Origin of the sequence: Aestuariivirga sp., from assembly GCF_020252395.1 — a bacterium.
Taxonomy (GTDB): domain Bacteria; phylum Pseudomonadota; class Alphaproteobacteria; order Rhizobiales; family Aestuariivirgaceae; genus Aestuariivirga.
In genome coordinates, this window is sequence record NZ_JADCDB010000002.1 from 113,733 (window position 1) to 171,181 (window position 57,449).

The following is a 57,449-nucleotide window of genomic DNA, read 5'->3' on the forward strand; positions in this document are numbered from 1 at the left end:
CTTCGACCGGCTCTTCCAATGGGCGGACAAGGTGCTGTCGCCCGGAAAGGGCTCGGCCCGCGCCAATGAAGTCGACCATTCCGGAAAGCTTGAAGGCTGAGAATGCATCCCGCCTATTCCGTCATCCTGTTCACGACGGCCTCCGGCGCCGGCTATGGGCTGCTGGCACTGCTCTGCCTCGTGGGGTTGAGCCATGGTGAAGCATCGACGCTGGCGTTCGGACTCACGGCAATGGTGATCGCGCTGGGCCTTATCACCATCGGGCTCCTGTCCTCGACCTTCCATCTCGGCCACCCGGAGCGCGCTTGGCGGGCCCTGTCGCAGTGGCGCTCCTCCTGGCTGTCGCGCGAGGGCGTGCTGGCGGTGGTGACCTATGTGCCGGCCGTGCTGTTCGGCGTGGTGTGGTCCGGTCTCTATCCCGCACTTGACCTCATCAAGCCGCTGGCCGTGATCACCGGCGTGCTGGCCCTGCTGACCGTGATGTCGACGGGCAAGATCTACGCGACGCTGGCCACCATCCGCGCCTGGCACAATGGCTGGACGGTGTGGGTCTATCTCGCCTTCGCATTGGCGACGGGGGCTACGATCCTCGCAGCCATCACCTCCGTCTTCGGCAATTTTCCGGCCTTCCTCGTCTGGTTCTCGAATGCCTGGCTAGTGGCCGCGCTGGCCGTCATTCTCGCCTACTGGCGCAGCATCGACGCTGCACCGCGTGACCTGACGATCGAACAGGCCACGGGGCTTGGCCGCATGGGGCAGGTGAGCCAATGGGAAGTGCCGCACACCGCCGCCAATTACGTGCAAAAGGAGATGGGCTACGCCGTCGCCCGCAAGCACGCCGCGAAGCTCCGGCGGCTGGTGATCGTCGCGCTGGTTCTGGCCGTCCTAATGATGTTGGCGGGGCTTGCCGTTCCTTTCGCCGCGCTGCTCTCCGCAGCACTCGCGATCTTCGCCGCCGTGGTGCAGCGCTGGCTGTTCTTCGCGGAAGCCCAGCACGTTTCGACACTCTTCTACGGCGCCAAGGCCGCCTGAAACTGTCCAAAGACGCGTTTCGCGCTTGGCAAGCGGCTGGATAACGATATAAAGAAGTCCTTATGTCGTCTGTCCCGGAGGCTTTCATGACCCGCCCGTCCTTCACCGAAGCGCTCGCCACGCGTCCTTGGCTGCTGGCCGATGGCGCAACGGGAACCAATTATTTCCAGATGGGCCTCGTCTCGGGAGATGCTCCCGAAATGTGGAATTTCGAGCATCCGGAGCGGGTGCGCACGCTGCACCGCCAGTTCATCGAGGCGGGGGCAGACATTGTGCTCACCAATTCCTTCGGCGGCAACCGCCACCGCCTGAAGCTCCACAATGCGCAAGACCAGGTGCGGGAGATCAACATTGCCGCCGCCAAGAATGCCCGCGCCGAGGCCGATGCCGCCGGCCGCCCCGTCTATGTGGGCGGGTCCATCGGCCCCACCGGCGAGATCATGGAGCCGGTCGGCGCCATGTCGCATGACGAGGCGGTTAAGGCCTTCGCCGAACAGGCGCTGGCCCTCAAGGAAGGCGGCGTGGACGTCTTGTGGATCGAGACCATGTCGTCGGAGGAGGAACTGCGCGCCGCCGTCGAGGGTGCTTCGCAGGCGGGCCTTCCGATCGTCACCACCATGAGCTTCGACACCAATGGCCGCACCATGATGGGCATCACGCCCAAGGCCTTCGGCGCCATCACGGCAGCACTGCCCACCCAGCCCGTGGCCATCGGCGCCAATTGCGGCGTGGGTGCTTCCGAACTCGTCGCCACCGTGCTCGGCATTTCGGAGGCGCGGCCCGACGCAGTGGTGGTCGCCAAGGGCAATTGCGGCATCCCGCAATATGTCGATGGCCATATCCACTACACCGGCACGCCGGAGCTGATGGCGGATTACGCCCGCATCGCACTCGATGCCGGAGCCAGGATCATCGGCGGCTGCTGCGGCACGAGCCCGGAGCACCTGGCCTCGATGCGCAAGTCGCTCGAAAGCTACACAAAGGGCAGCCGGCCGTCGCTGGAGCTGATCGAGACGAAGCTCGGCCCGGTGTCGGAACTCGCCAAGGGCCACGACGCCGCCGCCGCGGGAGCCGCCCGCCGCGAACGCCGCCGCGGGAACTGATCGAAACATCTTGCGTGCGGACAGCGTGCGCGGCACTCTCTCCCGATGAAGGCATTCGAAGCGCGGCATTATCTGCTCAGTGCCGAGTTGCTGTGGGAGAGGGTCGCGGACCGTTCGGCCTATCCCTACGCGCTGCCTGCCATTGCGGGTTTGAGCAAGATCGATTTCCACCCGAAGGTTACCTTCATCGTCGGTGAGAATGGTTCCGGCAAGTCCACCCTGATCGAGGCGCTTGCCGTCGCGTGGGGGTTCAATCCCGAGGGTGGATCCAAGAACTTCAACTTCGGCACGTTCGACTCGCACTCTCCGCTTCACGCATCATTGCGGCTGATCAAGAGCGCGCGGCGTGCGCGTGACGGTTTCTTCCTACGGGCGGAAAGCTATTTCAACGTCGCGACAAACATCGACGCGCTGGACAAGGAACCGTCCCCGAATCCGATAAAGATCATCGATTCCTTTGGCGGCCGCCCACTTCACGAACAGTCCCACGGCGAGTCCTTTCTCGCCCTTCTGGAAAACCGGCTGCGCGGCAAGGGCCTATACATCTTTGACGAGCCCGAGGCTGCGCTCTCGCCCACCCGGCAGATGTCCATGCTGGTGCGGATGCATGATCTGATTGCGGACGACAGCCAGTTCATCATCGCCACGCATTCGCCGATCCTGATGGCCTATCCGGATGCCTGGATCTACCAGCTGGGGCCGCAGGGGCTGGAGCGTGTTGCCTACGAGGATACCGAGCACTACGCCATCACCCGCAACTTCCTGAACCGGCATAAGGAGGTGATGCGCCAGCTGCTCGACGGGGATTGACGCCGGTCAAGGAAAACCGCCGCTGCTGGCCATAAGTCTTGACTCATGTTCACTCCTGCCTTCCTCAAGGGCGAGACTTGGGGCCTGCCCGGCCAGCCGGTGGAGCATGTTGAGACGCATGCTGCGCATGTGTTTCTCGTGGGAGAGCTTGCCTTCAAGATCAAGAAGGACGTGAGGCTGCCCTATCTCGATTTCTCGACCCCGGAGAAGCGGCGCGCCGCGCTGATGGCGGAACTCGCGATCAACCGGCTGTTCACGCCCGAACTTTACCTGCGGCTCGAGGAGGTTCTGGGCGAGCCGGTGCTGGTGATGCACCGCTTCCCCGCGCATGAGCTGCTGGCGTGGCGGATGGGGCATGGCGGGATTGATGGAACGCTGGCTGTCAAGCTCGCGTCCATGGTGGCCGTATCGCATGACCGGGCGCCGCGCCGCGACATCAAAGGCTCGGACATTATGACAGGCCTCGGAGCGCAGCTGTCGAAGGCCTTCATTGACTCTCCCGACATCTTTGCGCCTGCCGACACGCTTGAGTTCCACGCGCTTTACGAAGCGGCCCTGCGCTTTGACCGGCAGCTTCTTTCGGACCGGGGAGAGCGCGGCCTCGTGCGCCGCTGCCATGGCGATGTTCATTGCGGCAACATCTTTCTCGAAAGTGGCGAACCGCGGCTGTTCGACGCCATCGAGTTCAGCGAGAAGATCGCCACCATCGATGTGCTCTATGACCTTGCCTTTCTGCTTATGGACCTGTGGAGCAGCGGGGTGAAGGTGGCGGCCAATGTGGTGCTCAACCGCTATCTTCATCTGCGGCGGAGGCAAGAGGATCTCTCGGGGCTCTCTTTGTTGCCGCTGTTTCTCTCCACCCGTGCCGGTGTCCGCGCGCTGGTGACGGCGGATCTGGCGCATGAGCTGGCGTTCAAGAATTCGATGATGGAGCGGAGCCAGGCGCTGGACTGGTTCCGGTCTTCAGTAGCGTACCTGAAGGTCTCGCCGCCCATGCTGCTTTGCATTGGCGGACTGTCGGGCTCTGGGAAGTCGACGGTGGCTGCGGCGCTGGCGCCGTTCCTGGGGGCTGCTCCGGGGGCGATCCATGTGCGCAGCGACGTGGAACGCAAGGTGCTGGCGGGTGTGCCCGAAACCGAACGGCTGCCGGCGGAAAGCTATTCCCTGCAAGCCTCGTTCGAGGTCTATGCCGCCTGCCTGGCGCGGGCGGAGAAGGCGCTGGCAGCGAGGCATTCCGTGGTGCTCGATGCCGTCTTCGCCCGGCCCGACGAGCGCGCGGCCGCGGCGGAACTCGCACGGCGGACGCGGGCACATTTCGCGGGCGTGTGGCTCGATGCACCGCGCGAGACGCTGGCCGCGCGCGTTGCGGCGCGCAGCGGCGATGCCTCGGATGCGACAGCGGAGGTGGTCGACGCCCAGCTCCGCTACGATCTCGGCCCGATGGACTGGCCGCGGGTGGATGCCGGCGGAACGGCGGCGCAGACGCTCTTGCGCCTCAGAGGAACGGTTCCGTTTCGGTTCTTCGCCCCATCATGAAGCTGTCGGAGACGAGCTGCAGGGGCGCGCCATCGACATGGCTGCGGCCCTCACGCAGCAGTTGGGCGAAGTGGACGTAGATGTCCTTGTATTCCTCGGGCGGAGCCTGCACCGTGAGCTTGCCAGCGATGTAGAGTTCGCTGCCGCCGCGGCGCAGCGCCAGCTGCAAACCGTCCGCCGCCTCGACGTCGATGCTCCAGCTCTGCTCGCCGGTCTGGCGCCAGTCGAGGTCGGCGGTGAGTTCGGCCTCGCCCTCCCATGATGGCTTGAAGGTGATTTGCGCGGCAATGGGGGTGGCCTTGTTGCGCGGCGTCTCCAGCATCGCCGACTTCACGAAGACCGGCTGCGGCAGGATCTTGGTGACGATGGAGAAGGCGTTGATGCCGGGATCGAAGACGCCGAAGCCGCCGGGCTCCCAGATCCAGTCCTGGCCGGGGTGCCAGTGGCGCACGTCCTCCTTCCAGCTGACGTGCAGGCGGGTGACGCGCTTGCCCTTCAAGAGGCGCTGCGCTTCGTCCACCGCCTTGTTGTATTGCGAATGCCAGGTGGTGAAGAGGATGCGCTTGGCGCGATGCGCGTGCGCGGTGATGGCGTCGAGCTCACCCATGGTGGTCGTGGGCGGCTTTTCCATCAGCACGTGGAGGCCGGCATCGAGTGCGTCGCGGGCGATGGCGAAGCGCGGCTCGGGCGGCATGCAGAGAGCGACGGCATCGAGCTTGAGGCCGCTGCGGAACAGCTCGGCGGGCGTCCTGAAAGCCGGCACGTCGCCATGGCCGCCGCGCGAGGAGACGACGGCTGCGAGCTCGAAATCCTTGTTCCTGGCGACGACCGGCAGGTGCTGGTCCTGCGCGATCTTGCCCAGTCCGATGATGGCGAGTTTGAAACCCATGGTTCAAGCGCTCCTGATCTGGCGGGTGAGCGAGCAGAGGAGGGCATCGACCTCCGCCTCGGTGTTGTAGTGGGCGAGGCCGACACGCAGCACGCCGCCCTTGTCCATGAGGCCCATGCGGCCCACGGGCTCGATCGCGTAGTTATGGCCTGACCAGACGAAGATGTTGTCCTTGGCGAAGGCCTTGGCCATGGCTTCCGGGTGGTGGCCGTCGAGCGTGAAGGACACGGTGGGCACGCGGCGGTGCATAGCATTGGCCGAGGTGATGCCGCGGATGGTGAGGCCCCTAAAGCTCTTGAGGCCCTCGATGAGGCGCAGCGTAATCTTGTGTTCGTAATCGGCGAGGTTCGACCACGCGGATGCGATGCGCTTGGTCCGCGTCCCGCCCGTACCGAATTGCTCAAGATATTCGATAGCGCCGAGCGTGCCGGCCATGCCTTCGTGGCTGAGCGTGCCCGTCTCGAATTTGTGCGGCAGGTCTTCCCCGGCCGGACGAACCTTGTAGCCGAAGGTCTGCTTCAGCAGTTCTTCGCGTCCCCAGAGAATGCCCTGGTGCGGGCCGAACCACTTGTAAGCGGAGGAGACGACGAAATCGGCGCCGAGGTCCTGCACGTCGATGGCGTAATGCGGCGCGTATTGCACAGCATCGAGATAGACGATGGCGCCGGCCGCCTTGGCCTCCGCCGCGAAGCGCTTGGTGTCGTTCACCGTGCCGGTGCAGTTGGACGCCATGCCCATGGCCAGGAGCTTCGTCTTGCCGCTCAGCACTTTGGTGAGGGTCTCTTCGGGGAATTCATAGGTGTCAGTATCGAAGTCGATCCAGCGCACCACGAGGCCGAGGTCATCCGCCAACAGCAGCCAGGGCGCGACGTTGGCGTCATGGTCCATGCGCGAGAGCACGATCTCGTCGCCGCGCTTCAACTGCTTGCCGAGGCAGCGCGACATGTGCAGCGTGAGGCTGGTCATGTTCTGGCCGAACACAATCTCGTTCATGCTCCGCGCATTGTAGAAATCCGCACAGGCCTGGTGGGCGAGGTCGACCAGTTCGCCGGCCTCGACCGTGGTCGTGAAATACCCGCCGAGATTGGCGTTGCGGTTGACCAGGCAATCCACCGTCCGGTCGATCACCTGTTGCGGCACCTGGGTGCCGGCGGGGTTGTCGAAGTAGATCCGGTCGCGGCCTTGGTCCTTGACGCTGAGGGCGGGGAACTGGGCGCGGATGGCGGCAACGTCGAGGGCGGCACTCATGGCGAAAATCCGGGATCGAACAAGCGGGACAGACCTCTTAACCGGGCTTTCCGCTTGCCTCAACCGTCGCTTTCCGGCATGGGGGTGTCGCCCGCTGGCGAAAGCCCTGACGCGCCCGGGGCTATTGTGTTTTCTTGAGAAATTCCCTTCCGGAGTGACCTGATGAGCGATGATGGTGAACTTGACCTGAACTCCCTCAATGACGAGGAGCTGGTGCAGCAGGTCCATGACGACCTCTATGACGGCCTGAAGGAAGAGGTCGAGGCGGCGGTTCACATCCTGCTCGGCCGTGGCTGGGCGCCCTATAAGGTGCTGACCGAGGCCCTTGTCGAAGGCATGCGCATCGTCGGCGTCGACTTCCGCGATGGCATCCTCTTCGTTCCGGAAGTGCTGCTCGCCGCCAATTCGATGAAGGCCGGGATGACCATCCTCCGCCCGCTGCTCATCGCCACGGGCGCGCCGCGCCAGGGCAAGATGGTGATCGGCACGGTGAAGGGCGACATCCATGACATCGGCAAGAATCTGGTCGGCATGATGATGGAAGGTGCTGGCTTCGAGGTGATCGACTTGGGGATCAACAACCCGGTCGAGAAGTATCTCGCCGCCATGGAAGAGCACAAGCCGGACATCCTCGGCATGTCGGCGTTGCTGACGACCACCATGCCCTACATGAAGGTCGTGATCGACACCATGAAGGAAAAGGGCATGCGCGACGACTACGTGGTGCTCGTGGGTGGCGCGCCGCTGAACGAGGACTTCGCCAAGGCCATTGGCGCCGACGCCTATTGCCGCGACGCGGCGGTGGCGGTCGAGACCGCCAAGAGCTTCATGGCGCGCAAGCACAACCAGATGGCCGCGAACTGAGGTCACAGCAGCCGGAGGGTCACCATGACCCTTGTCAATCTCAATCCATCTGACGAATTCGAGTTCAAGCCAGGCCAGGGGAAGGTTCTTCTCCTGGCCTGCGGCGCCTTGGGGCGCGAGATCGTGGACTTGATCGAGCGCAACCGCTGGATGGCTTTCGACCTCCAGTGCTTTCCTGCCAAGTGGCACAACACGCCCGACAAGATCGTGCCGGCGCTGCGCGGGAAAATCCGGGAGGCCAAGCCCCGCTACCAATCGATCTTCGTGCTCTACGGCGACTGCGGCACCGGGGGCAACATCGACAAGCTGCTTGCGGAGGAGGGGATCGAGCGCCTCGAAGGCCCGCACTGCTATGCCTTCTTCTCGGGCCAGGAGACCTTTGCGAAGACGGCGGATGAAGACGTCACCGCTTTCTTCCTCACCGACTACCTCGCACGGCATTTCGACAAGCTGATCTGGGAGGGCCTCGGCATGGACCGGCACCCGGAACTGCTGCCGCTCTATTTCGGGAACTACACCAAGATCGTGTTCCTGGCGCAGACGCGCAATGAGGAGCTGGCCAGGAAGGCCATGGTGGCGGCGAAGAAGCTGGGGCTTGCCTATGAGTATCGATTTACCGGTTACGGCGAGCTGGAGCGCGATTTGAAGAAACGGGCCTCTTCATCTTGATACATCATCCCGGTGAAAGCAGGGATGACGAGATTTAGGGTTACGGCTTGCTTACCATTCGTTCTTGCGATAGGCGCCGCCGGCGATGGCGTAGTAGTCGCCGGCACTCTCGCAATAGATGTGGCCTTCGAGGTAGGCGCCGGTATCGCCGTCGATGGCGCCGGCGCAGATCGATGTGTCGTCGCTGCCGTCGCGCTTCCAGAACAGCACCGAGCCACACTCCTTGCAGAAGCCGCGCTGGGCGATATCGCTGGAGCGGAACCATTTGAGGCCGTCCTGCCTCGTGAATTTCAGTTCGTCGTCGCCGCAGGCGGTTGCGGACATGTAGTTGCCTGTCTGCTTGCGGCACTGGATACAGTGGCAGGCGAGAATGGGGCGGAGTGCGCCGTGGACCTCGAAGCTGACGGCGCCGCAGAGGCAGGATCCGGTTTTCATGAGAACGCCTTGTGAAGTGCGATGATGTGGTCGGGGCCTAGGCCACAGCAACCTCCGAAAGCCGAGACGCCCTTCATCTTCCACGCCTTGGAGCGCTCAACCAGCTCATCCGGCGGGATGATGTCGACGAAGGTCCAGTCCGGCATCTTGAAGTAGCCGCTCTCGGGGTAAGCGCCGATGGGGCCCGTCCAGTGCTTGCGCAACACGCCGATCGCGTCGTCTGTGTCATTGGGCGAGCTGTGCATGATGCTTATGGCATCGGGCTTGAGCGCGGAGAGAACGCGCGCAACCTCGTCGAAATCCTGGTCCTCGCGCCCGAAGCCGGTGAGCTTGCCGTCGTGGCGCTCGACGGAGATGCCGATCCAGACGGGGAGGCCCGTGGCCTGTGCGGCCTGCGTGGCCCAGACGGAGTAATCCGTGTCGCGCATCATCTCCATCATGATGAGGTCGACGCCGGCCGCGGCGAGATTGTCCGCCTTGCGCTTGAACAGGGCACGGGCCTTGTCCTCCGGCCAGTCCTGCTGCTTCGAGGTGCGGTCGCTGCCCGGCACCACGGGGCGCATGGTGGACATGGAGCCGGCGACGGCGACGGGATGACCTTTTGCTGCATCCCTGGCGATCGCGACAGCGGCGCGGTCGATGGCGAGGAGCTCGTCATCGCGGCCGAGCGCGTTGAACAGCAGGGCCGAAGTGGCGAAGGTGTTGGCGATGATGATGTCCGCCCCCGCCTTGATGTAATCGGCATGAACCTCGCGCACGACCTGCGGGTGGGACATGTTGGCTTCCGCGCACCAGGTCGATGAGCTCATCGGCACACCGCGGCGCTGGATATCGGTGCCGGTGCCGCCGTCGAGGATGATGATGTCACCCTTGGCGAGCTTGGCACGGATCAGGTCATACATGGCTCAGGCCTCTTGCCGGGCCTTGAGAAAGGCCCGCATGTGGAATTGCGCCTGTGCCGGGGCATAGGCAAAGCCTTGTCCCACGGGGCAGGCATGGCGCGCAAGACATCCGCGCGTCATGCACTCCGTTCCGGCGGGGCTTGCGATATGCGTGAAGCAGGCTGGCACGTCATAGCGCGTGCCGTCGAAGGCGGTAACGGGGCAGGCGGTGAGGCAGGGCTTCTCCGCGCAAGCCTCGCAGGGGTGTGGACCCGGCTGTTGGCGGGGAAGGTCGAAGGCCACAGGGAACAGCAGCGCGGCGCGATAGGCGTGCCACAGCCCGTAGGTCGGGTGAATGTTGAGGCCCAGCGGCGAGACATGGCCCGCACCGCCGCGCCGCGCCCAGGCGAGGAAGGGCCAGGGCGGGCTCATGTCGAAGGGGTAGAGGGCGGTGGCGTCGAGGTCTTTCGCAAGGGTTGAGACAACCTCGCGTGTCCAGTCATCCATGGTGTTGCGCTGCGGATCGCGCTCGCGGGCGAAGCGGCGAAACATATCGGGACCCGCATTGCCGATGAGGATCACGAAGCGGGCGCCTTCAGAAACCTTGTCGTCAGGCTTCGGCTCGAACCAGCCGAGCGGCGTGAAGCCCGCGCGGCGGATCGTGGTGAGGATGGGGTGTTCCATGGTGTCGCTCGCGGAGACAGGCCCTCATCCGGCCTATCGGCCACCTTCTCCCATTGCGTGCCGCAACGGGAGAAGGGGAAGCTGGACCATCGAGTCCTTCTCCCGTCCGCAGGATGGAAGAAGGTGCCCGGCAGGGCGGATGAGGGCCCTGTCAGGCGGCAGCGGTTACGCCCAGCGCGGATCGCCCGGTTCCATGACGCTCCGCGGCAGCTTGATGTCATGCTTGGCGCGGATCTGCTCGTCGATGTGGCGCGGGATATACTCGGGGTAATAGGTCGAGAGGATCTCGCGCTTGCGGGCTGCCGCCCGCTCGACGATGTCGGGCTTGCCGGCTTCGTTCCACTCCTTGGGGCTCATGCGGTTGGAGATCTGCGGATAGACATAGTCCTTCTGCATCAGCGCCAGCGTTTGCTCGTTGCCGAGATAGTGGCCCGGGCCTTCGACGCAGACCTGGGAGATGACGTCGAGCGAGAGCGTGTCCTCGTTGACCTCGATGCCGCGGACGTTGCGGTTGATGGAGCCTAGCATGTCATTGTCGATCAGCAAGCTCTCGAGGCAGAAGCCCAGGAGCGAGGCGTGCATGCCGGCGGACTCGTAAAGCATGTTGATGCCGGTCATCGCCGAGATACCGGCGGTGACGCCCTTCTCGTAGCCTGCCTGCATGTCGGGGAGCTTCGAGTCGCACATGCCCGCGGCGGAGCCGACCGTGAGATTGTAGAAGTGCCCCATCTGGGCGCAGCCCGAGGTGATGAGCGCCTGCTCGCCCGAGCCCCCTGACATCGCACCCGTGCGGAGATCCGACACGAAGGGCCAGGGGCCCCAGATGGCAACGGCGCCGGGCACCACGCAATTGATGTAGACGAGGCCCGCGAGGCATTCCGCCACCGCCTGCACGACGGTGCCGGCAAGCGCTGCCGGAGACGTCGCCCCCGCCTGCGCGGCCGAGAGAAGCAGCACCGGCATGCCGCCGCGCGCAGCGGCTTCAAGGCAGCGGCAGGCGTCCTCGGCAAATTTCATCGGTGGTACCACGAAGCAGTTGGACTGCGACACGAAGGGGCGCTCGCGCCACTTGTCTTCGCCGCCCGCCAGCACGTGAAGGATCTGCAAGCATTCGTCTACATGGGCGGGATCGACCATGGACGTGCCGACATGCTTCTCGGTGCCCGCGAGGCAGGCATACATGGTGTTGATGTCGAGGTCATGGCCGGTAATCATGTCGCGCGCCGTCACCGGACGCTGGTAGAAGTGGATATGCTCGCAGTTATCCACGATGCGGCCGGCGTCATAGAGATCGACGAGCAACGATTCGCGGTAGCTGCGGGTCTCGGGTTCGACGATATGAACGGCAGCCCCGGCGGTGCCGAAATAGACGCGGTTGCCCGAGGGCTCCATGTCATGCTTGGGGTCGCGCGCATGGAGCACGAAATTGCGGGCGCAAGAGGCGAGCGTGTCCTCGACGAGGCTTGCAGGAATGCACAGGCGGCCTTGCGCATTGAGCCAGCAGCCGCGCGCTGTCATGGCCTCCACACAGCTGGGGATGGCCTGGGCGAGGCCCACGGTTTCGAGAAGCTTCAGCGCGGTCTTGTGGATGCGCTGCATGTCCTGGTCGGTCAGCGGCTTATATTGCCCGCCTTCCATGCCGGGGCGCACGGCGGCCTCGGCCATTGGAATGGGGCGCGAGCGTAGCGCGCGGCGGGCTTCACGGCCGCCACGGCGGCGGGACAGGTCTTCGACAGCACTCATGGATGAAACTCCTCAGTATGGCCCTATATCCACTGTTTCGCCGTGGCCATTCAATGGTCTATCTTTTTCTGGCAGTGGATAATTTTTTTCACCACCAAGAAGCGGGTTTTCCACTGTCCGCCCCTTAACGCCCTGATTTCAGGAGTGTTACAAGAAGCCTCCAGACCAGTGGTGAGGAAACTTGGCCAGACGTGACCTGCCACCTTTACGTGCCCTGACCGCCTTTGAGGCGGCCGCCCGGCTGGGCAGTTTCCGCCTTGCCGCCGGCGAACTGGGCATCACCCGCTCCGCCGTCAGTCACCAGGTGAAGTCGCTGGAGCAGCGGCTTGGCGTGCAGCTGTTCCGCCGCGACGCACGCCGGGCCGAACTCACCCAGGCAGGCCACACCTATTTCCCGCCGGTGCGCGACGCCTTCGACATGGTGGAGGCGCAGACCCGGGCGCTCAAGCCCTCGACGGCGGACAACGAACTGACCGTCCAGGTCTATGCCACGGTAGCTCTGAAGTGGCTGATCTCCAGGCTGCATGACTTCGAGAAACGCTACCCGGATATGAAGGTGCGGCTCTCGACATCCTATTTCGACTGGGACTTCGACGAGAAGAACGTCGACGCCGGCCTGATTCTCGCCCGCAACCGCTCGCCGGATCATTTCTATCGCACGCTGTTCAACTCGCTGCTGACGCCAATCTGTGCGCCGGAACTCCTCAAGGGCCCGAATGCGCTGAAGACTCCGCAGGATTTGAAGAAGCACAAGCTGCTCTATGTCTATACGGCGGAGGAGGACTGGCACTTATGGTTGGAGGAAGCTGGCGTCGGAGGCATCAAGCTCTCCGACCGCCTCGCCTTCGACAGCTATATTCTGGCGCAGGAGGCGGCGATCGAGGGCCGTGGCGTGGCCATGACCATCGGTCCCTTCGCCACGGAAGAGATCAAGATGGGCCGCCTCGTGCAGCCCTTTCCGCTGAAGGTGCAGCACCGGCACAACTGGCTCTTCGCCTGCAATGCCGAGCACCGCATGAAGCCCAAGATCAAGCGTTTCGAGGACTGGCTGGTGAAGCAGATCGCCGCCGACCCCGCCCTCGACGCCTATCGCGAAAAAGGAAAATAAGCCGTGACGAATACCGATTCCGACACCACCCGCCGCAGCCGCCGCGAAGGTGGAGGCCGCCGCACCGCCGGCGGTGGCGGGCGCACCCCCGTGCAGCAGCTGCCGCGCCGCAAGCTGACGCGCCTGTTCCCGGCCATGGAGATCGTCTCGGCCGATGAACTCGAATCGATCCACCGCGCCTCGTTGAAGGTGCTCTCCGAGATCGGCATGGACTTCACCCTGCCGCAGGCCCGCGACATGCTGAAAAAGGCCGGCGCCAAGGTCGAAGGCGAGCGGGTGCGCTTCGACCCGTCTATGATCGAGGAGCTCATCTCCACGGTCCCGTCCGAATTCACATTCCATGCCCGCAACCCGGAGAATGACCAGCGTATCGGTGGCAACAACATCGCCTTCGGCACGGTGGCAAGCCCGCCCAATGCCTCTGACATGGATGGCGGCCGACGCACCGGCAACTGCCAGGACTACAGGAACTTCCTGAAGCTCGGGCAGTATTTCAACTGCATCGATTTCCTCTCGGGCTATCCGGTGGAGCCGATCGACATCCATGCCTCGGTGCGCCACCTCGAAGCGCTGCGCGACATGGTGCTGCTGACCGACAAGCCCTTCCACGCCTATTCGCTGGGAGCAGAGCGCATCCGCGACGGCATCGAGATCGCGCGCATCGGCCGCGGCATCAGCCACGAACAGCTGGAGCGGGAGCCCTCGCTCTTCACCATCATCAACACCAATTCGCCGCTGAAGCTCGACACGCCGATGCTGAACGGCATCATCGAAATGTCGTCAAGGAACCAGATCGTCTGCGTGACGCCCTTCACGCTGGCGGGGGCCATGGCGCCGGTGACGGTTGCGGGCGCGCTGGTGGAGCAGAATGCCGAGGCGCTGGCTGGCATCGCCTTCACCCAGCTGGTGCGCAAGGGCGCGCCGGTGATCTATGGCGGCTTCACCTCCAACGTCGACATGAAGTCGGGCGCACCCGCCTTCGGCACGCCCGAATACATGAAGGCCACCATTGTTGGCGGCCAGCTGGCGCGGCGCTACAAGGCGCCGTTCCGCACGTCGAACACCTGTGCCGCCAACACGGTGGATGCCCAGGCGGCCTATGAGAGCGTATTCTCGCTGTGGGGCCTCACCATGGGCGGTGGCAACCTGATCATGCATGGCGCGGGCTGGCTGGAAGGCGGCCTCGTCGCCAGCTTCGAGAAATTCGTGCTCGACTGCGACCTGATCCAGATGGTGGGCGAATTCATGCAGCCCCTGGAAACGACGGAGGATGCGCTGGGTGTGGAGGCGATCCGCGAGGTGGGCCCGGGCGGGCACTTCTTCGGCGCGCAGCACACGCTGCAGCGTTACACCAATGCCTTCTATGCGCCCATCATCTCCGACTGGCGCAACAACCAGCAATGGCTTGCCGCCGGCAAGCCCGAGGCCTGGCAGAAGGCCAATGCCGTGTGGAAGCAGGCGCTGGCGGACTATCAGGAGCCCGCCATCGATCCGGCGATCCGCGACGAGATCAACGCCTTCGTCGAGAAGCGCAAGGCGGAAGGCGGGGCGCCGACGGACTTCTGATGCCGCGCGTCATCGTCATCGGCGGCGCCAACGTGGACATCAAGGGCCGCGCCCGCGGCCCCTATGTAGCGGGCACCTCAAACCCCGGCGAGGTGACGGTTTCGGCGGGGGGCGTGGGCCGCAACATCGCCGAGAACCTGGCGCGGCTGGGCCTGTCGGTCTCTCTCATGACGGCGCTGGGGGATGATGCCAATGGCCGGATGCTGCACCAGGCCTGCGCGGAAGCCGGCGTCGACCTTGCCATGGCGGTGACGGCGGAGGCGCCGACCGGCTCCTACCTCGCCGTGCTTGACGGGACGGGCGAGCTGGTGAGCGCCATCAACGACATGCGGGCGATGGCGGCGCTGACTCCGGCGCATTTCGAGAGGTGGGCCGGCAGGCTGGCCGAGGCGGACATGCTGGTCGCCGACTGCAATCTCTCTGTCGACTGCCTGGACTGGCTGTGCCGCTTCGCGCGGGAACGCGGCGTGCGGCTGCTGATCGAGCCCGTCTCGGCGCCCAAGGCACGGAAGCTGCTTGCCTTCGCGCGCATGACGCCCGTCTTCGCGATTACGCCCAACGCCCAGCAGCTTGCCGCACTCACCGGAGCGGACGACGCCATGGGCGTGACCAAGCTTCACGCGCTCGGCTTCGCCAATGTCGTGCTGCACAGGGGCGGGGCGGGCGCGCTCGCATCTGATGGGTCAGCCATCGCAGCGATCGATCCCGTCTCCGTCTCCGACATTGCCGATGTGACCGGAGCAGGCGATGCGGCCGTTGCAGGGCTCGTCTGCGGGCTCCTTGATGGAAGACCGCTCGCCGAGTCGGCACGGCTCGGGCAATGTGCGGCGGCGATTAAGCTGTCGTCAGCGCAGTCGGTGGCATCCAGCCTCAGCCGTGATAGTCTTTTCCGCCTTGCCGGGATCATCTGAGGAGCCACCGTGGCCTACCCGCTGTCCTTCACGCCCGAGGTGCGCCGTGCCCTCGATGAGAAGCGCCCTGTCGTGGCGCTCGAGTCCACCATCATCGCCCATGGCATGCCCTATCCGCAGAATGTCGAGACGGCGCGCGCGGTGGAAGATATCGTAAGACAGGGGGGCGCTGTTCCCGCCACTATCGCCATCATCGGCGGCGTGCTGAAGGTTGGGCTGACGCCCGCGGAACTCGACCGCTTCGGCCGCGACGGCCGCTCCATCGACAAGGTGTCAGTGCGCGACCTGCCTTTCATCGTGGCGCAGAATCTGGATGGAGCGACGACGGTCGCCTCCACCATGCGGATCGCGGCGATGGCGGGCATCCACGTGTTTGCGACGGGTGGCATCGGCGGGGTTCACCGCGGCGCGGAGAGGACCTTCGACATTTCGGCCGACATGACCGAGTTCGCGGCAAGCGACGTGGCCGTGGTGACGGCAGGGGCCAAGGCCATTCTTGACCTCGCACTGACGCTCGAAATGCTGGAGACGCTGGGCGTGCCGGTGATCGGGCTTGGAACGGGGGAATTTCCCGCCTTCTATTCGCGCAACAGTGGGCATCCCGTTCCCATGACCTGCCAAACACCCGCTGAGATCGCCGGCGTAATGCGCGCCAAATGGGCAATGGGGCTGAGGGGCGGCGTGGTGGTCGCCAATCCGATTCCGGCGGATGCCGAAATCCCGGCGGAGGAGATTGCCCCGGTTGTCGAGGCGGCGGTGAAGAAGGCGGCGGCGCGAGGCATCATGGGCAAGGAGACGACTCCCTTCCTGCTCGCCGAGATCGCGGATGTGACGGCGGGGCGCTCACTCGCCGCCAACATCGCGCTCGTCAAACACAATTCCAGGATTGCGGCGGACATCGCGGTTGCCTTTGCGGAAAGTGCCTCATGAATGTCCAGCGCCACGGCCGCCGCGCCGGTGCGCAAGGCCGGTTCCCCCGGCAGCCGGCAACACGGCCAATGCGCTGTGGACGAAGTCCTTGACCGAATATCCCCAAACACCGGCCCCAACCGCCAGCGCTGACGCAGATCGATGCCGTCTCGGCCCGCCGCGTGGTGAAGGGTGAAGATAAAGACAGATTTCTAGCGGGAATAGACCAGGCGCAGCCACGGCTTTGCCGGCTCTTCGCTGTCACCGGAACGGTTCATGGCGATCTCGTAGGACAGGGTTAGGGCATTGGCCTGCTGGTCCTGCGGCAGGGTGACGAGAAAGCCGCTCATGGCGGCTTCAATGGCCTTGGCAAAGTCCCGGTGCCCGGCCAAAGATGCTTCATCCGCCACCATTGCAGCAAGGCAATACAGGCTGGCGACCGTAGGGGCACCGGTGAGGGAGATAGTCCGCTCGTCACGTTCAATCCGTCCCACATCTCTCTCCGCTGCTGCCGAATTGGCGGTGGTGAAGTCGCGACCAAAATCCCCTACCGGACCGTCTGGCTGCAATATGGTAACTTTGCCAGCATGAATCTGGGTGGTCTTGACCCGGAGGCAGGAGCCTTGCTGAATTGAGCCGATGACGCCGGTTTTCTTTTATCATCTGGAGCGCCAGCCTCTGGATTCGGTGCTGCCGAAGCTGCTCGCCATGAGCCTCGAGCGGGGCTGGCGGGTGGTCGTTCAGGCCGGAAGCGAAGAGCGCGCGGAAGCGCTCGCCGCCCAGCTGTGGAGCTTCGAGGACGAGAGCTTCCTGCCCCATGGCACCCGAGCGGATGGATTTCCGGACCTGCAGCCGGTGTGGTTGACGGCCGAGGATGAGAACCCGAACAACGCCAATGTCCGCTTCTATGTCGATGGCGCGGCGGTGGGCGACATCGGAGGCCTCACCCGCGCGGTGATTATGTTTGACGGAAATGATTCCCAGGCGGTGGAAGCCGCGCGCGAACGCTGGAGGCGCTTCAAGGCCGTGGGCCACGAGGTCAGCTACTGGCAGCAGGATGAGCAGGGCCGCTGGCAGAACCGCGCCGCTGCCAAGTGAGGCTCAGCCCATCTGGGCTTCGAGCCATTGGTTCTCCAGCTCCTCAAGATCGCCGGCGAGCCTGGCGCGGAGCTTGGTGAAGTCACCCGCCTTCTTCGGCTCCTCGCTATAGATAGCGGGATCCGAGAGCGCCTTGTCGAGGATATCGATCTTGCCGCGGATCTCCTCCATGCGCTTGTCGAGCTTCTCCGCCTGCTTCAAGAGGGTGGAGGCGGAAGGTTTGGCCGGTTGGCGCTGCACTTCGGCGGCGGGCTCCTTCGCGGCGCGCTCCGCTCGCCTGCTGGCACGGGCGCGGTCCAGAACGAGCTGGGTATAGTCCTCCATGTCGCCCTCGAAGCGCTTCACCGTGCCGTCATGCACGAGCCACAGGTCATCGGCGCAGGTCTCGATGATGTGGCGGTCGTGGCTGATGAGGATGACGGCACCCTGATAATCGTTGATCGCCATGATGAGGGCCTCGCGGCTGTCTACGTCGAGGTGGTTGGTGGGCTCGTCGAGTACCAGGATATGGGGCGCGTGGAAGGCGGAGAGCGCGAAGAGCAGCCGCGCCTTCTCGCCGCCTGACAGCGTGGAGCAGGGCGAGTCCGCCAGGTTGGCGCCGAAGCCGTAAGCGCCAAGTTTGGCGCGGCGCTTCGATTCCGGCTCGTCCGGCATCAGTTCGGTGAAATAGGAATAGGGTGTGCGCTCGGGCGTAATCTCATCCAGCTGATGCTGGGCGAAATAGCCCACAGTCAGGCGCGCCGGCGCCTTCATGTCGCCCGCCATGGCCTCGAGCTTGCCGCAGAGCAGCTTGGCGAAGGTCGACTTGCCGTTGCCGTTGGAACCCAGGAGCGCGATGCGGTCGTCTGGATCGAGGCGCAGCGTGATGTTGCGCAGCACCGGTTTGTTCTCGGTGTAGCCGACGCTCACCTTGTCCCACTTCACCAGTGGGGGTGCGATGGCCTTCTCGGGGTTAGGGAAGAAGAAGGGCGCGACGCGGTCCTCGACCAGCTCGGCGATTGGCTCCAACTTCGAAAGTGCCTTGAGGCGGCTCTGCGCCTGACGTGCTTTCGAGGCCTTATAGCGGAAGCGCTCCACGAAGGCCATCATGTGCTTGCGCTGGTCTTCCTGTTTCTTCTTGAGCTTAACGGTTAGCGCCTGCTTCTCGCGGCGCTGGCGCTCGAAGCTGTCGTAATTTCCCTGGTAGAGCGTGAGCTTGCCGCGTTCGAGATGCAGGATGAAGCCCACCGCCTCGTTCAGCAGGTCGCGGTCATGGCTGATCAGCACGATGGTGTGCGGATAGTCGCGGATGAAGCTCTTGAGCCAGATGGTGCCTTCAAGGTCGAGATAGTTGGTCGGCTCGTCGAGCAGCAGCACGTCGGGCCGCGCGAACAGTGCCGCGGCAAGCGCCACGCGCATGCGCCAGCCACCCGAGAGCGCCGAGCATGGGCCCTGCTGCGTCTCCTCCGGGAAGCCGAGGCCTGAGAGGATGGTGGCAGCCCGCGCCTCGGCCGAATGGGCGTCCATGTCGGCAAGCCGCGTCTGGATCTCGGCAATCCGATGCGGGTCGGAGGCCGTCTCGGCCTCGGCGATCAGCGCGGTCAATTCCGCGTCGCCCGCCATCACAGTGGCGAGCAGGCTTTCGGGACCGCCGGGGGCCTCCTGCGCCACGGTTCCGATCCGCGCGTTGCGCGGCAGCGTGATCGAGCCGGACTCAAGCGGCAGCTCACCCAGGATCAATTTGAAGAGCGTGGACTTGCCAACGCCATTGCGCCCGACGATGCCCACCTTGTGGCCCTCCGGTATCGCAACCGAGGCGTCTTCGAGCAGCAGGCGGCCGCCGATCCTGTAGGTCAGTCCATTGATGTGCAGCATGGCGGGCGCCTTGTAGCGGCGGCGCACCCAAATGTCATGCACCTAAGGCCAGTGCCCTGAAATCCCGTTGACTCTTCTCGTGCTGCACCGCACAAGTTGTGATGGAAATTGAGGAGCGTACATCAGGTGTCGAACGTAGCCTTCGCCAGAGCCGCCAGCACCGGGCCGGTTGACAGCGCCTATCTCGATGAAATCACCATGATGCTGCGCGATCTGTTACGGCAGGTCATCCGGGTGCGCGAACCGCGCGTGCTGGCCATCATCGACGAGCCGGCCAATGCCTCGACGCTGGCGCCCGAACTGATCGAGCCCGCGCTGCAGGTGATCGGCATGTGGCTGCAGCTCCTCAACATCGCGGAAGAAAATGCGGCGATGAGGAACCGCCGCCAGATGGAAACGAGGAGCGGGCCAGACCAGGTGCCGGGCTCCTTCTCGCATGCCTTCGCCACGGTGGCGGCGGCCAATGTCGCGCCGGAGGCCGTGCAGACCGCGCTCGACACCATCGACGTGCAGCCCACCATCACGGCGCATCCGACCGAGGCCAAGCGTGTTACCGTTCTCGAAATCCACCGGCGCATCTATCTCAAGCTCTACGAGCTTGAGAGCCCGCGCTGGACGCCGCGCGAGCGCGTCCACCTGCTGAAGCTGCTGCGGAACGAGATCGACCTCCTCTGGCTCACCGGCGAAATCCGTCTGGAGAAGCCGACGGTCGAGCAGGAGATCCACTGGGGCCTGCACTTTTTCCGCGAAACGCTGTTCGACCGCACGGTGAGCCTCTGCGACTTGCTGGAGGCAGCCCTCCAGCGCCATTATCCCGAAACGCCGCACCGCGTGCGCCCGCCGCTGCGCTATTCCTCCTGGATCGGCGGCGACCGTGACGGCAATCCCTTTGTGACGGTCGATGTCACCCGCTTCGCGCTGAAGGAAAACCGCAATGCCATAGTGGCGCGGCTGGAGCAGCGGCTGAACGATCTCGCCCAGCTCGTTTCGCTGTCCAACCAGGAAATCTCTTCGCCGCAGGATTTTCTCGACCGCGTGCAGATGCAGGTGAACTTGACAGGCGAGCCGGAGGCCATTGGCAGCCGTAATGCGCATGAGCCCTTCCGCCGCTTCTTCACCGCGCTCCGGGTGCGGCTGGCCAAGACCTTTTCAGAGGGGACAAAGGGCGCCGGCTTCCAGCCCATCGACACCGGCGAACTGATTGCCGAACTTCTCGCCGCGGAGGAAGCGCTGGCGCAGATGCACTCCGTCTCCCTTGCCTCCACGCTGGTGCGGCCGGTTCGCTGGGAGGTGGAGACCTTCGGCTTCCGCTCGGTGAGCCTTGACATCCGCCAGAACACCACGGTCATCAATCGCGTGCTGAAGGAAATCTGGCGCAAGCTGAACCCGCTCGAACCGGGCGAGGGGCCGGAGACCGGCAGTGCCGAATGGCAGGCGTGGATCGAGGCGGAACTCGCCAAGCCGCTCGGCTTCCTGCCGCAGTTCCGCGGCGTTTCCGGCGAGGCGCGCGAGCTGCTGGGGCTGCTCGAACTTATCCGCGGCACCATAGACGGGCCGGATCCGCAGGCCATCGGCGCCTTCATCCTGTCGATGACGCAATCGGCAGCAGATGTGCTGGGTCTTTATCTCCTCGCCAAGTTCAGCGGACTCTTCGCCGACGAGACAGCGCGCGAGACCTGCCGCATCCGCGTCGTGCCGCTGTTCGAAACCATCGACGACCTGCGCGCCGCGCCTGAGATTATGACGGAGTTGCTCGCACACCCTGTGGTGAAGACCTCGATTGCGTCACATGGCGGCCGGCAGGAAGTGATGCTGGGCTATTCCGACTCCAACAAGGACGGCGGCTTTTTCTGCGCCAGCTTCGAACTCTTCGAAGCTCAGCGGCGGCTGATCCGCATCGGCCGCGAGGCGGGTGTCTCCATCAGCTTCTTCCACGGCCGCGGCGGCTCGGTAAGCCGCGGCGGCGCGCCGACAGGGCGAGCGATTGCCGCGCAGCCGGCGGGCACCATCAACGGCCACATGCGCGTGACCGAGCAGGGCGAGGTCGTCTCCTCCAAATTCGCGAATCGCGGCACGGCGCAGCACAATCTCGAAATCCTCGCGGCCTCGGTCTTCGTTCATACGCTGAAGTCGATCGATGAACCCGAGCTCAAGGTGAATCCGGAGCACCAGAAGGCGGTGGAGTGGATCGCCCAGGCCTCCTTCCGGCACTACCGCAAGCTTGCCGAGGACAAGGGCCTGCTCGACTATTTCCACCAAGCCTCGCCGGTGGAGGAACTCGCGAACCTGAAGCTGGGCTCGCGCCCCGCCCGGCGCTTCGGCGCCAAGGGCATCGGCGACCTGCGCGCCATTCCCTGGGTCTTTGCCTGGAGCCAGAACCGGCATTTGCTCACCGGCTGGTATGGCCTTGGCTATGCCTTCGATGATTTTCTCGTGCCGCGCGGGGCTGACGGCATGCGGCTGCTGCGCGACATGTTCAACCGCTCGCGCGGCTTCCGCCTGGCGGTGGACGAAGTGGAAAAGTCGCTCTACCTCGCCGACATGAGTGTGGCCGAGCAATATGCCGAGCTGGTCACTGACCGCACCTCGGCGGAGCGCCTCTTCGCGCTGATCCGGCATGAGCATAGCCGCACGGCCCGCACCATCCTCGAACTCACCGGCGAGACCCGCCTGTGCGAACGCTTCGAGGGGCTGCAGCGCCGCTTCGAGCGTGTGCGGCCCATGGTCGACCAGGCGAACCGCTGGCAGGTGCAGCTGCTGAAGCAGACGCGGCGCGGCGCTGGCAGCGAAACGCTGATGATGCCGCTGCTGATGACCATGAACTGCGTGGCCGCAGGCCTCGGCTGGACGGGCTGAGCCCGTGCCCCGGACCCTCGCGCCCGAATTCCACCACGCGCGCCTCATTGCCGCCGGGGAAGGCGAGAACGGTGTTGGTCTTGCCGAAATCGATGCCGATGGCATTCATGTCCAGACATTTGGCTGGTGTGGGGGCGGACGGGACATAATCGAATTCATCCGGACTGTCGCTTGTTAATCTTTCTCAGCTGTCGTGCCCCTTGCCCTGAAGCGCCTTTTCCAGTCTATTCAGGCCTATAGTCCAAGCACAGGGAGCAAACACACCATGGCAATCTCGAAACGCGTGCTTCTCGCCGCGGCGGCACTGCTGGCTTTCAGCCTTCCGGCGTCCGCCGCCAACATGATCGGCAATTGCGAGGTGACGGGCGAGAAGGGGTCTATCCCCATCGCAAGCCCGGCCAAGGCCGGCCAGTTGACCGTCGAAGTGTCTCTGCCGGCCCCCATCTGGTGGAACGGCGATACGCCGGAGGCCATCAAGGACGGCATGGAATATTGCATGGCCGCCGAGATTGCCTGGCGCGCCGGCTACGACAAGCTCGAAGTGGTGAATGTCGGCTGGGACGCGCTGATCGCCGGCCAGACCCATGACTTCGACCTCGCCATGTCGCAAATCTCCATCACCGACGAGCGCAAGAAGATCCATGACTTCTCGGTGCCCTATTTCAGTTCCGACATCGGCGTGCTGGTGCGCAAGGATGCGCCGGTTGACGAGAAGTCGATCAAGTCCGCCAAGATCGGCGTGCAGCAGGCGACGACCGGCGCCGCCTTCGTGCAGGACAAGCTCGGCATCACCGACGTGCAGGTCTATCCGGACCAGGGTGACATGTTCGCGGCCCTTCGCGCCGGCCAGACCGACGTGGCGGTGACCGACACCTCGATCGTGCTCGCCGAAGTCGTCGCCAATCCGGACAAGGTGGACGTGATCGGCCAGTATAAGACGGGCGAGTCCTATGGCGCCATCTATCCCAAGGGCAACGCCAACAACGCCACTCTCGACAAGATCATCCAGTCGATGATCGATGACGGCACCGTCAAGAAGCTCGGCGCCAAGTATCTGGCGGCCGCCTGGGGCAGGGATCCGGCCACCGTCCCCTACTTCAACCCCTGAGGCCGCTGCCCCCGCTGCTGATGGCGGCGGGGGCATTCCTGCCCCCACGTGAAAAAGCACGCTCCTCCCCCGCTGCCGCAGCGCGCCGATGGTCTGGCGCTCGCAGCATTGCTCTTCGCGGCGCTCAGCACGCTCGCAGCCTATAGCGCCACCAGCCTCATCCGCGCCTCGCTCGAATTCCTCGGTGTGATGAACGGCATCTGGCAGGCGATTTTCTGGATCGCCATTGCCGCCACGGCGCTGCTGTTCATCCCCGCACTCCGCGCCTACACGGAGTCGCGCAAGGCCGCCGCGGCGCTTGCCGCCGGTGACGTCGTCGAAGCCCGCATCCAGATCGCCTCCTCGCGCGAGAATGGCTGGCTCACCTTCGGCTGGGGCGCCTTTGCGCTGATTGCGCTCGGCTTCTCCGTCTTCGTGATGATGAATGACGTGGCGGTGGGCAAGACCTTCTTCTACCTGCCGCTGATGCAACAGAAATGGTGGCTGGTGACGAAGCAGTTCTTCCTCACCAACATCTTTATCTTCGTGGTGGCGGAAGTGCTCGTGCTGGTGTGGGGCCTGGTCGTGGCGCTGGCGCGGCTGATGCCGGGCAAGGCCGGCCAGCCGATCAGGGCGCTCGCCATCCTCTATTGCGACATCTTCCGCGGGCTCCCGGCCGTGGTGACGCTCTACTTGATCGGTTTCGGCATCCCCACCTCGGGCCTTCCGGAGATGATCGTGCCGCATATCGTCGGCTGGTTCGTCGATCTCTCCTCCCTGTCGGTGGCCGAGCAGCGTTCGCTGACCCGCATTCCCGTCATCTGGTGGTGCATCCTGGCGCTGACGCTGACCTATGGCGCCTATGTCGCCGAGGTCTACCGGGCCGGCATCGAGTCGATCCACTGGAGCCAGATTTCCGCCGCGCGCTCGCTCGGCCTCTCCTACATGCAGACCATGCGTTACGTGGTCGTGCCACAGGCGGTGCGCCGCATCATAGCACCCCTGCTCAACGACTTCATCGGGCTGCAGAAGGATACGGCGCTGGTGCAGGTGGTGGGCGTCATCGACGCCTTCAACCAGTCGCGCATCATCGCGGCCAATGCCTTCAACCTGTCGGCCGTCACGGTGGTGGCCATTCTCTTCGTCATCATCACCATTCCGCAGGCCCGCTTCGTCGACAAGATGATCGAGCGCGACAATGCCCGCATGCGGGCGGGGGGCTGAAGCATGTCCTTCCTCGAGATCGTGAACGTCGAGAAGGAATTCGGCCCGGTAAAGGTGCTGCGCGGGGTGAACCTGTCGGTGGACGAGCATCAGGTCGTCTGCCTCATCGGCGCCTCGGGCTGCGGCAAGTCCACGCTGCTCCGCTGCATCAACGGGCTTGAGAAAATCCAGGGCGGCGAGATCCGGCTGATGAACGACCGGGTGTCCGGCCCCGGCGTCGACGTGAACCTGCTGCGGCGGAACGTGGGCATCGTATTCCAGAGCTTCAACCTCTTCCCGCACATGAGTGTCATCGAGAACGTGACGCTGGCGCCGCTGAAGGTGCTGAAGACTGACAGGGCGGAGGCCGAGGCCAAGGCCATGGCGCTGCTGAAGCGCATCGGGCTTGAAGCCAAGGCCAACGAATATCCCGACCGGCTGTCGGGCGGCCAGCAGCAGCGCGTCGCCATTGTGCGCGCACTCGCCATGGAACCCAAGGTGATGCTGCTGGACGAGATCACTTCGGCACTCGACCCCGAACTTGTTTCGGAAGTGCTCAACATCGTGCGCGATCTCGCGGCCCAGGGCATGACCATGCTGCTCGCGACGCACGAGATGGGCTTTGCCCGCGAGGTCGCCTCCAAGGTCTGTTTCCTGTTCGAGGGCGTGGTGCATGAGGAGGGGCCGCCCGCCCAGATCTTCGGCGGCCCGAAGCAGGAGCGCACCCGCGCCTTCCTCAAGCGCATCATCGAGGCGGGGCGGCTTTAGCCCCGGCGGAACTGGCGGGGGCCGGCGCTTGCATGTGGCCCGCGCCGCCGCTATACGGCGGCCCAATCTCTTCACGCCGCCAAGCACATAACGAGGACTTTCATGGCCATCGAACGCACCTTCTCGATCATCAAGCCGGACGCGACGCGGCGCAACCTGACGGGCGCCATCAACGCCAGGATCGAGGGCGCTGGCCTCCGCATCGTCGGCCAGAAGCGCGTCAAGTGGGGCAAGGCCGACGCCGAGGCCTTCTACGCCGTCCACAAGGAGCGCCCCTTCTTCAACGACCTCGTCAGTTTCATGATCTCGGGCCCCATCGTCGTGCAGGTGCTGGAGGGCGAGAACGCCGTTGCCAAGTACCGCGAAGTGATGGGCGCCACCAATCCGGCCAATGCGGCGCCGGGCACCATCCGCAAGGACTTCGCCGAGTCGATCGAGGCCAACTCGGTGCATGGCTCTGACTCCGCCGACAATGCCAGGATCGAGATCGCCCAGGTGTTCAAGCCCGAAGAGATCACCGGCTAAGGAACCAGGCCCATGTGGGTTGCCCTCTACGTCATCGCCATCGTCGCCGTGAACTGGATGTTCACGGCGATCGCGCCATGGCAGACGCCGCTGGGCGACCTCTATCTTGCCAATGTGGTGGTCGGTTTCATTTTCGTGCTGCGCGATTATGCCCAGCGCGAGATCGGCCACTCCATCCTCTTCGCCACGGCGGCGGCGGGCGTTCTCACCTGGTTCATGGTGGACCCGGCCATTGCGGTGGCCTCCATCACCGCCTTCATCCTGTCGGAAACGGCGGACTGGGGCGTTTATTCCTTCCTGCGCAAGCCGCTGTCCCAGCGCATCCTGATCTCCGCGATGATCGCCGTGCCGCTGGATACCCTCGCGTTCCAGTATCTCGCGGGCTACCTGACGCCCGCCGCCTTCCTCACCGAAATGGCCTCGAAGGGCTTCGGCGTGATCATGGTGTGGTACATCCTCCGCTCGCGCGACCGGAAGCTGCGCATCACCGCCGCCTGAGCCGCAGAGCGGCGGCCGTCTTCTGTTTCCATCTGCTCCAGCGGAGAATGGGAGTAGCCATTTTGTCCTCTCCCGCTCGCGGGAGAGGAGGGGGCCCCAACGCAGTTGGGGTAGGTGAGGGGAAGCGATTTCCAACCCTCGTGTTGTGCGGACATGCGCACCCCCGCATCGCAGTGAAGCGCCGGACCGTCAGCCCAATCCACCGGAGTTCCCGATCCGGCAAGGGCCAGCCCCGGCCCGCTTGCGCGGCCGCGCGGCGTTTGTCGCTAAGGGCAGGCGCTTGCGCAACAGTCCCCAGGACTGCCCCGGTTTGCCAACGGCGCGGAGGCCGGAATGCCCCCGGGTCCCACCCGTCCAGCCCGGGACGAAGGCTCGCGTAACCCCCCCCACAGGCGCCGCCGGCCATTCCGCAATATCGGGACGCTGTCGACATCATCCCCTCCTCATGGAATAGCCGCGGGAGGATAGATAGCATAGGGTAGGATAAAAGTCAAGAGAGTTCCATTTTGGATTGTTTTTTGCTCATTTACGGTCTTTGGAGGTTTCACCCAGATGCTCGATATCGCCAAGTTCACGTTGAAGCGATTTGCGTTTGAGCTCCGCTATCCTGAGAATTATCTCATGTGGGACAGGGCTGGGCATCTCTGGTCTGAGGTCGCGTCGGACCTTGGAGAAATCAAGATTGTGACGGGTCAACCAACCACGACGTCATTTGTCTGTTCGCCAGATACGGAGTTAACAGTCGAACTCACTCGGACATCCTTCATCTATCACGGTGATCAAATTGACGCGGCCAAAGACAGAGCTAACCGATTTATTCGGCATGTAATGGCTAACCTCGAGATACGTCATTTAACTCGAATTGGTCTGCGGCAATTCTTCGAGCAAACGTTCGACAGCCAGAAAAAAGCTGATGAAGAATTTTCTCAGTACAATGTAACATCTCTGCGGCCTGGACGATTCTTTGGAATAGAGTCCAACTCGATAGCAAATGCGGAGGTCGCAGGGCGCATATCTGATGGCAAAAATGGCGTACTCGCGAGGTTAAAGACGGAGACTCTGAAGTCGCAGATGGACGTCCCAATGGCACTCAAGGACTATTTTCAAGAGCAGGCTGTTGAGAAACATGTTGTTATTCTGGACGTCGATTATTACTTGGAAGCGCTTACTCCATCAAATGTCTTCGATGCTCGGGTATGGTTGGATCAAGCATGCCGCGTAGTGAGGCGCGACGTTAGTTCTTTCTTAAGAGGTAATGGCTGATGGCACTGCAATCCCCAACGGCTAAACTCTATTCATTTGATGAGTATAGAAAGACCAGAGTGCCAGAGGACACGTCTTCGGTACGTGCAGGTGCTAAGGTAGTGTGGCAAGAACAAGGAAATTATTCCGAGTTCAAAAGCCAGCAAGAAGCTTCTGTGCAGGATGTCTATCCTGAGATGAGTAGTGCAGATCCGAAGCTGTACCGCGGCTTGTCTGATCTCGCGATTTTGAAAGAAAATGTTGAGGACGCATTTCTCCATTTTGATCGTGGTGATGTACTTGCTTCTGACGATTTAATCGGCCGTGTGCTCATGGACCTCCCGCGGATTTTTGCGGTTGTCTCTGATTATCCGGCTCTCTCTCAGTTATGCACCTCCATATTCCATGGATTGCGCAGTAAGAGAGGTGCACCACTGCAGCGGATAGAGTTAGAAGCGTTGAGGAAGGCGTTACTTAAGGCCACGCAAGAGCCGTTTATGAAGCACAGCGATGTTTTAGATATACAGGAATCTCTTGATGATGCGGGATTCGAAATTGTTCCAGACCTGATCAGTCCACTTGTGGATAGGGAAGAGGATGAGAGCGTTTATTGAGACAACAATCCTTGTCGACTTACTGCTTAAGCGAAAGTCACGTCGTAGTGCAGTTAAAGTTGCTCTTTCGAAATTCTCAGAAACGCTCCTGCCCCAGTATGCAATAAAGGAGATGAAAGCTGGCGCATTGTTCGCCTGCGTATGGTTGCACAATAAACTGGTCACCACTGATTCAATTCCGGACGCGATCCAAGCAGTTCATGCCATGAGTAGAACACCGCGGCGATACTTGGTTTCAACTGCGCTGGAAGCGTGGGCGGTTGCGGAGGAGAGCATTGCGAGTAAGTCCTACCTCCCAAACCAGGTTGTAACTCCAGCTGCTCGGGAGAAGCTTCGTCGGCAAGAGATGATCAACTTGATTAGGTCACAGATCATGCTGGGTTGGCGTCGACGTCGTAAGTCGTTCACCAAAGTAGTATCTCCCCTGACTTGCTATGTGGAAGACGAATTGATTCTAGTAGGTGAAAGAATTGAAACCGGGAAGATTAAGTGTGCCCACGAGCCATGCTGTCTTAAGGAACAGTTCTTTGACAAGATCGAAGACACCAAGACTCTTATGGCGGAGTGCGCAAAGGGTGATCGTGCAGAAGACAAGAAGCGATATTCGGCCCTGAGACATATAGCTCGTACGCCCAAGCGCGAGATCGACTCGGATATGTGCCGCAGCTTGGGTGATGCAGTATTTGCTTTGCAGTCCCCCGCAGACGCAACGATTGTAACAACCAATATGAAGGATATTGCACCGTTGGCTGGTGCTCTGGGTAAGGATGCAACTCGCATTTGAGTAGCGGTGTGTTCTACATTTCACCCCGCCCGGACTTGATCCGGGCGTCCTTTGTGGTGGGCGCGGAAAAGGGTTCCCCAGTCGAGCTGGGGCAAAGTGAGGAAGGTGTGGTGAGATGTGCTTCTACCGCTGCAGTAGCAGGATAAGGCGGGGCTCAGGCCTTCACGCTGCGCGGGAGGAAGGCCGGCAAGTTCTGTTCGGTGAAGCCGCCGCGGTCCGGCGCGTCAGAGACTTCGCGCTGGGGGCGGCGGTCGGGGTGGGGCGGATGAAGGCGAAGAAGGCTCTCGCCTATGTTTAGGCAAAGCTGGGTTCCGGCTTTCGCCGGAATGACGGCGGGTGGGGGTGGGGCCGATTTGTTTTGCGCAAACGCGTAGATGTCGCTTATGCGCAGCATCTCCTATTCCGAACTCCGCAAGACCCTCGCCTCCACCCGCGACAGAGTGGTGCAGGACCGGGAGCCCGTGATCGTCCCGCTAACCAACTTCATGGTCAGAGCTTCCCGTTGGGATTCCCGTTTGGCTACCGGTCTCCTGGAGGTCTTCCGCCTTGCTCATCAAGCGATGAGTAACTCGAAAAAAGGTTCCCTGGGGTTCGAAATGGAAGAGAGGGTGGTGGGAGCGACAGGGATCGAACCTGTGACCACTCCGATGTGAACGGAGTGCTCTACCGCTGAGCTACGCTCCCATGGTTCGGCCGAACCAAGCACCCTCTGCGCTTCGGGCTGCTAAGAACCTGTTTTCTGAAGAGAAAACATTGGTAACTTGGCAAGGTGGCCCTGCGACGTGAACAGCGGACTCCATCCACTGATCTGATCGCCCGTGCCTTCGGGTTGAAGGCCGTATAGGCGGAAGGCTCCGTTCAAGTCAAGGCAAGGGTTCAGGCTTCGGCGAAAAGCTCCTCTATGGCGTCATAGGCCTCGTCGAAATGGCCGATCAGCCGGTCCGGGCCGAACTCCGCCACGGGCCGCGGGGTATAGCCGAAGGGCACGGCGATCACCGGCACGCCGGCATTGCGGGCGGTGAGAATGTCGGTTTCGCTGTCGCCCACCATGATGGCGCGCGGGCTGTCGAGATCGAGGCGGTTCACCGCCTCGAAGAAGGGCTTAGGGTCCGGCTTGGCGATGCCCAGCGTGTCCGGCCCCACCACCGAGCCGAAGTATTTCGCAAGGTCCAGCGCCGCGAGCAACTGCACCGACAGGCCTTCCAGCTTGTTGGTGCAGACCCCCAGCCCATAGCCTTCGGCCTTCAGCCGGTCGAGCAGGCCAATGAGTCCGGGGAAGGGGGCGCTGTCCTCAGCAATATTGGCAGCATAGAAATCGACGAAGCGCCGGTAGTCCGGCTCGACGTCATAGGCGTCCGGCAGCCCGCCCGTGGCGGTGAGCCCGCGGGTGAGCAGGGCGCGGGCGCCATGGCCCACGAAGGCACGGACTTCCTGCATTTCCAACGGGCGGCGGCCTATCCCGGCCAGCACGAAATTGGTGGCCCGCATCAGGTCCGGCGCGGTGTCCACCAGCGTGCCGTCAAGATCGAAAATCACCGCGCGATCGGGCACGACTGCCTCCCTAAACTGGCATTTGGTTCCCGGCCAAGCCCCGTGCTAAGAGGCCGCCACCCGAATGACAGGAGATCTCTATGGATATCCGCAAGACCCAGGCGCTGCGCGACATACTGAAGGACAAGTCCCTCCTCAAGGAGAAATGCTATATCGACGGCAAATGGGTCTCGGGCTCCGCCACCATCGACGTGACGAACCCGGTTGACGAGAGCGTGATCGGCGCGGTGCCGAAGCTCGGCGCCGCCGAGGCCCGCCAGGCCATCGAGGCCGCGCAGCGCGCCCAGAAGGACTGGGCGAGGAAGACCGCCAGGGAGCGCGCCGCGATTCTGCGCAAGTGGTTCATCCTGATGATGGAGAACCAGGAAGACCTGGCCCAGATCATGACGGCCGAGCAGGGCAAGCCGCTCGCCGAAGCCCGCGGCGAAGTGGCCTATGGCGCCTCCTTCATCGAGTTCTTCGCCGAGGAGGGAAAGCGCATCTATGGCGAGACCATCCCCTCGCCCTGGCCCGCCGCCCGCATGGTGGTAATCAAGCAGCCGGTCGGCGTCGTCGCCGCCATCACGCCGTGGAACTTCCCCAATGCCATGATCACCCGCAAGGCAGGCCCCGCTCTCGCTGCCGGCTGCGCGTTCGTCTGCAAGCCCGCCAACGAGACGCCGTTCTCGGCGCTCGCCCTGTGCGAACTGGCCGAGCGCGCCGGCATACCGGCCGGCGTCTTCTCGGTGCTGACCGGCGTGTCGCGCGAGATCGGCGCGGAGATGACGTCGAACCCGATCGTCCGTGCGCTGACTTTCACCGGTTCGACGGAAGTCGGCCGTGTGCTTATGGCGCAGTGCGCCCCCACCATCAAGAAGGTGGGCCTGGAGCTGGGCGGCAACGCGCCCTTCATCGTGTTCGACGACGCCGACCTCGATGCGGCCGTGCAGGGCGCCATGCTGTCCAAATACCGCAATGCCGGCCAGACCTGCGTCTGCGCCAACCGCATTCTCGTGCAGGAAAGTGTCTATGATGCCTTCGCCGGCAAGCTCGCCGAGGCGGTGAAGAAGCTCAAGGTGGGCGACGGCACGGAGCAGGGCGTGACGACCGGACCCATGATCAACAGGGCCGCCATCGCCAAGGTGCAGGAGCACATCGATGACGCCGTGAAGAAGGGCGCCAAGGTCATGCTCGGCGGCAAGCCGCTGGGCGGCAACTTCTTCGAGCCCACGCTGATCCGCGACGTGACCGCCGACATGGCTGTTGCCCGCGAGGAGACGTTCGGCCCGGTGGCGCCGTTGTTCAGGTTCAAGACCGAGGAGGAGGCGATCGCCATGGCGAACGCCACCGAGTTCGGCCTGGCCTGCTATTTCTATTCGCGTGACATCGGCCGCGTCTGGCGCGTGGCGGAAGGCCTCGAATACGGCATGGTCGGCATCAACGAGGGCATCATCTCGACGGCCGAGGCGCCCTTCGGCGGCGTGAAGGAATCGGGCCTCGGCCGCGAAGGCTCGCACCACGGCGTTGAGGAATATCTGGAAATGAAATATATGCTGATGGGTGGGCTCAACACGTGACCGCAGACGAACAGAAGAAAGCCGCGGCCATCGCCGCCCTCGACTACGTTAAGCCCGGCAATAAGGTGGGCCTGGGCACCGGCTCCACCGCCAACCACTTCATCGAGGCGCTGGCCCGGAAGTCGCGCGAAGGCCTCGACATCGAGTGCGTCGCCACCTCGCGGGCCAGCTTTCAGCTGGCCCAGAGCCTCGGCTTGAAGATGACCACGCTGGAGAAGCAGCCGCATCTCGACGTGACGGTGGATGGCACGGACGAGTTCGACGCCAACTGGCAACTCATCAAGGGTGGTGGCGGGGCCATGCTGGTCGAAAAGATCGTCGCCACCTCGTCCCGGTACATGGTTGTGATCGCCGACCGGTCGAAGAAGGTCGATGCGCTGGGCCGCTTCCCGCTGCCCGTCGAGGTCGTGCCCTTCGGCGTCAACGCGACCGCCTGGAAGATCGACCGTGCACTGAGGATCTGCGATCTAAAGGGCAAGCAGGTGCTGCGCCTGAAGGATGGCAAGCCCTTCGTCACCGACAGCGGCAACGCCGTCATCGACGTCACGATCGGCCACATTCCGGAGCCGCGCCGGCTGGACAATCTGCTGAAGTCGATCCCCGGCGTCGTCGATCACGGCCTGTTCATCGACATCTGCGGCATCATCCTGATGGGCGCCGATGACGGCGTGCAGACCTTCCGCAAGGCATGAGCGGCTTCGACTACGATCTCGTCGTGATTGGCGCTGGCTCCGGCGGGGTCCGCGCCGCGCGCATCGCCGCGCGCCATGGCGCGAAGGTTGCGGTGGCGGAGGAATACCGCGTTGGCGGCACCTGCGTGATCCGCGGCTGCGTGCCGAAGAAGCTCTTCGTCTATGCCTCGAAATTCGCCGAGGAGTTCGAGGATGCGGTGGGCTTCGGCTGGACCTCGAGCAAGGTCACCTTCGACTGGTGGACGCTGGTCGAGAACAAGAACAGGGAAATCGACCGTCTCAACAAGGCCTATATCCGCAACCTCGAGGGCGCTGGCGCGGAGCTGATCCTCGAGCGCGCCACGGTGGAGCACGCCAACACGGTGCGCCTCGCATCCGGCCGCAAGTTGACGGCGCGCTACATCCTGATCGCCACCGGCGCCACCCCCTTCGTGCCGCGCCACCTGCCCGGCCACGAGCTGGCCATCACCTCGAACGAGGCCTTCAACCTGGAGAGCCTGCCGTCGCGCATCGTCATTGTCGGCGGCGGCTATATCGCGGTCGAATTCGCCGGCATCTTTTCCGGCCTCGGCGTCGAGACGGTGCTGGTCTATCGCGGCGGGCAGATTCTGCGCGGCTTCGACGACGATCTGCGCAGCCACCTCGCCACCGAGATGAAGAAAAAGGGCATCGAGCTCCGCACGCAATCCGGCGTCTCGGCCATCGAGCGCTCCGGCGACGGCGTGCGTGTCACGCTGAATGACGGCACGGGCTTCGGCGCCGGCCAGATCATGTTCGCCACCGGCCGCATTCCGAATGTCATGGACCTGGGGCTCGACAAGGCAGGCGTGGAACTCACGCCCCACTATGCGGTGAAGGTCGACGATTATTCGCAGACTTCCGTCCCTTCGATCTATGCCGTGGGCGATGTTACCAACCGTGTGAATCTGACACCCGCCGCCATCCGCGAGGGCCATGCCTTCGCCGACACAGTGTTCGGCGGCAAGGACGTCAAGGTCGACCACAGCCTCATCCCCACCGCGGTATTCTCCCAGCCCGAGATCGGCACGGTGGGCCTCACCGAGCATCAGGCGCGCGAGCAGTTCCGCGCGGTTGACATCTACAAGACCTCCTTCCGCCCGATGAGGCACACACTCTCGGGCCGTGACGAGCGCATGCTGATGAAGCTCGTGGTCGACGGCGAGACTGACCGCGTGCTCGGCTGCCACATTTGCGGGCCGGACGCCGGCGAGATGGCGCAGCTCCTGGGCATTTCGGTCAGGCTGGGCGCCAGGAAGTCCGACTTCGACGCCACCATGGCCGTGCACCCCACGGCTGCCGAAGAACTGGTGACCCTGCGGGAGAAGTGGACGGGCTGAGAGCGGCCCTCATCCGGCCTGCCGGGCGCCGTCCCTTCCATCCCTGCGGGATGCGGGGCTATCGCATATGCGGCCACGCTCCTCTCCTCTTTCCGTCTATCCAGCCTGTACCGCCTGATCCTGATGGGATCGGCGTCGCATGAGTCCTGGCGGCCGGCAGGACCCATGCCCGGCGATGTCGCCCGTCTGTCCTCCGGCTTCAACCGTGGGAGAGCCTGGGATCTTCGCTCTCCCCCGGTGGGGAGAGAAAGGAGCAGAGGAGCGTGGACCCGTATGCAATAGCCATTCCCACAAGGGGGAGGGAAACGCCAGACCGGCGCGGACGAGCGCTTACTGTTCCAGAAGGAGCTGCTTCGCAGGTTCCCCGGCGGCGTTCATCACTTCCGCCAGGGTGGTGTTCTCCAAGGCCGACAAATAGAGCGTATAGGCCTTGTCGAAGGCGATGCGCAGTTCGCAATGGGCCTCGTCGCGGCAATCCTCGCAGCGGCGGTAGGCGGTGCGGGACAGGCAGGGAAGGGGTGCGATGGGCCCGTCCACCGTGCGCAGCAGCGGGCCGATGCGGATCTTCTCCGGGTCCTTCAGCATCTCGTAGCCGCCGTCGCGGCCGCGCCGGCTGGTGATGTAGCCCGCGGCCTTCAGGGTGAGCAGGATCTGCTCCAGAAACTTGCGCGGCAGCTTCTCTTGTTCGCAGAGCTGGCGGATTTGCAGCCCTTCGCCCGGCTTCGCCCGGGCGAGGGCGACGATCGCCTTGAAGGCATAGCGGGCGCGCTGGGAAATCATGCCCCGGAAATTGGGGTGGAATCGGTTCAATTGCAAGTGAAGAGCCGGAATTCCCCGCTTGCCCGCGCTGCAATCGCAGTGTTAAGGACGGTCGCCAATCTTCACCCGACTCCCGCGACTTTGAGAGGTTGGCCCATGCCACGGCAGATCCCCGAGTTTTTGACCTTCGACGACGTGCTGATGAAGCCCGGCGCGTCATCTGTGCTGCCCGCGCAGGTGAAGACGGGAACGCGGCTGACCAAGACGCTGAAACTCTCGATTCCTATCATTTCCGCCGCCATGGACACGGTGACGGAGGCGCGCCTTGCCATCGCCATGGCGCAGGCCGGGGGCCTCGGCATCATCCACAAGAACCTCGAGCCTTATGAGCAGGCCGAGCACGTGCGCCAGGTGAAGCGCTTCGAATCGGGAATGGTCGTGAATCCGGTCACTATTGCGCCCGACGCCACGCTGGGCGATGTTCTGGCACTGAAGGAGCGCCACAGGATTTCCGGCATTCCGGTGGTCGATGCGAACGGCAAGCTCTGCGGCATCATCACCAACCGCGACGTGCGCTTCGCCACCGATCTCAACATGAAGGTGGCGGACCTGATGACCAACCAGAACCTGGTCACCGTCAAGGCGGGCGTCGACCAGGCCGAGGCGAAACGGCTCCTCCACAAATACCGGATCGAGAAGCTGATCGTGGTCGATGACGGTTACAAGTGCGTCGGCCTCATCACTGTCAACGACATGGAGAAGGCCGCCGGCCATCCGTTCGCCGCCAAGGACGAGCATGAGCGCCTGCTCGTCGGTGCGGCCACCGGCACGGGTGACGCTGGCTTCGAGCGCGCCGCCATGCTGGTCGATGCCGGCGCAGACCTGATCGTGGTCGACACCGCGCATGGCCACTCGGAGAACGTGATCCGGCAGGTCACGCGCCTCAAGTCGCTGTCCAACAAGGTGCAGATCGTGGCTGGCAATGTGGCGACGGCGGAGGCCGTGAAGGCGCTGATCGGGGCGGGGGCGGATGCGGTGAAGATTGGCATCGGGCCGGGCTCCATCTGCACCACGCGGGTCGTCGCCGGCGTGGGTGTGCCGCAGCTCTCGGCAATCATGGAATGCGCGGAAGAGGGTGCGAAGCAGGGTGTGCCAGTGATCGCCGATGGCGGCATCAAGCTCTCCGGCGATCTCGCCAAGGCGCTGGCGGCGGGTGCGGAGGTGGCCATGATCGGCTCGCTGCTCGCCGGCACGGATGAAAGCCCGGGCGAGGTCTATCTCTATAATGGCCGCAGCTATAAGGCCTATCGCGGCATGGGCTCGGTGGGCGCCATGGCGCGCGGCTCGGCGGATCGCTACTTCCAGCAGGAGGTGAAGGACAGCCTCAAGCTGGTGCCGGAAGGCATCGAGGGCCAGGTGCCCTACAAGGGCCCGGTGGGCGCGGTGCTGCACCAGCTGGCCGGTGGCCTGCGCGCCGCCATGGGTTATGTGGGTGCTGCCGACTTGGCCGAACTGCGCGCACGCGTGCAGTTCATCCGCATCACCTCGGCGGGCATGCGCGAGAGCCATGTGCATGACGTGATGATCACCCGCGAAGCCCCCAATTACCAACGTCAGGGATAAGTCATGACTATCGTCCAGTGGCTGCTGTTGCCGGCCTTCGTGCATGTGGCGTGGATTGTGGCGCTTGGGCTGCGCATGGGCCGGGCGCGGATGAAGGCGGTCATGTCCGGCAAGGTGAAGCTCGCCGACGTCGCGCTCGACTCCTCCCGCTGGCCCGACGACGTGCGCAAGCTTGCCAACAACTATGACAACCAGTTCCAGGTTCCGGTGCTGTTCTATGCGCTTCTGCCGCTGCTGATCCAGCTGGCGAAGGTGGACTGGCTGACGGTGGCGCTCGCCTGGGTCTTCGCCGCGAGCCGTATCGTCCACAGCCTCGTCCACACGGGCAGCAATGTGGTGATCCGGCGCGGACAGGCTTTTCTGGTGGGCTACGGCGCCGTCGCCCTCATGTGGGCGTGGTTCGCGCTCCGCCTTTATGCGATCGGGTAGCGGATGCGCCTCGCCGGCCGTGTCTCCGCGGCAATCGACGTCCTGACCGAGATCTTCGACCGCCACCGCCCGGCCTCCGAGGCGCTGAAGGACTGGGGCAAGGCGCACCGCTTCGCAGGCTCCACCGACCGCCACGCCATCGGCACGCTGGTCTATGATGCGCTCAGGCGGCGGAACTCGCTGTCTTTCCGGATGGGCAGCGCGGCGCCCCGGGCGCTGGCGCTGGCGGCACTGCGGGACGTGTGGGGGCTCTCCACCGATGCCATCGGCTCGATGGCCGAGGAGCAGCACGGGCCCGGCAAGCTCACGGCGGAGGAGCGGACGGCGCTCGCCCGCGAACTCCCCGCCGATCTCCCCGTGGATGTGGCGGGCGACGTGCCGGAGTGGCTGGTGCCCTCCTACGAGAAAGCCTTCGGCCCGCGCGCGGCGGAGGAAGGGGCCGCGCTTGCCCAGCGCGCGCCGGTTGACCTGAGAGTCAACGTGCTGAAGGCGAATCGCGCGCAGGTGCTCGCGGCGCTCGATCGCTTCGGCGCGGTGGCAGGGCCTTGGTCGCCACTCGCCGTGAGGATTGCCGCGCCGGGCCCCGACACCCGCAACGCCAATGTTGAGGCCGAGCCCGCCCATGGGCTCGGCTGGTTCGAGGTGCAGGATGCGGGCTCGCAGGTGGCGGCACTCCTGTCCGGCGTTCAGCCCGGCATGACGGTTGCCGACATCTGTGCCGGTGCGGGCGGCAAGACGCTGGCGCTCGCCGCCATGATGAAGAACGAGGGCGAGCTCGTCGCCCATGATCTCGACCGCTTCCGCCTGCGCCCGATCTTCGAGCGCCTCACGCGCGCGGGTGTTGCCAACTGCGAGGTGATCTCAGCGCATGACAAGGGCAAGCTCGAGGCGGCGGGCCCCTTCGATACCGTGGTGATCGATGCGCCGTGCTCCGGCTCGGGCTCCTGGCGGCGCAAACCCGACGCCAAATGGCGGCTGACGCCCAAACAGTTCGCACAAAGAATCAAGGACCAGGCCCAAGTGCTTGAAAAGGGATTCCAATTGGCGAAGCCAGGCGGCACGATCCTCTACATCACGTGCTCGGTGCTGCCAGAGGAGAACACCGGGCAGATTGCCGCATTCCTCAGTTGTCACAAGGAGATACGAATCGTTCCTTACAAAGAACATTGGGAGCGGATGATTGGCGGCCCGGTACCGGAGTCAGCCGATGGTGCGGAGGACACGCTGCTCCTCACGCCCGCCCGGCATGACACGGACGGCTTCTTCATGGCAGTGATGAAGAAGGGATGCGAGGGTATATCGTTTACCGGGCTGGCGCCCCTCACCGTGGAGTAGCTGACGGCCTTGGCGGCCGGGATTTTCCGGCTTGAGCCGGGATGATCGGGTGGCACGGCTCGCAGGCTGATGGGTGGATCATCGCTCATCCGGTTGATGGTTTCGCTTCGCGGACCTTCGGTCCCAGCGTCATGTGGCGGGCACGCTGAACGGCTCATTCGCCGTTCTGTTCGAGCAGGACGGCGCCATCGTTCGGGAAGATGCCACCCACCTCCGTGCACCTTTTGATTTCGCCGTTGAGGCGCTCGATGGGGTTGGTGCTGTGCAGCTTGGCGCGATGCCCTTCCGGGAACGTCATGTTGGCGAGGACGCCGGGCTCGGCCTGCTGAATGACGGCGGTGAGCGCACCCACCTCAAGTTCCATAAGCCTCTTGGCGGCAAAACCGATCATCTCGCGCAGCAGACCGGCGTCAGGTGTCTTTTCCGGAAGGCTCCGCAGGTTCATCATGCCGCCGGTCATCGGCGGTTCTCCATGATGGGGTTAGGTTCGGCAACCAGACCCTGCCCGGAAGCCCCGGTGACCGCCGAAAGCCGTTCGCTCGCGGCAGGGCCACACCGGTCCAGGCGCGCTTGACTCTTGCGGTCCGCGCGCCCTACCAGCGGGCCAGACCGTCAGGTGAATACCATCTCAGCTCAGCTTTTGAAATAAGGGGCTATCATCTATGCTGGCCCGTCTCCATAACAGATGGAGAATCCTATACTCACCGGTTTGGGCACGCAGGCTCCAATGAGAAATACCATACTCTAAACCATCGACGCGATCCCACCGTAGATCAGCGCAAACTTTCGCGAGTGATGAAATGCACAACCCTCTCAATGATTTCTCGGTCCGCGCCGGAGCATGGTTCTCAACCTTTTGGACAGCCTCCATGAACGGGGCGGCGCTTCGGGTCATATCGCCACTTCAATACATCATGGGAATGGCGTGTGTGCTCATCGTCGCGCTCGCACTCTTCGAACCAGCGAGTTCGGCAGGGCTTAACCTGCTACCGAGGACTCTTTTCTGGTCCCTTCACCTCATTCCAGCGACGATGGTCGCTTGGGCGATCAGCGGCTGGCTTTTCAACACTCAAGTATCGCGGCGTGTATCTCCTTGGGCATTGATTGTGATCGCCGGAGCTGTCACCGGCCTGTTGCTCGCACCGGTCTACGCCGCGCTGGAAATTCTCTTCGGCGTCACGGATGCAACTAGCACCGGTTCGCGGCCCCTGCCATTTTCGGCAGAAATCTGGCTGAACGAACTGGGGGACGAGTTGCACGATGTGCCCTTGAAATGCGCCGGTCTGTGGCTGTTGATGAATGCATTCGTCGTGTGGGGGTCTGGCGGCATGCGCGATTATGCCATTGGCGACCCGCCGGACGGAATCCGGACATTTGATCTTCCAACCATAACACCGGTTCGACCGTCATCAATGCCGCACGATCCGCCGCCAGAGGCAATAAGCGAGCAGGATCGATCAGATTCCACTCCGAAAAGGACTGCATCAAGTAGCGAATCTCCGGGCTTTCTTGCGAGACTTCCCAAACGGCTCGGCCGAGATATTGTTCTATTGGAGGCCCAGGAGCATTATTTGCGCATTGTAACGAGCCGTGGTGAGCACCTCCTCCTTCAGGGCCTCACACATGCAATCACTGAGCTCGAAAACAATGGCTTCGATGGCATTCAGATCCGCCGCTCGGTTTGGGTGGCATGGACGCACATCGAGAATGTCGAGGTACGCACTGGCGTTGTATCGATTGTCGTTTCGACAGGCGCCAGCTGGAAGATCAGCCGGCGGAGGGAAAAAGCTTTTCTTGCCGCTTGGCGGCTGCGTCACAGGTGAGATCTTGTGTCAATCCGCGTCAATTATCACGCGCAATCTGGAAGGACGGGGCGCACCGCTGCTTGTTGCCGCATGTTCCGATCAGGTGGAATCACCTGATCGGCAAGAACATGCGCCAGATCAAAAGCTGGAGCATGATCTTATCGCAAGAGTGGCTGCCACTTTTGCGGATCATGCTCTAGCGTCGATATATAAAGCGAAATTCGGCTGGCAGCCAATTACCTGACCCCTTCACACTCGTGTGAAACGGCGTATAGACAGATTATCGGCGCCGCCGGTCAAATGCTCCGGGAAAACCGCCGGGTGATGCTCACGGCAGTGCCCAGAAACGTCCGCGGCCGGTCGGATTCTGGCGCATCTTGCCAACATACCGGCCGTGATGCAGATCCACTGCTCCTGCGCCGTGACCAGATGTCCGATATCCGCTTGATACTCAGAAGGATCAGGGTTACGGCCAGTTGAATTCGCAATGATATCGGCGGGATGCAACCAGCGTTAACGTCTGCCAGAAACATGAAAGGTCCGCAAGGTGCCGGACCTTTCATGAGTAACGCAACGCGCCTCAAAAGCGGAGCTTGGCCGACGCGCGGACGACGCTGAACTGATAATCGACGTCCCCCTTGCCCGTAATGCCAACAAGCTGGTCTTCATCGTCATTTTGGGTCGCGCCGAGGTTGCGGCGCCAGTTGGCCGATCCGAGATCGACATAGAGATACTCGATGCCGAGGCTCCAGTTGTCGATGCCGTATTCCATGCCCCCGCCAACCGTCCAACCCAAGTTCGTGGCATCCGTCGAGCCGGTGTAGTAGCGGTCGGTCTCGGGATCGTCATCCGCCAACTCCGTTGCATCGATCTTGACGGAACCTTCCATCTTTCCGTAGGCAAGTCCGCCTGTTCCATAGAACAGGAAGTTATCGGCAGCGAAGCCAACTCGCCCACGCAGGGTTGCAAACCAGTCAGCGCCGAACGAGGTGCGGGCAGTAGCGCTTAGGTTTTCATCACCGGCCCCAGGGTCGCCCAGCAGTTCGCCCAGATCGTTGAGCTGGTTGCTGATGTTGTTGGATCTGTCATTGCCGAAACCAGCATAATTCAGGTCAGCCTCGACACCGAAAACGAGTTTATCGTGCTGCCAGTTGTAACCGATCAGACCACCACCGGTGAACGCAGTTTCGTCGCTTTTCAAATTGGCCCCGACGTTATCGAGCAGGTTGTTGATTTCGCTTGCGCTTCCACCACCACTCACATCGGGCCCGGTGTAGTTGAAGTCATGATTGACCTTTGAGTTGTTGAAACCGGCTCCGGCATTGAGGCCGAGGTAGAAGCCCGACCAATCGTAGGCAGTATCTGACACGTCGGCGGCTCGGGCGGCCACGGTCATGGTTGCCGCTGAAACGATCGCTGTTGCCGCAAAGACAATATTCTTCATAGATGGATCCTTCTTGAGTTTTAGGTGACACGTGCAACGGTCTCATCCCAGCATCTGACGGCGCTTCTTCAGATGCAGAGTTTCCGTAGTGTCACTTTTGTTGAGACTTCCCCTGGACTGTTTGACGCTTGATCAATTCCGCCCGTCGGCATCAAAGTAAGACGGTGTCCTACCCTTGACCGCAACATGACGGCACTTTGACCAAGAGAGATATCGTGGGGAGCAGGCCTGAATTCAGCAAGTTCTGTACGGACGGCCCATGCTATTTCACGAGCGGCCGGGCATGTCAGCGATAAAGCCGCCAACCTTTTGTAAAATCTCAAGTTCTCTGGCGATCAAGAGGGATTCGAAACAGTGTCCCTGTCCATGAACGGGGCGTTGCATTCACGAACGGAAAAGGCGATGAGGCCAGGCGCGCAGTCCGTTCCGGTGCTCCGCCTGCCGGAGGGTCGTGTAGCTATTCCGCTGCGGCTGTATTCACTCAACCATCATGCCACACGTTAAACGTCAGCCGACAACCGCCCCGCAAGCTCTTCAATTTGAACATCTTTCGCTCTGCCACTGAGCCCGCTCGCCCGCCCGATGCTCTACGGCAGGCTTTGCCATGCGATCTTCTGGTCCGTCGCCATATGTTATTTTCCGCCGAGGTTCAGGGTTGACGCCGCAACTCCATCTTGAGTCCGCTTTTCGAAGCGGCATGGCTAGCCCGGTCCGGGCGTACTTCACTCCTGCGGCCGGCGCGCCCTGCTGCTGGGGCCAGACTGTCAGGTGAATGCCATCCCGGCTCACCCTGTTGGGCGGTCGATGCAATGGCTATGGGCGCGGAGCCTTCAGGCAGCGCGGCGCGCAGGCTGTGGCCGTTTCCCCTCCCCCCGGAATGTTCTAGAAGTCCCTGATGCATCTCCGTCCGCCCCAGCCCGCTCCCGACCGCGACGCTGCCGCCCTTTTCCGGGCCGGATTTCCGGCCGCCGCCATTCCGGCGGAGCACGCGGCGCTCGCCGGGAATATTGCCGGCGCCTCGCCTTATCTGCGGCAGCTGATGCTGCGCGATCCTGTCTTCGCGGGCCGGGTGTTCCGGGAGGATGCGGATGATTTGCTGGGGTTGCAACTCGCCGGGTTGAACGAGGCCGATGCGACACTCTCCCTGACGGAGGTGATGGCGCGGCTCAGGCAGGTGAAGAAGCGGATGGCGCTGCTCATTGCGGTGGCGGACCTTTCCGGGCGCTGGAACATGGAGCAGGTGACGGCGGCGCTCACGGATTTTGCGGATGCGGCTCTCTCCGCCGCGATCTCCTGGCTGCTGTCGGATTATGCGCGGGCCGGCAAGGTCAGGCTCGCCGATGCCGCGGCGCCTCTCGCCAATTGCGGCTATGTGGCGCTCGCCATGGGCAAGCAGGGCGCGCGTGAGCTCAACTACTCATCCGACATCGACCTCATCATTCTGTACGACGCGTTGACGCCGCTGCTGGGCGGCCCGCATGAGGCGGCCACCTTCTTCGTGCGCTTCACCCGCCGGCTCGTGCAGATCATGCAGGACGTGACCGAGGATGGTTACGTCTTCCGCACCGACCTGCGCTTGCGCCCGGACCCGCGGGCGACACAGGTGGCGATCTCCATTGATGCGGCGGAAGTCTATTACCTGAATCAGGGCCAGAACTGGGAGCGCGCCGCCATGATCAAGGCGCGGCCCTGCGCGGGCGACCTGGCGCTGGGCGATGAATTTCTCGGCCGCCTCAGGCCCTATATCTGGCGCAAGTATCTCGATTTCGCGGCGATCGCCGACGTGCAGTCGATGAAGCGCCAGATCCATGCGGTCAAGGGCCATGGCGAGGTGAAGGTCAGGGGCCATAACCTCAAGCTTGGCCGCGGCGGCATCCGCGAGATCGAGTTCTTCGTGCAGACGCAGCAGCTCATCGCCGGGGGCCGCAACCCGAAGCTCCGTGGACGGAGCACCATCGCCATGCTGGAGGCGCTGGCGGACGCGCAGTGGATCACCCATGAGGCGGCGGCCGAGCTTGCCTCCGCCTATCGCTTCCTGCGGTCGGTCGAGCACCGCGTGCAGATGGTGAATGACGAGCAGACCCACACTCTGCCCGCGGAGGACGCCGCCTTCGAGTCCATGGCCCGCTTCTGCGGCTTCGAAAGCGGAGAGAGTTTCGAAACTGAAGCGCGCCGCGTGCTCGAATGCGTGCAGGGTCATTATTCCCGCCTGTTCGAATCCGCCGGGGAGCTGGGCACGGCGGGCGGCAGCCTGGTGTTCACCGGCGGCGAGGACGATCCGGAAACCATCGAAACCCTCTCGCGCATGGGTTACAGGAGCCCCTCGGAAGTCTCCGCCACCATCCGCGGCTGGCATTTCGGGCGCTATGCGGCGACCCGCAGCGCCAAGGCGCGCGAACTCCTCACCGAGCTGATGCCGAAACTCCTCACCGCACTTGCAGCCATGGGCGATGCGGACCTCGCATTCCTGGCCTTCGACAAGTTTCTCAGCGGACTGCCCGCGGGCGTGCAGCTGTTCTCGCTCCTGAAGGCAAACCCGAAGCTGCTCGACCTGCTCGCCACCATCCTCGGCAGCGCGCCGCGGCTGGCGGAGCAGCTGAGCCGCCGCCCCAAGGTGCTGGACGCCGTGCTGGACCCCGGCTTCTTCACGTCCCTTCCCAGCGAGGCGGAGATGGCCCGGCTCATCGCCGCCGCCATGCCCGAAGGCCTGGAGACCGGCGAGGTGGCGGACCGCGCCCGCATCGTCGGGAAGGAACAGGCCTTCCGCATCGGCGTGCGCGTGCTGTCGGAAACCGCGGGTGCGGCGGAAACGGGGCTTGCCTTCTCACAACTCGCAGGCCTGCTGCTCGGCCGCCTGCACCGGGCGGTGACGGAGGATCAAGTCCGCCGCAACGGCCATGTGCCGGGTGGGCGCAGTGCGGTGATCGCCATGGGCAAGCTCGGCGGCAATGAGATGACGGCGGGCTCCGACCTCGACCTCATCATCATCTATGATGCCGCCGAAGGCGCGGAGATGAGCGGGGGAGCAAAGCCCCTCAGCGTCAACCAATACTATGCGCGGCTCAGCCAGCGGCTGATCGCCGCCGTCTCCGCCCCCACGGCGGAGGGCGTGCTCTATGAGGTCGACATGCGGCTCCGTCCCTCGGGCAGCAAGGGGCCGGTGGCGGCGAGCCTCGCCAGCTTCGAAAGCTATCACCGCTCTTCCGCCTGGACCTGGGAGAAGCTGGCGCTCACCCGCGCGCGGCCCGTTTGCGGCGATGCGGGCCTGATGAACGAACTCGCGGCCCGCATCCGCGCCGCCTTGTGCGAGCCGCGCGATGCCGCGACGGTGAAGGACGACGTCACCGGCATGCGCAAGCTGATGCTCAGGGAGCAGGGCACGGGCGGGTTGTGGGACGTGAAGCGGGCCAGGGGCGGCCTGGTCGAACTCGAATTCATCGCCCAGACGCTGCAGCTGATCCATGCCCACCGGCACCCGGAGGTGCTCGACACCAATACGCTGGCCGCACTCGAGAAGCTGCACGGGGCAGGGCTCCTGTCGGAATCAGACCATGCGGCGCTGCGGCGCGCGGGGCTCCTCTACCATCGCCTCACCCAGATGCTAAGGCTTTGCCTCGACGGGCCCTATGATCCGGCGAAGGCGCTGCCCGCCCTCAACCTTCTGGTCGCCACTGCGGCGATGACGCCCGGCATCGCCGCGGCGGAAGCCCATCTGGCCGAGGCCCAGGGCGAGGTGGCGGCGATCTTCGGCCGGCTGGTCGGCCCGGTCTCATGACCGGAGACTATCCCTGCGGAAGAAATCCAGGAAACCCCGCGACGGAATCCCGGTTGCCCCCCGTCTTGCTTTCAGGACAGCCAAGAGGAGGAACCGTCCGATGAGCCGACTGACCCTTGCAATCGCCCTGTTCAGCGCTTGTGCCGTGGCGCCCGCCACCGCCTTCGCCATGCAGCCCTATCTGCCCAAGAGCCCCAAATCCTTCAGCAAGGCGGATGTGGACGCCAATGGCAAGGTGACCGCGGCGGAACTCGCCCCGCGCGCCGAAAAGCGCTTCGACCGGCTGGATGCCGACCGCAACGGCGCGGTCTCCACCGCCGAGCTCAACGACGCGCTCGAGAGGGCGCTGGAGCGCCGCCGCGCCCGCATCCTGGCCGATCTCGACACCGACAAGGACGGAGCCATCACGCGCGCCGAGCTCGATGCCTCGGTCGACCGTCTGATCGCGGCGGCGGATGCCGATCATGACGGCGGCGTCACGCTGGGCGAGGCGCAGAACTATCGCCTTGCCAAGCTCCGCAAACCCGCTACCCCTGATGGAGCACAGGCCAACTGACCGAGCGACCGGACCCATGTTTTGACGCCAGAGCCATCGGCCTTCCGCCAGATGTCGGACGCCGGCCTTCTCAAGGCCGCCGCCGGTGGCTCGCATGCGGCCTTCGCCGAGATTGCCAGCCGCCATTACCAGCCGGTCTACCGGCTGGTGTGGCGGATGACCAATGGCGCGGCCGATGCCGAGGACATGGCTCAGGAGGCCTTCGTCAAGCTGTGGCAGAATCCGGCCCAGGTGCGCGAGGCCGCGGCGCTGAAGGGCTGGTTGATGCGCGTGGCGGCCAATGCGGCGATCGACCGCAGCCGCAAGCCGCGCGGCGCGGCGCTGGACGAAGCGCCGGAGGTGGCGGACCCTCAGGCCAGGCCCGATGCGCCATTGGACCGCGAACAGGCCGCGCGGTTGGTCGATGCCCGCATTGCGGCGCTGCCGGAGCGCCAGCGCCTCGCCCTGTCGCTTGTGTATTTCGAGGGACTCTCCAATATCGAGGCCGCAGCCGTGCTTGAGGTGAGCGTCGATGCGCTCGAGTCGCTCCTCGCCCGGGCGCGGCGTGGTTTGAAGGAAAGCCTGTCGGCCGGGTGGCGCGAGCTGCTCGGCGGCCTGGCTGAAACTGGGCAGTGAGAGACGGCAATGGAACAGGACAAAAATCCTTGTGAGGATCGCGAGACGCGCGCCGTGCTGGCGCACGCATCGGCGCCGCAGCTTGCCCCCGGCGCCATGGACCGGCTGATGGCGAGGATCGCCACCGAGCCGCAGCAGGCTGAGGTCATCCCCTTCGCGCCGCGCCCGCGCGCCACCTTCTGGCGCTATGCCGCCGCGGCGCCGCTCGCCGCCTCGCTGGCTTTGGGCGTCTGGCTCGGCGCCAATGGCAAGATGGATTTCGTCATGCCCAGCGCCGTCACCGGCGGCCTGGCGCTGAACGACGAGGCGCCGGTGGACGATCTGGGCGGCGTGGGCGATGCCTATGCCGAGGAAGGCCTGACATGAACGGCACCACGGTCACACCCGCCACTGCGCCCCGCCGCGTCAACTGGCTGAAGGGGGCGCTGGTCGCCTCTCTCGCCGTCAACCTGCTGATTGCGGGCGCCGTGGCGGCGCGCTGGTACAAGGGCCCGCCGCCCGAGCGCTATGCCCGTCTCACCCAGGCCCAGCTCATCCCGCGTTTTTTCTTCCGCGACCTCGACCGGGCGCGCCGCATGGAGCTGATGGCGGTGCTGAAGGCGCAGGATAAGGACATCCGCGATGGCCGGCAGGCGGTCAAGGTGCAGGTGATGGCGCTCGCCGATGCGCTGGAGACGGAGCCCTATGACGAGGCCCGCGTCAAGTCGGCGGTCGAGGGCTTCACCGCGAAGAGCGAGGCCCTGTTCAACACCGGCGCCGATGCCGCGCTGGCGGTCATCGGCAAGCTCACGCCGGAGGAGCGCAAGCTCATGGCCCAGCACCTGCGCAACCGCGAGGACCGTGGCCGCAAACCGCAGAATGACAAGACGCCGGACGGTCCCTGACCACGGCCCCAGAGCATGATCCGCAAAAGTGGAACCGACTTTTGCGATAAGATCATGCTCAGACTACAGATCTGGCGCATGTTCTTATCGATTAAGCGATTCCGCTTAATCGGAACATGCGCTAAGAGCGGCGGGCGGTCACATGAAACTGGAATGATTTCCCCCTTGCGGGGTGGACAGTGGGGAAGAATTAAGGGTGGGGGTCCCCGGGCTCAGGCCTTCAAGAATTGGACTCGAGAGCCCACCGCCCAACCCTCCCCACTGTACACCCACGTGGAGGAGGGCAACCCTCATGGCTGAGACTGACCGCCTGATGCGCCTGCCTCAGGCGACTCTTGCGGCGGTCTGGCGCAGCGGGAAAGTGACGGTCACTTCCGTGCCCTTGCCCACGGTGGAGCGGATGGTCAGCGTGCCGCCATGCAGTTCCACGAAGGATCTGGAGATGGCGAGGCCCAGGCCCGATCCGCCGCGCGATTTGGTGAACTGGTTCTCCACCTGCTCGAAGGGCCTGCCCAGTTTTTCGATGTCGCGCGCCGGGATGCCGATGCCGGTGTCGCGGATGGCGATCGCCATCACGCCGCTGGAGGCAAGCGCCGAGACGGTGATCCTGCCGCCATCGGGCGTGAACTTCACGGCGTTGGAAAGAAGATTGATCAGCACCTGCTTGAAGGCACGGCGGTCAGCCCACAGCGTGAAGCCCTGCGGCACCTGGCGCTCCACCGTCACGCCGCCCTCGAAGGCGCGCGGCGTGATGATGCGCATGACTTCGTCGAGAGCGGCGTCGACCTGCAGCGTCTCGCATTCGAGCAGCATCCGCCCCGCCTCGATCTTCGACATGTCGAGAATGTCGTTGATGACGTCGAGCAGGAACTGGCCGCTGCGGTGAATGTCGCGCGAATACTCGGCATACTTGTCGGAGCCCATCGGCCCGAACATCTGCGCCAGCATCACCTCTGAGAAGCCGATGATGGCGTTGAGCGGCGTCCGCAGCTCGTGGCTCATATTGGCCAGGAACTCCGACTTGGAGCGGTTCGCCGCCTCGGCCCTGGTCTTCTCGCGGGCATATTTGTCGGCAAGGTCGGCGAGGCGCTGCGCTTGCTGGTCGGCGAGCAGGCGCTCCTTCTGCAGGTCCCGCACCGTCATCATCAGCTCGCGCTCGGACATGCGCAGCCGCTCTTCCTGCAGCTTCAGCGCCGTGATGTCGGTGCCCACTGAGACGAAGCCGCCGTCCTTGGTGCGCCGCTCGTTGATTTGCAGCCAGCGCCGGTCGGCAAGCTGCACCTCGAAGCTCCGGCCCTCGCCGCCTTCGCCGCGGATGCCGGTGCGCTTGGTGATGGCGGGCTCCTTGGCGGCGCGCACCACATCCTCGTATGGCGTGCCGGGAATGCACACTGAAGCGGGCAGCGAATGAAACTGCTGATACTTCGAATTGCACAGCACGAGGCGGTTGTCCGCGTCCCACAGCACGAAGGCTTCCGAGATGTTCTCGATTGCGTCCTTGAGGCGGAGTTCGGCTTCCTTGTTCAGCTTGTCGGCCAGCTTCTGCTGGGTGATGTCGAAGACGATGCCCATCAGGTGCGGCTTGCCCTGCGCCTCGCCCGGCGCCAGCGCCACGCGCGCGCGGAGCCACACATAATGGCCGTCCTGGTGGCGCATGCGGAATTCCCGGTCGAAGGAAGTGATCTCCCCGTCGAGCAGTTGCTCCACCGCCTCTTCCAGCTGCGTATCGCTTTCGGGAATGCGGCTCGCCATTTCGGCGAATGACAGGTAATCGCCCTTCACCGGCATTCCCAGCATATCGAACATTGAGCGCGACCAGAAGATGATGCCGCGGTTCACGTCCCAGTCCCACATGCCGCACTGGCCGCGGTCCAGCGCCTTGTCGAGCCGCGCGGTGGCGAGCCCGAGGATCGAGTCGGCCTCCGCCGCCTTCGCCGCCTGCCAGTGGAAGGCCGCTCCCAGCAGCATGAGAACGAGGAAGGTGACGATGAACAGCCCCGTCACCTGGGTGACGCCCGAGCGCCAGGCCGAGAGCACATCCTGCTGGCGCTGCAGCACCACAAGCGTGCCCGGATAATCGCCCAGGCCGAAAGTGGACGCGAAGACCTCTTCGCCGGAGGCCAGCGTCAGCGGCGTCATCTCGCCGCTGTCGACCGGCGCCTCCTTCGCCAAGTTCGGCGGCAGCACCGCGTCGATCGATTTGCCGTCGAGCTGTTCGGATGCCGGAACGCTCGCCGCGATCTGCCCCGTGCTGTCAGTCACCGCGAAGACGCGCGCCTCGGCGAGCGCGTCCTCCGGCAGCATTGCGCGCAGGTAATCGCCGCTCAGCACCGGCGGCGTCCGGCCGGCGCCCTGTGCCCCTGCAATGCCGGCCTTGATGCGCTGCGCGGCGAGCTGTCCGTAGAGGGAGGAAAGCCTGTTCTGCTCGGCCACATGGGTGGTGCGGCTGTTGGTCAGCTGCACCAGCAGCGAGCTCCCCAGCATGAGGAGAAACAGAACGATCAGCGACGTGATGAGCAACCGCAGATGGCGTTCGCCGATGGTGATGCGGAAACGGCCGGGCCACGGCGAGGGCAGCTTGAGAACCCTCTCCTTGAAGAACAGTTCGCCAATGTGCGTCTTTCCCAAATTTTTCCCCTGAAACCCGGCCGTTGTGCGGCGGAGAGACTTTGAAAACACGCACGCCACCACTGATCGAATCACCGGCTATTGATTCGAAAAGGGGGTGATTTGTCCAGTCTCGAAAGCGCTCCTCAGGATGCTGATTTCCCCAAGTCCCATTCTCCCCAATCGGGAGGAAAATCACCTTGGATTAACGTTGCGTCGCAAGGCTCCGGAGCGGGCTTCAGCTGCCCGCCATCTTCGAGACGATCTCGAACACGCCGCGCGACAGCAAGGGTGCCGCAAGGATCCGGTCGAGTTCCGCCCGGGCGGCCGATTTTCGACTCGAATTCAACAGGTTGCAGCTGCGGAAGGCGGTGGCCAGCCGGGAGGCCACTTGCGGGTTAATGGAATCGAGTTTCAGGATCGCGCCGGCAATCACCCGGTAGCCGGAGCCATCCGCGGCGTTGAAGCCCGCCGGATTGCCGCCTGCGAAGCCCGACAGCAAGGCATAGACCTTGTTGGGCGTCGTCCACCTGAAGTCCGGGTGTTCGGTGAGCCTGGCGATACGCGCGGCCGCATTCGGCCCCTGTGCCTGGGCGTTGAGGAGCAGCCACTTATCGACCAGCAGGTGCTCGTGGCCGTGCCGCGCGTGGAAGCGGTCGAGCGCTGCCTCGCGCTCCGGGCAATCGATCTGCACCAGAGCGGAGAGCGCGCCCGTCTCCGCACTCATGTTGTGCGCCGGCTCGAACTCCGCCAGCGCCCTGGCAATGCCTTGGGCGCGGTCGCCCATCACCATCAGCGCCAGTGCGGTCTGCCGCAGCGAGCGCCGCGCGGTGGAGGCGGGGTCCGGGCGATAAGGGCCGGTCTCGCCGGTGCGTTGCCAGATCGCGCCCAAATCCTCCGCAAGCTGCCGCGCGATGGCCGTGCGCAATCCGTCGCGCGCCGCATGCACCCTGTCGGTGTCGACATCCGATCCGATCGCCGCCGCGATCTCGCTCTCGGACGGCAGCACCAGCATCAGCGCCTTGAAGGCATCGTCCACCGCCGGATCGTCGATGATCTTCCTCAGCGCGCCCGCATAGGCCGTGATGTCAGCCGCCGCCGCTGTGCCGTGATAGGCGTCAAGCGCCAGCTTGCGACCCAGCCTCTGGCCTGCCTCCCAGCGGTTGAAGCTATCGCCGTCATGCCCCATCAGAAACAGCTCATCCGCCGTGGAAAGACTGGCCTCAAGCATGATGGGCGCGGAGAAGCCACGGTTGAGCGACAACACCGGCCGCGCCGTTACATTGCCGAAGCGGAAGGTCTGCCGCGGTTCCGTCATCTCGATCAGCGGCGTGTTGAGCGCGCCCACGCCCGCGAGGTCGAGCGGCATGTCGGCGCCGTCGGGCCCGATCAGGCCGATCCCCAGCGGAATGTGCAGCGGCTGCTTTTGGTCCTGTCCCGGCGTCGGCTTCACGTGCTGTTCCAGCGCCAGCGTATATTGCTTCTTCGCTGCATCGTAATGGCCTTCGGCCGTCACGCGCGGCGTGCCCGCCTGCGTGTACCAGGTGACGAACTGCGTGAGGTCGCGCCCCGAAACCTCCGCCATGCACCGCACGAATTGCTCGACGGTCGCTGCCTCGCCGTCATGACGCGCGAAATAAAGGTCCATCGCCTTGCGGAAGGCCTGCTCGCCGGTGAGGGTGAGCATCATGCGGCAGATCTCGGCCCCCTTCTCGTAGACGGTGGGCGTGTAGAAATTGTTGATCTCGATATAGGAGCCGGGCCGCGGCGGGTGGGCCAGGGGGCCATTGTCCTCGGGGAATTGCCGGGCCCGCAGCAGCTTCACGTCGTTGATGCGCTTCATCGCGCGCGAACGCAGGTCGGAGGTGAATTCCTGGTCGCGGAATACGGTCAGGCCTTCCTTCAGGCACAGCTGAAACCAGTCGCGGCAGGTGATGCGGTTTCCCGTCCAGTTGTGGAAATATTCATGCGCGATAATCGATTCGATGTTGACATAATCGGCATCTGTCGCCGTCTCCGGATTGGCGAGAATGTATTTGTCGTTGAAAACATTGAGCCCCTTGTTCTCCATCGCCCCCATGTTGAAGTCAGGCACCGCCACGATGTTGAACACCTCGAGGTCATATTCGCGGCCGAAGCGCCGCTCGTCCCAGCGCATCGACTCCTTCAGCGACTCCATCGCCCAGGCGCAGCGGTCCTCATTGCCCTTCAGCACATAGATGCCGAGCGCCACCTCGCGGCCGGACATGGTGGTGAACGTGTCATGCACCGCGCCCAAATCGCCCGCCACCAGCGCGAAGAGATAGGACGGCTTCGGGAAGGGGTCGTCCCACACCGCATAGTGCCGCGTCGTTCCGCCGATCGCGCCCGCCTCCCGCGGGTTGCCGTTGGAGAGCAGCACCGGCGCCTGCTCGCGATCCGCCTCGATCCGCACTGTGTAGCGCGCCATCACGTCCGGCCGGTCGCAAAAATAGGTTATGCGGCGGAAGCCCTCCGCCTCGCACTGGGTACAGAACACACCGCCCGAGACGTAGAGGCCGGAGAGTTCGGTGTTGGCGGCCGGGTTGCAGGTCGTCACGATCTCCAGCGTGAAGGGGGCTTGCGGAACATTCGGGATGGTCGCCTTTTCCTTCTCCACATGATACTGCCCGGGTTGCAGCGCCACGCCGTCGAGCACGAGGGACCGCAGCTGGATGCGCTCGCCGTCGAGCACGAGTGCCGCTCCGCCTTCGGCGCTTGCAGGATTGGGCCGCATCGAGAGCCGCGAGCGCACCTCGGTCTCCCGCGGGTCGAGCCGGACATCGAGGTCCACGCGGTCGATCAGGTATGGCACCGGCTTGTAGTCGCTCAGGTGGATCGGCTGTGGCGTCTCGGTCGTCATGCGGGCAATACCTGTGTGTGCGTTGAGCGCATAGAAGCCATGAGCCGCGTCAATGTCAAAGAGCAAGATCGCCGTCCGTCGCGGCGGCGCTTCCCAAAGCTCCGCCCCGCGCTCCCCGGCGTGGCCACGCCGGGGAGCGGGAGGGGCAGGGCCGGGGAGGCGGCCTTGCAGAAAAAAGATTCACAATGTCAATCAGCAGCAGGAACGTAGAAGAATACATGCCTAGCATAGGCAGAAGGGAAAGTCAAGGAAAAAACTCCAAAGCACCCCTTCGCGTCCTCTCACGCATGGCGGGAGTGGAAGGGGCCCCGGCGCAGCCGGGGCAGGTGAGGGGAAGTCAGCGGACGCCTCTCGTTTACTCCCCCTCATCTCCCCGTCGCGGGCGCAACGGGGGTCTTCTCGCGCTGAAGCGGAAGAAGATGGGGCTCTCAGAACCGGTCCACCCGGAACGGGGCCATGTCGATGTTGCTTTTCACGCCCGTCACCGCCTCGGCGATCAGCCGCCCGGTGGAGGGCCCCCAGGTCAGCCCCATGTGGCCATGCCCGAAGCCGTACCAGACATTGGCCGTGGTCTTGGACGGCCCGATCACCGGCAGCGAGTCCGGCGTGCCAGGCCTGCGCCCCATCCAGCGCGTCGTCTCGGCATCGGGTTCCCTGAGCCCCGGCAGCACGGTCTTGAAATTCGTCCACAGCGCATCGGCCCGGGCATAATTGGGTGCGGCATCGAGCCCGGCGAACTCGTCCGAGCCCGCCAGCCTGAGCCCCATTTCCATCGGCGTCGCAGCGCCGGGCTTTCCGGCACAAGTCAGCGAGCGCGACAGGCTGACGCCCGAATTCGGCAGCACCATGTGATAGCCGCGCTCCGCCTCCAGCAGCACCTTCTCGCCCAGCTGCTTCGCCAGCAAATGCGAATAGGCCCCGGCGCAGATCACCAGCCTGTCCACCTTGTGGAGGCCATGATCCTTGAGGCGCAGCGCGCTCACGCGGTTCCCCCCGCGATCCAGCGTCACCACCTCGTCCTGCACAACGGTCCCGCCGTTGCGCACCACTTCCGCCGCGATGGACTTCACCGCGCGGCCCGGATTGGTGAGGAAGTACCAGCCGCCATGGAACACGCCGCAGTAGACGGTCTTGCCCAGCGCTGGCTCCAGCTCGCGCGCCTCGTCGCCCGAGATGCGCTTCATCTCATAGCCATAGGCCGTCTTGACCTCGCGCTCATTGGCTTCGGACAGATACTGCTTCTCGCTGTCATAGAGCCTGAGCGTGTCCTGCAGCCGGATCATGTCCGCCGCGCCGGCCGCCTTGAGCAGAGTCTCGAAGTCGGAGACCACCCGCATGGCCAGGTCGGCGCGCGCCGCGGTGATGGCCTTCACCCGGTCCGGCAGCGAATTGCGGGCGAGCGAGATGAACCACGGCAGCGCCTTGGGCAGATAGGACCAGCGGATGGTGAGCGGTCCCAGCGGGTCCATCAGCCAGCCGGGAATCTTCATCAGCATGCGAGGGTGCACGGTGGGCACGATTTCGGCAAAGGCCAGGCCCCCGGCATTGCCGAAGCTCGCCCCTTCGCCCGGCGGCACGCGGTCGACGATGGTCACCTGGTAGCCCTCGCGCTGCAGGAAGGCCGCGGCCGAAACGCCAACGATGCCGGCGCCGATGATGGTTGCTGAGGGTTGAGTCACGTTTTAAGCGCCCCGAAATGATCCACGCAATGCGCCTCGAAGGCCGAGACCAGCCGTGTCTTGCGCATTTGCCTCAAGGCCGCAAGCGCGATGGCGCCGCGCCGCCGCAAAATCCTGCCCGGCGGCGTGACGATATTTTTGTTTCCGAAATGCGCCTCCGGTGCCAATCTCCGCGCATCGACATTCACGAAGGACTCTGAGGCATGATCAGGACTGGCGAACAATATCGGGACTCGCTGCGCGATGGCCGCGAGGTGTGGATGAACGGCGAGCGCATCAAGGACGTGACCCGCCACCCGCAGTTCAAGCCCTTGGTCGATATCCGCGCCCGCATCTACGACATGCAGCACGAGGCGAAGACTCAAGCGATCATGACCTATGAGGAGAATGGCGAGCGCTTCCCCATCGGGCTGCGCCTTCCCTTCGAGAAGAAGGACTGGGACGACAAGCGCCGTGCGGTCGACACGGTGATGAACGACATCGGCGGCGTCGTCACCCGCGTGGGCGACGAGACCATCGGCGAGATGTGGTCGCTCTGGGACGGCAAGGACATTCTGAACGAGATCGACCCGCGCTTCGCCGAGAACATCGAGCGCCACATTCACTTGTGTATCAAGAACGACCCCTTCCACGTTTCCGCCAACACCGATCCCAAGGGCGACCGCTCCAAGCGCCCGCAGGACCAGGACCCGGACATGCTGGTGCATGTGGTGAAGGAGACGGATGCCGGCATCGTCATCCGCGGCGCCAAGTATGAAACCGCCGCGGCCTATTCGAACCAGGCCTTCCTGAAGCCCACCATCGCCAATTGGGGCGACTCGAAGCTCTCCGAATACGCGCTGGGTTGCATCGTCAGGATGGACGCACCGGGCGTCAAGCACATCTGCCGCACCGGCTTCACCGGCCGTGCGCCGGAGCGTGACTATCCCCTCTCGAACAAGTTCGACGAGGTCGACACGCTGATGATCCTCGACAATGTGCTGATCCCCTGGGAGGACATCCTGTTCTACCAGCACACCCGTGCGGCTGCCTTCATCCGCCAGACGCTGCACCGCTATTCCGCCTTCCCTTTCGTGCAGCGGACACTGAGCTATGCCGACCTGATCATCGGCGCCGCCCTGTGGAACGCCAGGCAGACCGGCCTCGACAAGCAGCAGGCGGTGCAGGAGAAGCTCGCTGAGCTCGCCATCTGGCGCGAGGGCATCAACGCCCACCTGACCGCCGCGATCGCCACGGGCGAGCGGAGCCCCAACGGCCTCCTGATGCCCAACCAATCGCTGCTCTTCACCGGCCGCTGCCATGCGCTCAACAACCTGCCTCGGATGATGCACATCGCGCGCGAACTCTGCGGCGGCCAGATCTGCGTGACGCCGGACTCCGCCGTTTTCGATCACCCCGAAACCAAGCACTGGATGGACAAGTACTACACGGTGAACGGCGAGTGGCAGGCCGAGGACCGCCGCAAGCTGCTGGCGCTCGCCCGCGATGCGCTGAACTCGGACTATGCCGGCCACCGCCTCACCTTCCAGCTCTTCGCGCAGTCCGCGCCCTTCGCCCAGTCGGCTGCCGTCTACCGCACCTTCGACTGGAACCACGCGCTGAAATTCGCGCAGAAGGCTGGCGGGCTTTCCGATAACATCTGGGGTGTCACCTGGCAGGCCGCGGAGTAATCTCCAGACCGGAATCACGAGGAACCAAAATGACGGCCCACAGGCGCATCCGTCCCTTCAACACCAAGGACACCTATCCGGAACAGAAGCTCGACAACGACCTCTGCCAGGGTGTCGTCGCCCGCGGCGCCATGGTCTTCCTCCGCGGCCAGGTGGCCCAGGACCTTGACACGCGCGAGTCCCTCCATGTCGGCGACGCCACGGCGCAGACGGCCAAGACCATGGCCAACATCAAGATGCTGATGGAGGAAGCCGGCGGCCACATGGACCACATCTGCCGCATCGTGGTCTACCTGACCGACATCCGCTACCGCCAGGACGTTTATCGCGAGATGGGCAAGTGGCTGAAGGGCGTCTTTCCCTGCTCAACCGGCCTCGTCATCACCGCCCTTGCGCGCCCTGAGTGGATCGTCGAGATCGAGGTGACGGCAGTTATCCCGGATTAATGCGATGAAGGAACGGCGCACCGGGTTCTTCTTCGACGAGAAATGCCTCTGGCATTTCGGCAAGCCCTTCGCGCTGTTCTTTCCCGTCGGCGGCTGGGTGCAGCCGCCCAATGCCGCGGGGTTCTGCGAGAGCCCTGACAGCAAGCGGCGCCTGAAGAGCCTCATGGACGTTTCGGGCCTCACCAGCGTGCTGGACGTGCGTTCCGCGCCAATGCTCGCGCGCGAGGACTTGGCTCGCGTCCACCCGGCAACCTATCTCGACCGCTTCGCGGAATTGAGCGCGAAGGACGGCGGCGACATGGGCTTCGAGTCAACCTTCGGTCCGGGCGGCTATGACATCGCGCGCGTTTCGGCGGGGCTTGCGGCGGAGGCTGTCGAGGCGGTGCTGAAGGGCGAGTTGCGCAATGCCTATGCGCTGTCACGGCCGCCCGGTCATCATTGTCTGCCGGACAAGGGGCTGGGCTTTTGCCTCCTCGCCAATGGCGCGCTCGCCATCGAGCGGGCCATCGCGCGGCACAAACTCTCCCGCGTCGCGGTTATCGACTGGGACGTGCACCACGGCAATGGCACCGAGGCGATCTTCTACGAGCGCCCCGACGTGCTGACGATCTCGCTCCACCAGGACCGCTGCTTTCCGCTAGACACTGGTTCAGCGCGGGATCGCGGACGGGGCAGGGGCGAGGGTTATAACATCAATGTGCCGCTCCTGGCGGGCGGCGGCCACCAGAGCTATGTCGATGCGATGGAGTTGATCGTGCTGCCGGCGCTCGCGCGTTATCGGCCGGAACTTATCATCGTGGCCTGCGGCTATGACGCGAGCATCGTCGACCCGCTGGCCCGCATGATGGCCCACAGCCAGACCTATCG

Annotated in this window: 51 protein-coding genes, 1 tRNA gene and 1 pseudogene (2 of these 53 cut by a window edge); 36 read left to right on the top strand and 17 right to left on the bottom strand. The window is 63.9% G+C overall.

Annotation, left to right across the window (positions count from 1 at the left end; all coding sequences use genetic code 11):
- The 5 genes from IOC82_RS01815 to IOC82_RS01835 all read left to right on the top strand — a co-directional run.
- Positions 1-100, top strand: partial view of a 4Fe-4S dicluster domain-containing protein gene (locus tag IOC82_RS01815; RefSeq protein WP_290544463.1) — the final stretch only. Its footprint begins 698 nt before the window's first position; the window shows 100 of its 798 coding nt (coding positions 699-798); its start codon lies off the left edge, out of view; its stop codon occupies positions 98-100.
- A gap of 2 nt (positions 101-102) precedes the next feature.
- A complete protein-coding gene (locus IOC82_RS01820) occupies positions 103-1,032 on the top strand; it encodes a DmsC/YnfH family molybdoenzyme membrane anchor subunit (protein WP_290544464.1) in 930 nt (309 codons plus the stop codon).
- An 86-nt stretch (positions 1,033-1,118) separates the two neighbouring features.
- The gene (gene bmt, locus IOC82_RS01825; RefSeq protein ID WP_290544465.1) at positions 1,119-2,135 is read left to right on the top strand and encodes a betaine--homocysteine S-methyltransferase; all 1,017 of its coding nucleotides are present in this window, start codon (positions 1,119-1,121) and stop codon (positions 2,133-2,135) included.
- Between the two features lie 45 nt (positions 2,136-2,180).
- A complete protein-coding gene (locus IOC82_RS01830) occupies positions 2,181-2,945 on the top strand; it encodes an AAA family ATPase (protein ID WP_290544466.1) in 765 nt (254 codons plus the stop codon).
- Positions 2,946-2,990: 45 nt separating this feature from the next.
- Positions 2,991-4,481 (top strand): bifunctional aminoglycoside phosphotransferase/ATP-binding protein, encoded by a 1,491-nt coding sequence (locus tag IOC82_RS01835; RefSeq protein ID WP_290544467.1) that lies wholly within the window; start codon positions 2,991-2,993, stop codon positions 4,479-4,481.
- Here the strand turns inward: IOC82_RS01835 and IOC82_RS01840 are convergent.
- Both IOC82_RS01840 and IOC82_RS01845 read right to left on the bottom strand, forming a co-directional pair.
- A complete protein-coding gene (locus tag IOC82_RS01840) occupies positions 4,441-5,370 on the bottom strand; it encodes a Gfo/Idh/MocA family oxidoreductase (RefSeq protein WP_290544468.1) in 930 nt (309 codons plus the stop codon). The genes IOC82_RS01835 and IOC82_RS01840 overlap by 41 nt on opposite strands.
- Positions 5,371-5,373: 3 nt before the next feature.
- Positions 5,374-6,618, bottom strand: a complete 1,245-nt coding sequence (locus tag IOC82_RS01845; protein ID WP_290544469.1) for a cysteine desulfurase-like protein — start codon at positions 6,616-6,618, stop codon at positions 5,374-5,376.
- A 162-nt stretch (positions 6,619-6,780) separates the two neighbouring features.
- On the opposite strand from IOC82_RS01845, the gene IOC82_RS01850 reads away from it, so the two are divergent.
- Positions 6,781-7,482, top strand: coding sequence for a B12-binding domain-containing protein (locus IOC82_RS01850; RefSeq protein WP_290544470.1), 702 nt, complete (start codon positions 6,781-6,783; stop codon positions 7,480-7,482).
- Between the two features lie 24 nt (positions 7,483-7,506).
- Positions 7,507-8,151 (top strand): DUF1638 domain-containing protein, encoded by a 645-nt coding sequence (locus tag IOC82_RS01855; protein ID WP_290544471.1) that lies wholly within the window; start codon positions 7,507-7,509, stop codon positions 8,149-8,151.
- Between the two features lie 51 nt (positions 8,152-8,202).
- Here IOC82_RS01855 and IOC82_RS01860 read toward each other — a convergent pair whose 3' ends face one another.
- The 4 genes from IOC82_RS01860 to IOC82_RS01875 all read right to left on the bottom strand — a co-directional run bounded on the left by IOC82_RS01860 (position 8,203) and on the right by IOC82_RS01875 (position 11,894).
- Entirely contained in the window at positions 8,203-8,586 is a 384-nt protein-coding gene (locus IOC82_RS01860) for a GFA family protein (protein ID WP_290544472.1), read from the bottom strand.
- Positions 8,583-9,488, bottom strand: coding sequence for a homocysteine S-methyltransferase family protein (locus tag IOC82_RS01865; protein WP_290544473.1), 906 nt, complete (start codon positions 9,486-9,488; stop codon positions 8,583-8,585). The genes IOC82_RS01860 and IOC82_RS01865 overlap by 4 nt, the downstream gene beginning before the upstream one ends.
- A 3-nt stretch (positions 9,489-9,491) precedes the next feature.
- Positions 9,492-10,151, bottom strand: a complete 660-nt coding sequence (locus IOC82_RS01870) for a ferredoxin (RefSeq protein ID WP_290544474.1) — start codon at positions 10,149-10,151, stop codon at positions 9,492-9,494.
- 165 nt (positions 10,152-10,316) lie between these two features.
- Positions 10,317-11,894, bottom strand: coding sequence for a trimethylamine methyltransferase family protein (locus tag IOC82_RS01875; RefSeq protein WP_290544475.1), 1,578 nt, complete (start codon positions 11,892-11,894; stop codon positions 10,317-10,319).
- Positions 11,895-12,075: 181 nt separating this feature from the next.
- Between IOC82_RS01875 and IOC82_RS01880 the strand changes: the two genes are divergently transcribed.
- The 4 genes from IOC82_RS01880 to IOC82_RS01895 are packed head-to-tail and all read left to right on the top strand — an operon-like array spanning position 12,076 to position 16,409.
- Positions 12,076-13,002: a LysR substrate-binding domain-containing protein gene (locus tag IOC82_RS01880; RefSeq protein WP_290544476.1), complete on the top strand. Its 927-nt coding sequence runs from the start codon at positions 12,076-12,078 to the stop codon at positions 13,000-13,002.
- A 3-nt stretch (positions 13,003-13,005) separates the two neighbouring features.
- A complete protein-coding gene (locus IOC82_RS01885) occupies positions 13,006-14,568 on the top strand; it encodes a trimethylamine methyltransferase family protein (protein WP_290544477.1) in 1,563 nt (520 codons plus the stop codon).
- Entirely contained in the window at positions 14,568-15,479 is a 912-nt protein-coding gene (locus tag IOC82_RS01890) for a carbohydrate kinase family protein (RefSeq protein ID WP_290544478.1), read from the top strand. The genes IOC82_RS01885 and IOC82_RS01890 overlap by 1 nt, the downstream gene beginning before the upstream one ends.
- 9 nt (positions 15,480-15,488) lie before the next feature.
- A complete protein-coding gene (locus IOC82_RS01895) occupies positions 15,489-16,409 on the top strand; it encodes a pseudouridine-5'-phosphate glycosidase (RefSeq protein ID WP_290544479.1) in 921 nt (306 codons plus the stop codon).
- A gap of 191 nt (positions 16,410-16,600) precedes the next feature.
- Here the strand turns inward: IOC82_RS01895 and IOC82_RS01900 are convergent, their stop codons facing one another.
- Positions 16,601-16,957, bottom strand: a complete 357-nt coding sequence (locus IOC82_RS01900) for a hypothetical protein (RefSeq protein ID WP_290544480.1) — start codon at positions 16,955-16,957, stop codon at positions 16,601-16,603.
- A 70-nt stretch (positions 16,958-17,027) separates the two neighbouring features.
- On the opposite strand from IOC82_RS01900, the gene IOC82_RS01905 reads away from it, so the two are divergent.
- Positions 17,028-17,486: a DNA polymerase III subunit chi gene (locus IOC82_RS01905; RefSeq protein WP_290544481.1), complete on the top strand. Its 459-nt coding sequence runs from the start codon at positions 17,028-17,030 to the stop codon at positions 17,484-17,486.
- Between the two features lie 3 nt (positions 17,487-17,489).
- Here the strand turns inward: IOC82_RS01905 and IOC82_RS01910 are convergent, their stop codons facing one another.
- A complete protein-coding gene (locus tag IOC82_RS01910) occupies positions 17,490-19,382 on the bottom strand; it encodes an ABC-F family ATP-binding cassette domain-containing protein (RefSeq protein ID WP_366935629.1) in 1,893 nt (630 codons plus the stop codon).
- A gap of 84 nt (positions 19,383-19,466) precedes the next feature.
- Here IOC82_RS01910 and IOC82_RS01915 point away from each other — a divergent pair, with 84 nt between their 5' ends.
- The 9 genes from IOC82_RS01915 (at position 19,467) to IOC82_RS01955 (ending at position 28,917) form a co-directional block, all read left to right on the top strand.
- On the top strand, positions 19,467-22,196 hold the full coding sequence (locus tag IOC82_RS01915) for a phosphoenolpyruvate carboxylase (protein ID WP_290544482.1): 2,730 nt from the start codon (positions 19,467-19,469) through the stop codon (positions 22,194-22,196).
- Positions 22,197-22,461: 265 nt separating this feature from the next.
- Positions 22,462-23,304 carry an ABC transporter substrate-binding protein gene (locus IOC82_RS01920; RefSeq protein WP_290544483.1) on the top strand — a complete coding sequence of 281 codons (843 nt, stop codon included), beginning with the start codon at positions 22,462-22,464 and terminating at the stop codon, positions 23,302-23,304.
- 48 nt (positions 23,305-23,352) lie between these two features.
- A complete protein-coding gene (locus IOC82_RS01925; protein WP_290544484.1) occupies positions 23,353-24,507 on the top strand; it encodes an amino acid ABC transporter permease in 1,155 nt (384 codons plus the stop codon).
- A gap of 3 nt (positions 24,508-24,510) precedes the next feature.
- The gene (locus tag IOC82_RS01930; protein WP_290544485.1) at positions 24,511-25,254 is read left to right on the top strand and encodes an amino acid ABC transporter ATP-binding protein; all 744 of its coding nucleotides are present in this window, start codon (positions 24,511-24,513) and stop codon (positions 25,252-25,254) included.
- A gap of 102 nt (positions 25,255-25,356) precedes the next feature.
- Complete coding sequence (gene ndk, locus IOC82_RS01935; RefSeq protein ID WP_290544486.1) at positions 25,357-25,779, top strand: nucleoside-diphosphate kinase; 423 nt, start codon at positions 25,357-25,359, stop codon at positions 25,777-25,779.
- Positions 25,780-25,791: 12 nt separating this feature from the next.
- A complete protein-coding gene (locus IOC82_RS01940; protein ID WP_290544487.1) occupies positions 25,792-26,277 on the top strand; it encodes a VUT family protein in 486 nt (161 codons plus the stop codon).
- 552 nt (positions 26,278-26,829) lie between these two features.
- Positions 26,830-27,540: a hypothetical protein gene (locus IOC82_RS01945; protein WP_290544488.1), complete on the top strand. Its 711-nt coding sequence runs from the start codon at positions 26,830-26,832 to the stop codon at positions 27,538-27,540.
- On the top strand, positions 27,540-28,133 hold the full coding sequence (locus tag IOC82_RS01950; protein ID WP_290544489.1) for a hypothetical protein: 594 nt from the start codon (positions 27,540-27,542) through the stop codon (positions 28,131-28,133). The genes IOC82_RS01945 and IOC82_RS01950 overlap by 1 nt, the downstream gene beginning before the upstream one ends.
- A complete protein-coding gene (locus IOC82_RS01955; RefSeq protein WP_290544490.1) occupies positions 28,117-28,917 on the top strand; it encodes a hypothetical protein in 801 nt (266 codons plus the stop codon). Before IOC82_RS01950 ends, IOC82_RS01955 begins: the two co-directional genes overlap by 17 nt.
- Positions 28,918-29,526: 609 nt before the next feature.
- On the opposite strand, the gene IOC82_RS01960 is transcribed toward IOC82_RS01955, so the two are convergent.
- Positions 29,527-29,601 (bottom strand) — tRNA-Val (locus IOC82_RS01960).
- 192 nt (positions 29,602-29,793) lie between these two features.
- Complete coding sequence (gene gph / locus IOC82_RS01965) at positions 29,794-30,468, bottom strand: phosphoglycolate phosphatase (RefSeq protein ID WP_290544491.1); 675 nt, start codon at positions 30,466-30,468, stop codon at positions 29,794-29,796.
- Positions 30,469-30,548: 80 nt separating this feature from the next.
- Here gph and IOC82_RS01970 point away from each other — a divergent pair, with 80 nt between their 5' ends.
- Genes IOC82_RS01970 through gor form a run of 3 tightly spaced genes read left to right on the top strand, consistent with a single transcriptional unit; the run spans position 30,549 to position 34,074 of the window.
- Positions 30,549-32,024, top strand: coding sequence for an NAD-dependent succinate-semialdehyde dehydrogenase (locus IOC82_RS01970; protein ID WP_290544492.1), 1,476 nt, complete (start codon positions 30,549-30,551; stop codon positions 32,022-32,024).
- Positions 32,021-32,716 carry a ribose-5-phosphate isomerase RpiA gene (rpiA, locus tag IOC82_RS01975; RefSeq protein ID WP_290544493.1) on the top strand — a complete coding sequence of 232 codons (696 nt, stop codon included), beginning with the start codon at positions 32,021-32,023 and terminating at the stop codon, positions 32,714-32,716. Before IOC82_RS01970 ends, rpiA begins: the two co-directional genes overlap by 4 nt.
- Positions 32,713-34,074 (top strand): glutathione-disulfide reductase, encoded by a 1,362-nt coding sequence (gene gor / locus IOC82_RS01980; protein WP_290544494.1) that lies wholly within the window; start codon positions 32,713-32,715, stop codon positions 34,072-34,074. The genes rpiA and gor overlap by 4 nt, the downstream gene beginning before the upstream one ends.
- A gap of 330 nt (positions 34,075-34,404) precedes the next feature.
- Here gor and IOC82_RS01985 read toward each other — a convergent pair whose 3' ends face one another.
- Positions 34,405-34,890, bottom strand: a complete 486-nt coding sequence (locus IOC82_RS01985) for an Rrf2 family transcriptional regulator (RefSeq protein WP_290544495.1) — start codon at positions 34,888-34,890, stop codon at positions 34,405-34,407.
- A 99-nt stretch (positions 34,891-34,989) separates the two neighbouring features.
- Here IOC82_RS01985 and guaB point away from each other — a divergent pair, with 99 nt between their 5' ends.
- Genes guaB through IOC82_RS02000 form a run of 3 tightly spaced genes read left to right on the top strand, consistent with a single transcriptional unit; the run spans position 34,990 to position 38,220 of the window.
- Positions 34,990-36,456 carry an IMP dehydrogenase gene (gene guaB, locus IOC82_RS01990; protein ID WP_290544496.1) on the top strand — a complete coding sequence of 489 codons (1,467 nt, stop codon included), beginning with the start codon at positions 34,990-34,992 and terminating at the stop codon, positions 36,454-36,456.
- 3 nt (positions 36,457-36,459) lie between these two features.
- Positions 36,460-36,885, top strand: coding sequence for an MAPEG family protein (locus tag IOC82_RS01995; protein ID WP_290544497.1), 426 nt, complete (start codon positions 36,460-36,462; stop codon positions 36,883-36,885).
- Between the two features lie 3 nt (positions 36,886-36,888).
- Entirely contained in the window at positions 36,889-38,220 is a 1,332-nt protein-coding gene (locus tag IOC82_RS02000; RefSeq protein WP_290544498.1) for an RsmB/NOP family class I SAM-dependent RNA methyltransferase, read from the top strand.
- A 62-nt stretch (positions 38,221-38,282) separates the two neighbouring features.
- Here the strand turns inward: IOC82_RS02000 and IOC82_RS02005 are convergent.
- Positions 38,283-38,563: pseudogene (locus IOC82_RS02005) on the bottom strand (transposase); the annotation flags it as partial.
- A 457-nt stretch (positions 38,564-39,020) separates the two neighbouring features.
- Here IOC82_RS02005 and IOC82_RS02010 point away from each other — a divergent pair.
- Entirely contained in the window at positions 39,021-40,043 is a 1,023-nt protein-coding gene (locus tag IOC82_RS02010; protein ID WP_290544499.1) for a LytTR family DNA-binding domain-containing protein, read from the top strand.
- A gap of 562 nt (positions 40,044-40,605) precedes the next feature.
- Here IOC82_RS02010 and IOC82_RS02015 read toward each other — a convergent pair.
- Positions 40,606-41,469, bottom strand: coding sequence for an outer membrane protein (locus tag IOC82_RS02015; protein ID WP_290544500.1), 864 nt, complete (start codon positions 41,467-41,469; stop codon positions 40,606-40,608).
- A gap of 895 nt (positions 41,470-42,364) precedes the next feature.
- Between IOC82_RS02015 and IOC82_RS02020 the strand changes: the two genes are divergently transcribed.
- The 5 genes from IOC82_RS02020 to IOC82_RS02040 all read left to right on the top strand — a co-directional run bounded on the left by IOC82_RS02020 (position 42,365) and on the right by IOC82_RS02040 (position 47,299).
- Positions 42,365-45,244: a bifunctional [glutamine synthetase] adenylyltransferase/[glutamine synthetase]-adenylyl-L-tyrosine phosphorylase gene (locus IOC82_RS02020; protein WP_290544501.1), complete on the top strand. Its 2,880-nt coding sequence runs from the start codon at positions 42,365-42,367 to the stop codon at positions 45,242-45,244.
- Between the two features lie 100 nt (positions 45,245-45,344).
- Positions 45,345-45,800, top strand: a complete 456-nt coding sequence (locus IOC82_RS02025) for a hypothetical protein (RefSeq protein ID WP_290544502.1) — start codon at positions 45,345-45,347, stop codon at positions 45,798-45,800.
- A 21-nt stretch (positions 45,801-45,821) separates the two neighbouring features.
- Positions 45,822-46,415 carry a sigma-70 family RNA polymerase sigma factor gene (locus IOC82_RS02030; protein WP_290544503.1) on the top strand — a complete coding sequence of 198 codons (594 nt, stop codon included), beginning with the start codon at positions 45,822-45,824 and terminating at the stop codon, positions 46,413-46,415.
- Positions 46,416-46,424: 9 nt separating this feature from the next.
- Positions 46,425-46,781: a hypothetical protein gene (locus IOC82_RS02035; protein ID WP_290544504.1), complete on the top strand. Its 357-nt coding sequence runs from the start codon at positions 46,425-46,427 to the stop codon at positions 46,779-46,781.
- On the top strand, positions 46,778-47,299 hold the full coding sequence (locus IOC82_RS02040) for a periplasmic heavy metal sensor (RefSeq protein WP_290544505.1): 522 nt from the start codon (positions 46,778-46,780) through the stop codon (positions 47,297-47,299). Before IOC82_RS02035 ends, IOC82_RS02040 begins: the two co-directional genes overlap by 4 nt.
- 324 nt (positions 47,300-47,623) lie before the next feature.
- On the opposite strand, the gene IOC82_RS02045 is transcribed toward IOC82_RS02040, so the two are convergent.
- The 4 genes from IOC82_RS02045 to IOC82_RS02060 form a co-directional block, all read right to left on the bottom strand.
- Entirely contained in the window at positions 47,624-49,927 is a 2,304-nt protein-coding gene (locus tag IOC82_RS02045) for an ATP-binding protein (RefSeq protein ID WP_290544506.1), read from the bottom strand.
- A 217-nt stretch (positions 49,928-50,144) separates the two neighbouring features.
- Positions 50,145-52,853, bottom strand: coding sequence for an aminopeptidase N (pepN, locus tag IOC82_RS02050; protein WP_366935630.1), 2,709 nt, complete (start codon positions 52,851-52,853; stop codon positions 50,145-50,147).
- A gap of 362 nt (positions 52,854-53,215) precedes the next feature.
- Complete coding sequence (locus IOC82_RS02055; RefSeq protein WP_290544507.1) at positions 53,216-54,466, bottom strand: FAD-binding oxidoreductase; 1,251 nt, start codon at positions 54,464-54,466, stop codon at positions 53,216-53,218.
- On the bottom strand, positions 54,463-54,654 hold the full coding sequence (locus IOC82_RS02060; protein ID WP_290544508.1) for a hypothetical protein: 192 nt from the start codon (positions 54,652-54,654) through the stop codon (positions 54,463-54,465). Before IOC82_RS02060 ends, IOC82_RS02055 begins: the two co-directional genes overlap by 4 nt.
- A 15-nt stretch (positions 54,655-54,669) precedes the next feature.
- Between IOC82_RS02060 and IOC82_RS02065 the strand changes: the two genes are divergently transcribed.
- The 3 genes in view from IOC82_RS02065 to IOC82_RS02075 are tightly spaced (at most 29 nt apart) and all read left to right on the top strand, a layout consistent with a single transcriptional unit that may run on beyond the window.
- Complete coding sequence (locus tag IOC82_RS02065) at positions 54,670-56,136, top strand: 4-hydroxyphenylacetate 3-hydroxylase family protein (protein WP_290544509.1); 1,467 nt, start codon at positions 54,670-54,672, stop codon at positions 56,134-56,136.
- 29 nt (positions 56,137-56,165) lie between these two features.
- Positions 56,166-56,582 (top strand): RidA family protein, encoded by a 417-nt coding sequence (locus tag IOC82_RS02070; RefSeq protein ID WP_290544510.1) that lies wholly within the window; start codon positions 56,166-56,168, stop codon positions 56,580-56,582.
- Between the two features lie 4 nt (positions 56,583-56,586).
- Positions 56,587-57,449: the 5' portion of a class II histone deacetylase gene (locus tag IOC82_RS02075; RefSeq protein ID WP_290544511.1), read on the top strand. Its footprint extends 247 nt past the window's final position; the window shows 863 of its 1,110 coding nt (coding positions 1-863); it begins with the start codon at positions 56,587-56,589; its stop codon lies beyond the right edge, outside the window.

Bases quoted from the DNA above. Each gene is read 5' to 3' on its own strand.
- gor (WP_290544494.1), top strand. From the start codon at position 32,713: ATGAGCGGCTTCGACTACGATCTCGTCGTGATTGGCGCTGGCTCCGGC.
- IOC82_RS01840 (WP_290544468.1), bottom strand. From the start codon at position 5,370: ATGGGTTTCAAACTCGCCATCATCGGACTGGGCAAGATCGCGCAGGAC.
- IOC82_RS02070 (WP_290544510.1), top strand. From the start codon at position 56,166: ATGACGGCCCACAGGCGCATCCGTCCCTTCAACACCAAGGACACCTAT.
- IOC82_RS01940 (WP_290544487.1), top strand. From the start codon at position 25,792: ATGTGGGTTGCCCTCTACGTCATCGCCATCGTCGCCGTGAACTGGATG.
- IOC82_RS02025 (WP_290544502.1), top strand. From the start codon at position 45,345: ATGAGCCGACTGACCCTTGCAATCGCCCTGTTCAGCGCTTGTGCCGTG.
- IOC82_RS01920 (WP_290544483.1), top strand. From the start codon at position 22,462: ATGGCAATCTCGAAACGCGTGCTTCTCGCCGCGGCGGCACTGCTGGCT.
- IOC82_RS01820 (WP_290544464.1), top strand. From the start codon at position 103: ATGCATCCCGCCTATTCCGTCATCCTGTTCACGACGGCCTCCGGCGCC.
- IOC82_RS01995 (WP_290544497.1), top strand. From the start codon at position 36,460: ATGACTATCGTCCAGTGGCTGCTGTTGCCGGCCTTCGTGCATGTGGCG.
- ndk (WP_290544486.1), top strand. From the start codon at position 25,357: ATGGCCATCGAACGCACCTTCTCGATCATCAAGCCGGACGCGACGCGG.
- IOC82_RS01865 (WP_290544473.1), bottom strand. From the start codon at position 9,488: ATGTATGACCTGATCCGTGCCAAGCTCGCCAAGGGTGACATCATCATC.
- IOC82_RS02000 (WP_290544498.1), top strand. From the start codon at position 36,889: ATGCGCCTCGCCGGCCGTGTCTCCGCGGCAATCGACGTCCTGACCGAG.
- IOC82_RS01930 (WP_290544485.1), top strand. From the start codon at position 24,511: ATGTCCTTCCTCGAGATCGTGAACGTCGAGAAGGAATTCGGCCCGGTA.
- IOC82_RS01875 (WP_290544475.1), bottom strand. From the start codon at position 11,894: ATGAGTGCTGTCGAAGACCTGTCCCGCCGCCGTGGCGGCCGTGAAGCC.
- IOC82_RS01945 (WP_290544488.1), top strand. From the start codon at position 26,830: ATGCTCGATATCGCCAAGTTCACGTTGAAGCGATTTGCGTTTGAGCTC.
- IOC82_RS02015 (WP_290544500.1), bottom strand. From the start codon at position 41,469: ATGAAGAATATTGTCTTTGCGGCAACAGCGATCGTTTCAGCGGCAACC.
- IOC82_RS01860 (WP_290544472.1), bottom strand. From the start codon at position 8,586: ATGAAAACCGGATCCTGCCTCTGCGGCGCCGTCAGCTTCGAGGTCCAC.
- IOC82_RS01955 (WP_290544490.1), top strand. From the start codon at position 28,117: ATGAGAGCGTTTATTGAGACAACAATCCTTGTCGACTTACTGCTTAAG.
- IOC82_RS01890 (WP_290544478.1), top strand. From the start codon at position 14,568: ATGCCGCGCGTCATCGTCATCGGCGGCGCCAACGTGGACATCAAGGGC.
- IOC82_RS01870 (WP_290544474.1), bottom strand. From the start codon at position 10,151: ATGGAACACCCCATCCTCACCACGATCCGCCGCGCGGGCTTCACGCCG.
- IOC82_RS01850 (WP_290544470.1), top strand. From the start codon at position 6,781: ATGAGCGATGATGGTGAACTTGACCTGAACTCCCTCAATGACGAGGAG.
- IOC82_RS01830 (WP_290544466.1), top strand. From the start codon at position 2,181: ATGAAGGCATTCGAAGCGCGGCATTATCTGCTCAGTGCCGAGTTGCTG.
- IOC82_RS01855 (WP_290544471.1), top strand. From the start codon at position 7,507: ATGACCCTTGTCAATCTCAATCCATCTGACGAATTCGAGTTCAAGCCA.
- bmt (WP_290544465.1), top strand. From the start codon at position 1,119: ATGACCCGCCCGTCCTTCACCGAAGCGCTCGCCACGCGTCCTTGGCTG.
- IOC82_RS02065 (WP_290544509.1), top strand. From the start codon at position 54,670: ATGATCAGGACTGGCGAACAATATCGGGACTCGCTGCGCGATGGCCGC.
- IOC82_RS01845 (WP_290544469.1), bottom strand. From the start codon at position 6,618: ATGAGTGCCGCCCTCGACGTTGCCGCCATCCGCGCCCAGTTCCCCGCC.
- guaB (WP_290544496.1), top strand. From the start codon at position 34,990: ATGCCACGGCAGATCCCCGAGTTTTTGACCTTCGACGACGTGCTGATG.
- IOC82_RS02035 (WP_290544504.1), top strand. From the start codon at position 46,425: ATGGAACAGGACAAAAATCCTTGTGAGGATCGCGAGACGCGCGCCGTG.
- IOC82_RS01950 (WP_290544489.1), top strand. From the start codon at position 27,540: ATGGCACTGCAATCCCCAACGGCTAAACTCTATTCATTTGATGAGTAT.
- IOC82_RS01905 (WP_290544481.1), top strand. From the start codon at position 17,028: ATGACGCCGGTTTTCTTTTATCATCTGGAGCGCCAGCCTCTGGATTCG.
- IOC82_RS02040 (WP_290544505.1), top strand. From the start codon at position 46,778: ATGAACGGCACCACGGTCACACCCGCCACTGCGCCCCGCCGCGTCAAC.
- IOC82_RS01835 (WP_290544467.1), top strand. From the start codon at position 2,991: ATGTTCACTCCTGCCTTCCTCAAGGGCGAGACTTGGGGCCTGCCCGGC.
- IOC82_RS02010 (WP_290544499.1), top strand. From the start codon at position 39,021: ATGCACAACCCTCTCAATGATTTCTCGGTCCGCGCCGGAGCATGGTTC.
- IOC82_RS02020 (WP_290544501.1), top strand. From the start codon at position 42,365: ATGCATCTCCGTCCGCCCCAGCCCGCTCCCGACCGCGACGCTGCCGCC.
- IOC82_RS01970 (WP_290544492.1), top strand. From the start codon at position 30,549: ATGGATATCCGCAAGACCCAGGCGCTGCGCGACATACTGAAGGACAAG.